The sequence below is a fragment of the Streptomyces sp. NPDC053560 genome (assembly GCF_044544605.1).
Classification (GTDB): Bacteria; Actinomycetota; Actinomycetes; order Streptomycetales; family Streptomycetaceae; genus Streptomyces.
In genome coordinates this window covers 509,638-565,759 of record NZ_JBITXI010000003.1, presented here as the reverse complement: position 1 = coordinate 565,759, position 56,122 = coordinate 509,638, and the positions used below count along the sequence as shown (strand labels likewise).

At 73.1% G+C, this 56,122-nt stretch carries 53 protein-coding genes (2 of these 53 running past the window's edge); 33 read left to right on the top strand and 20 right to left on the bottom strand.

Features of this window, described 5'->3' with window-relative positions; all coding sequences use genetic code 11:
* The 5 genes from ACIGQF_RS09490 to ACIGQF_RS09470 all read left to right on the top strand — a co-directional run.
* Positions 1-1,245, top strand: partial view of a glycoside hydrolase family 3 N-terminal domain-containing protein gene (locus tag ACIGQF_RS09490; protein ID WP_399707488.1) — the 3' portion only. It extends 975 nt beyond the left edge of the window; only the last 1,245 of its 2,220 coding nucleotides appear in the window; its start codon lies beyond the left edge, outside the window; its stop codon occupies positions 1,243-1,245.
* A gap of 427 nt (positions 1,246-1,672) precedes the next feature.
* Positions 1,673-3,265 carry a Y4yA family PLP-dependent enzyme gene (locus ACIGQF_RS09485; RefSeq protein ID WP_399707486.1) on the top strand — a complete coding sequence of 531 codons (1,593 nt, stop codon included), beginning with the start codon at positions 1,673-1,675 and terminating at the stop codon, positions 3,263-3,265.
* Positions 3,262-4,581: a pyridoxal-phosphate dependent enzyme gene (locus tag ACIGQF_RS09480; protein ID WP_399707484.1), complete on the top strand. Its 1,320-nt coding sequence runs from the start codon at positions 3,262-3,264 to the stop codon at positions 4,579-4,581. Before ACIGQF_RS09485 ends, ACIGQF_RS09480 begins: the two co-directional genes overlap by 4 nt.
* A 7-nt stretch (positions 4,582-4,588) precedes the next feature.
* Positions 4,589-5,797, top strand: a complete 1,209-nt coding sequence (locus ACIGQF_RS09475; RefSeq protein ID WP_399707482.1) for an aminotransferase class V-fold PLP-dependent enzyme — start codon at positions 4,589-4,591, stop codon at positions 5,795-5,797.
* An 84-nt stretch (positions 5,798-5,881) separates the two neighbouring features.
* Positions 5,882-6,640, top strand: a complete 759-nt coding sequence (locus ACIGQF_RS09470) for a class I SAM-dependent methyltransferase (protein ID WP_399707480.1) — start codon at positions 5,882-5,884, stop codon at positions 6,638-6,640.
* Here ACIGQF_RS09470 and ACIGQF_RS09465 read toward each other — a convergent pair.
* Entirely contained in the window at positions 6,637-7,005 is a 369-nt protein-coding gene (locus ACIGQF_RS09465) for a MerR family transcriptional regulator (protein ID WP_399707478.1), read from the bottom strand. The genes ACIGQF_RS09470 and ACIGQF_RS09465 overlap by 4 nt on opposite strands.
* A gap of 100 nt (positions 7,006-7,105) precedes the next feature.
* Here ACIGQF_RS09465 and ACIGQF_RS09460 point away from each other — a divergent pair, with 100 nt between their 5' ends.
* Complete coding sequence (locus tag ACIGQF_RS09460; protein WP_399707476.1) at positions 7,106-7,966, top strand: polysaccharide deacetylase family protein; 861 nt, start codon at positions 7,106-7,108, stop codon at positions 7,964-7,966.
* A gap of 25 nt (positions 7,967-7,991) precedes the next feature.
* On the opposite strand, the gene ACIGQF_RS09455 is transcribed toward ACIGQF_RS09460, so the two are convergent.
* Positions 7,992-9,401: an RICIN domain-containing protein gene (locus ACIGQF_RS09455; RefSeq protein WP_399707474.1), complete on the bottom strand. Its 1,410-nt coding sequence runs from the start codon at positions 9,399-9,401 to the stop codon at positions 7,992-7,994.
* Between the two features lie 277 nt (positions 9,402-9,678).
* Here ACIGQF_RS09455 and ACIGQF_RS09450 point away from each other — a divergent pair, with 277 nt between their 5' ends.
* The 4 genes from ACIGQF_RS09450 (at position 9,679) to ACIGQF_RS09435 (ending at position 12,471) form a co-directional block, all read left to right on the top strand.
* The gene (locus tag ACIGQF_RS09450) at positions 9,679-11,268 is read left to right on the top strand and encodes a phage tail sheath family protein (RefSeq protein ID WP_399707472.1); all 1,590 of its coding nucleotides are present in this window, start codon (positions 9,679-9,681) and stop codon (positions 11,266-11,268) included.
* An 86-nt stretch (positions 11,269-11,354) separates the two neighbouring features.
* Positions 11,355-11,798: a phage tail protein gene (locus ACIGQF_RS09445; protein ID WP_361561802.1), complete on the top strand. Its 444-nt coding sequence runs from the start codon at positions 11,355-11,357 to the stop codon at positions 11,796-11,798.
* Positions 11,798-12,316 (top strand): hypothetical protein, encoded by a 519-nt coding sequence (locus ACIGQF_RS09440; RefSeq protein ID WP_361561803.1) that lies wholly within the window; start codon positions 11,798-11,800, stop codon positions 12,314-12,316. The genes ACIGQF_RS09445 and ACIGQF_RS09440 overlap by 1 nt, the downstream gene beginning before the upstream one ends.
* Entirely contained in the window at positions 12,313-12,471 is a 159-nt protein-coding gene (locus tag ACIGQF_RS09435; protein ID WP_361561804.1) for a DUF6760 family protein, read from the top strand. Before ACIGQF_RS09440 ends, ACIGQF_RS09435 begins: the two co-directional genes overlap by 4 nt.
* A 1,063-nt stretch (positions 12,472-13,534) precedes the next feature.
* Here the strand turns inward: ACIGQF_RS09435 and ACIGQF_RS09430 are convergent.
* A complete protein-coding gene (locus ACIGQF_RS09430; RefSeq protein ID WP_399707469.1) occupies positions 13,535-13,918 on the bottom strand; it encodes a hypothetical protein in 384 nt (127 codons plus the stop codon).
* 972 nt (positions 13,919-14,890) lie between these two features.
* Positions 14,891-15,124: a hypothetical protein gene (locus tag ACIGQF_RS09425; protein WP_399707467.1), complete on the bottom strand. Its 234-nt coding sequence runs from the start codon at positions 15,122-15,124 to the stop codon at positions 14,891-14,893.
* 262 nt (positions 15,125-15,386) lie between these two features.
* On the opposite strand from ACIGQF_RS09425, the gene ACIGQF_RS09420 reads away from it, so the two are divergent.
* The 8 genes from ACIGQF_RS09420 (at position 15,387) to ACIGQF_RS09385 (ending at position 23,410) form a co-directional block, all read left to right on the top strand.
* Positions 15,387-15,848 (top strand): extensin, encoded by a 462-nt coding sequence (locus ACIGQF_RS09420; protein WP_399707465.1) that lies wholly within the window; start codon positions 15,387-15,389, stop codon positions 15,846-15,848.
* Between the two features lie 80 nt (positions 15,849-15,928).
* On the top strand, positions 15,929-16,366 hold the full coding sequence (locus tag ACIGQF_RS09415; protein ID WP_030613525.1) for a phage tail protein: 438 nt from the start codon (positions 15,929-15,931) through the stop codon (positions 16,364-16,366).
* Positions 16,367-17,092, top strand: a complete 726-nt coding sequence (locus ACIGQF_RS09410; RefSeq protein WP_399707462.1) for a LysM peptidoglycan-binding domain-containing protein — start codon at positions 16,367-16,369, stop codon at positions 17,090-17,092.
* Positions 17,092-18,987: a VgrG-related protein gene (locus ACIGQF_RS09405; protein ID WP_399707460.1), complete on the top strand. Its 1,896-nt coding sequence runs from the start codon at positions 17,092-17,094 to the stop codon at positions 18,985-18,987. Before ACIGQF_RS09410 ends, ACIGQF_RS09405 begins: the two co-directional genes overlap by 1 nt.
* 55 nt (positions 18,988-19,042) lie before the next feature.
* Positions 19,043-19,525, top strand: a complete 483-nt coding sequence (locus ACIGQF_RS09400; RefSeq protein ID WP_399707458.1) for a GPW/gp25 family protein — start codon at positions 19,043-19,045, stop codon at positions 19,523-19,525.
* The gene (locus ACIGQF_RS09395; protein WP_361561810.1) at positions 19,525-21,483 is read left to right on the top strand and encodes a putative baseplate assembly protein; all 1,959 of its coding nucleotides are present in this window, start codon (positions 19,525-19,527) and stop codon (positions 21,481-21,483) included. The genes ACIGQF_RS09400 and ACIGQF_RS09395 overlap by 1 nt, the downstream gene beginning before the upstream one ends.
* A complete protein-coding gene (locus ACIGQF_RS09390) occupies positions 21,480-22,049 on the top strand; it encodes a phage tail protein (RefSeq protein WP_399707456.1) in 570 nt (189 codons plus the stop codon). Before ACIGQF_RS09395 ends, ACIGQF_RS09390 begins: the two co-directional genes overlap by 4 nt.
* The gene (locus ACIGQF_RS09385; protein WP_399707454.1) at positions 22,046-23,410 is read left to right on the top strand and encodes an NADase-type glycan-binding domain-containing protein; all 1,365 of its coding nucleotides are present in this window, start codon (positions 22,046-22,048) and stop codon (positions 23,408-23,410) included. The genes ACIGQF_RS09390 and ACIGQF_RS09385 overlap by 4 nt, the downstream gene beginning before the upstream one ends.
* Before the next feature lie 78 nt (positions 23,411-23,488).
* On the opposite strand, the gene ACIGQF_RS09380 is transcribed toward ACIGQF_RS09385, so the two are convergent.
* The gene (locus ACIGQF_RS09380; protein ID WP_399707452.1) at positions 23,489-26,335 is read right to left on the bottom strand and encodes an AAA family ATPase; all 2,847 of its coding nucleotides are present in this window, start codon (positions 26,333-26,335) and stop codon (positions 23,489-23,491) included.
* Positions 26,336-26,539: 204 nt separating this feature from the next.
* On the opposite strand from ACIGQF_RS09380, the gene ACIGQF_RS09375 reads away from it, so the two are divergent.
* The 7 genes from ACIGQF_RS09375 to ACIGQF_RS09345 all read left to right on the top strand — a co-directional run bounded on the left by ACIGQF_RS09375 (position 26,540) and on the right by ACIGQF_RS09345 (position 34,542).
* Positions 26,540-27,184: a response regulator transcription factor gene (locus ACIGQF_RS09375; RefSeq protein ID WP_361561814.1), complete on the top strand. Its 645-nt coding sequence runs from the start codon at positions 26,540-26,542 to the stop codon at positions 27,182-27,184.
* A 136-nt stretch (positions 27,185-27,320) separates the two neighbouring features.
* Positions 27,321-27,965 (top strand): DUF4255 domain-containing protein, encoded by a 645-nt coding sequence (locus ACIGQF_RS09370; RefSeq protein ID WP_399707645.1) that lies wholly within the window; start codon positions 27,321-27,323, stop codon positions 27,963-27,965.
* Positions 27,962-30,043: an ATP-binding protein gene (locus tag ACIGQF_RS09365; RefSeq protein WP_399707449.1), complete on the top strand. Its 2,082-nt coding sequence runs from the start codon at positions 27,962-27,964 to the stop codon at positions 30,041-30,043. Before ACIGQF_RS09370 ends, ACIGQF_RS09365 begins: the two co-directional genes overlap by 4 nt.
* Before the next feature lie 307 nt (positions 30,044-30,350).
* Complete coding sequence (locus tag ACIGQF_RS09360) at positions 30,351-31,745, top strand: family 2B encapsulin nanocompartment shell protein (RefSeq protein WP_399707447.1); 1,395 nt, start codon at positions 30,351-30,353, stop codon at positions 31,743-31,745.
* Positions 31,732-33,042 (top strand): SufS family cysteine desulfurase, encoded by a 1,311-nt coding sequence (locus ACIGQF_RS09355; RefSeq protein WP_399707445.1) that lies wholly within the window; start codon positions 31,732-31,734, stop codon positions 33,040-33,042. The genes ACIGQF_RS09360 and ACIGQF_RS09355 overlap by 14 nt, the downstream gene beginning before the upstream one ends.
* A 193-nt stretch (positions 33,043-33,235) precedes the next feature.
* Positions 33,236-33,475: a hypothetical protein gene (locus ACIGQF_RS09350; RefSeq protein WP_399707443.1), complete on the top strand. Its 240-nt coding sequence runs from the start codon at positions 33,236-33,238 to the stop codon at positions 33,473-33,475.
* Positions 33,476-33,564: 89 nt separating this feature from the next.
* Complete coding sequence (locus ACIGQF_RS09345) at positions 33,565-34,542, top strand: LysR family transcriptional regulator (protein WP_399707441.1); 978 nt, start codon at positions 33,565-33,567, stop codon at positions 34,540-34,542.
* Here ACIGQF_RS09345 and ACIGQF_RS09340 read toward each other — a convergent pair.
* From ACIGQF_RS09340 to ACIGQF_RS09325, 4 genes are read right to left on the bottom strand one after another with little or no spacing between them, the layout of a single operon-like run.
* On the bottom strand, positions 34,520-35,302 hold the full coding sequence (locus ACIGQF_RS09340) for an SDR family NAD(P)-dependent oxidoreductase (protein WP_399707439.1): 783 nt from the start codon (positions 35,300-35,302) through the stop codon (positions 34,520-34,522). The two genes, ACIGQF_RS09345 and ACIGQF_RS09340, sit on opposite strands and share 23 nt — an antisense overlap.
* Complete coding sequence (locus tag ACIGQF_RS09335) at positions 35,295-35,825, bottom strand: cupin domain-containing protein (protein WP_399707437.1); 531 nt, start codon at positions 35,823-35,825, stop codon at positions 35,295-35,297. Before ACIGQF_RS09335 ends, ACIGQF_RS09340 begins: the two co-directional genes overlap by 8 nt.
* A 35-nt stretch (positions 35,826-35,860) precedes the next feature.
* Entirely contained in the window at positions 35,861-37,597 is a 1,737-nt protein-coding gene (locus ACIGQF_RS09330) for an alpha-L-fucosidase (protein WP_399707435.1), read from the bottom strand.
* Between the two features lie 43 nt (positions 37,598-37,640).
* Positions 37,641-39,005, bottom strand: coding sequence for a sugar porter family MFS transporter (locus tag ACIGQF_RS09325; RefSeq protein WP_399707433.1), 1,365 nt, complete (start codon positions 39,003-39,005; stop codon positions 37,641-37,643).
* 214 nt (positions 39,006-39,219) lie between these two features.
* Between ACIGQF_RS09325 and ACIGQF_RS09320 the strand changes: the two genes are divergently transcribed.
* The 5 genes from ACIGQF_RS09320 to ACIGQF_RS09300 all read left to right on the top strand — a co-directional run bounded on the left by ACIGQF_RS09320 (position 39,220) and on the right by ACIGQF_RS09300 (position 43,807).
* Positions 39,220-39,531 carry an L-rhamnose mutarotase gene (locus ACIGQF_RS09320; RefSeq protein WP_399707431.1) on the top strand — a complete coding sequence of 104 codons (312 nt, stop codon included), beginning with the start codon at positions 39,220-39,222 and terminating at the stop codon, positions 39,529-39,531.
* The gene (locus ACIGQF_RS09315; protein ID WP_399707429.1) at positions 39,528-40,424 is read left to right on the top strand and encodes an amidohydrolase family protein; all 897 of its coding nucleotides are present in this window, start codon (positions 39,528-39,530) and stop codon (positions 40,422-40,424) included. Before ACIGQF_RS09320 ends, ACIGQF_RS09315 begins: the two co-directional genes overlap by 4 nt.
* Before the next feature lie 97 nt (positions 40,425-40,521).
* Entirely contained in the window at positions 40,522-41,946 is a 1,425-nt protein-coding gene (locus tag ACIGQF_RS09310; RefSeq protein ID WP_399707428.1) for an L-fuconate dehydratase, read from the top strand.
* Complete coding sequence (locus ACIGQF_RS09305; RefSeq protein ID WP_399707426.1) at positions 41,943-42,701, top strand: SDR family NAD(P)-dependent oxidoreductase; 759 nt, start codon at positions 41,943-41,945, stop codon at positions 42,699-42,701. Before ACIGQF_RS09310 ends, ACIGQF_RS09305 begins: the two co-directional genes overlap by 4 nt.
* An 89-nt stretch (positions 42,702-42,790) precedes the next feature.
* Positions 42,791-43,807, top strand: coding sequence for an aldo/keto reductase (locus tag ACIGQF_RS09300; RefSeq protein WP_399707643.1), 1,017 nt, complete (start codon positions 42,791-42,793; stop codon positions 43,805-43,807).
* A gap of 342 nt (positions 43,808-44,149) precedes the next feature.
* Here ACIGQF_RS09300 and ACIGQF_RS09295 read toward each other — a convergent pair whose 3' ends face one another.
* Genes ACIGQF_RS09295 through ACIGQF_RS09265 form a run of 7 tightly spaced genes read right to left on the bottom strand, consistent with a single transcriptional unit; the run spans position 44,150 to position 50,745 of the window.
* Positions 44,150-44,755, bottom strand: coding sequence for a hypothetical protein (locus ACIGQF_RS09295; protein ID WP_399707424.1), 606 nt, complete (start codon positions 44,753-44,755; stop codon positions 44,150-44,152).
* A complete protein-coding gene (locus tag ACIGQF_RS09290; RefSeq protein ID WP_399707422.1) occupies positions 44,752-45,588 on the bottom strand; it encodes a carbohydrate ABC transporter permease in 837 nt (278 codons plus the stop codon). The genes ACIGQF_RS09295 and ACIGQF_RS09290 overlap by 4 nt, the downstream gene beginning before the upstream one ends.
* Positions 45,585-46,562 (bottom strand): carbohydrate ABC transporter permease, encoded by a 978-nt coding sequence (locus ACIGQF_RS09285; protein ID WP_399707641.1) that lies wholly within the window; start codon positions 46,560-46,562, stop codon positions 45,585-45,587. The genes ACIGQF_RS09290 and ACIGQF_RS09285 overlap by 4 nt, the downstream gene beginning before the upstream one ends.
* A gap of 11 nt (positions 46,563-46,573) precedes the next feature.
* Positions 46,574-47,851, bottom strand: coding sequence for an ABC transporter substrate-binding protein (locus ACIGQF_RS09280; RefSeq protein ID WP_399707420.1), 1,278 nt, complete (start codon positions 47,849-47,851; stop codon positions 46,574-46,576).
* A gap of 2 nt (positions 47,852-47,853) precedes the next feature.
* Entirely contained in the window at positions 47,854-48,600 is a 747-nt protein-coding gene (locus ACIGQF_RS09275) for a cupin (protein ID WP_399707640.1), read from the bottom strand.
* A gap of 17 nt (positions 48,601-48,617) precedes the next feature.
* Positions 48,618-49,577 carry a PmoA family protein gene (locus ACIGQF_RS09270; RefSeq protein WP_399707418.1) on the bottom strand — a complete coding sequence of 320 codons (960 nt, stop codon included), beginning with the start codon at positions 49,575-49,577 and terminating at the stop codon, positions 48,618-48,620.
* Positions 49,578-49,584: 7 nt separating this feature from the next.
* Positions 49,585-50,745 carry a Gfo/Idh/MocA family protein gene (locus tag ACIGQF_RS09265; protein ID WP_399707417.1) on the bottom strand — a complete coding sequence of 387 codons (1,161 nt, stop codon included), beginning with the start codon at positions 50,743-50,745 and terminating at the stop codon, positions 49,585-49,587.
* A 196-nt stretch (positions 50,746-50,941) separates the two neighbouring features.
* Here ACIGQF_RS09265 and ACIGQF_RS09260 point away from each other — a divergent pair, with 196 nt between their 5' ends.
* Complete coding sequence (locus tag ACIGQF_RS09260) at positions 50,942-51,430, top strand: DUF3995 domain-containing protein (protein ID WP_399707416.1); 489 nt, start codon at positions 50,942-50,944, stop codon at positions 51,428-51,430.
* On the opposite strand, the gene ACIGQF_RS09255 is transcribed toward ACIGQF_RS09260, so the two are convergent.
* Positions 51,427-53,055, bottom strand: a complete 1,629-nt coding sequence (locus ACIGQF_RS09255) for a phytoene desaturase family protein (RefSeq protein WP_399707414.1) — start codon at positions 53,053-53,055, stop codon at positions 51,427-51,429. The two genes, ACIGQF_RS09260 and ACIGQF_RS09255, sit on opposite strands and share 4 nt — an antisense overlap.
* A 1-nt stretch (position 53,056) precedes the next feature.
* The gene (locus ACIGQF_RS09250; protein ID WP_399707412.1) at positions 53,057-53,551 is read right to left on the bottom strand and encodes an SRPBCC family protein; all 495 of its coding nucleotides are present in this window, start codon (positions 53,549-53,551) and stop codon (positions 53,057-53,059) included.
* Positions 53,552-53,657: 106 nt separating this feature from the next.
* On the opposite strand from ACIGQF_RS09250, the gene ACIGQF_RS09245 reads away from it, so the two are divergent.
* Entirely contained in the window at positions 53,658-54,737 is a 1,080-nt protein-coding gene (locus tag ACIGQF_RS09245; protein ID WP_399707410.1) for an SDR family oxidoreductase, read from the top strand.
* On the opposite strand, the gene ACIGQF_RS09240 is transcribed toward ACIGQF_RS09245, so the two are convergent.
* The gene (locus tag ACIGQF_RS09240; protein WP_399707409.1) at positions 54,715-54,972 is read right to left on the bottom strand and encodes a hypothetical protein; all 258 of its coding nucleotides are present in this window, start codon (positions 54,970-54,972) and stop codon (positions 54,715-54,717) included. The two genes, ACIGQF_RS09245 and ACIGQF_RS09240, sit on opposite strands and share 23 nt — an antisense overlap.
* 187 nt (positions 54,973-55,159) lie before the next feature.
* On the opposite strand from ACIGQF_RS09240, the gene ACIGQF_RS09235 reads away from it, so the two are divergent.
* Positions 55,160-55,429, top strand: coding sequence for a hypothetical protein (locus ACIGQF_RS09235; RefSeq protein WP_399707407.1), 270 nt, complete (start codon positions 55,160-55,162; stop codon positions 55,427-55,429).
* Here ACIGQF_RS09235 and ACIGQF_RS09230 read toward each other — a convergent pair.
* Positions 55,375-56,122, bottom strand: the 3' end of a protein-coding gene (locus tag ACIGQF_RS09230; protein ID WP_399707405.1) for an APC family permease. 761 nt of this gene lie beyond the right edge of the window; the window shows 748 of its 1,509 coding nt (coding positions 762-1,509); the start codon falls outside the window, past its right edge; the stop codon is at positions 55,375-55,377. The genes ACIGQF_RS09235 and ACIGQF_RS09230 overlap by 55 nt on opposite strands.

The window sequence follows — 56,122 nt, the reverse complement described above, 5'->3', positions numbered from 1 at the left end:
CTGCGCGCCGGGAAGATCAAGGAAAGCCGGCTGGACGACGCGGTGTACCGGGTGCTTCAGCTCAAGTTTCAGCTGGGCCTCTTCGACCACCCCTACGTCGAGGAGAAGGACGAGATCACCGAGCCGTCGGCCGCCGCCCGCAAGGCGGCCCGCGCGGCGGCGGCCCGCTCCATGGTGCTGCTCAAGAACGAGAAGTCGGTGCTGCCGCTGTCCGCGAAGACTTCCTCCATCGCGGTGGTCGGCCCGTTCGGCGACTCCGGTGACCTCCTCGGTACCTGGGTGATCCCGGCCTCCCAGGAGAAGTTCCCCGCGGTGAAGGTGGTGGACGCGGTCAAGAAGGCCGCGCCGAAGGCGAAGGTCACATACGCCAAGGGGGTGGACGCCGCGGGCGAGGACACCTCCGGCATCCCCGCGGCGGTGGCCGCCGCCAAGGCCGCCGACGTGACCGTGGTGGTCGTCGGCGAGCCCCCGTCGATGAGCGGTGAGGCCGCGGCGCGCAGCGACATCTCGCTGCCGGGCGCGCAGGAGAAGCTGGTCGAGGCGGTCGCCGCCACCGGGAAGCCGTTCGTGGTGGTACTCGTCAACGGTCGCCCGCTGACCGTGGGCGGCTGGCTGGACAAGGCCCCGGCCGTACTGGAGGCCTGGCACCCGGGTACCGAGGCCGGGCACGCCGTCGCGGACGTCCTCTTCGGCACCGTGAACCCCGGCGGCAAGCTCCCGGTCTCCTTCCCCCGTACGGTCGGCCAGATCCCGGTCCACTACAACCACGAGTCCACGGGGCGCCCGTACGACCCGGACAACAAGTACACGTCCAAGTACCTGGACCTCCCCGAAGGGCCGCAGTTCGCCTTCGGCCACGGGCTCAGCTACACCGAGTTCGCCCTCGGCGCGCCGAAGCTCAGCCGCCCGCGCGTCGCCGCGCAGGCCCTGGACAAGGGCGACACGCTGGAGGTCTCGGTCTCCGTACGCAACACCGGGAAGCGGGCCGGCGACGAGGTCGTGCAGCTGTACGTCCACGACAAGGCCGCCTCCCTCACCCAGCCGGTCCGCAGGCTCCGCGGCTTCCGCCGGGTGACCCTCGAACCGGGCGGGCAGACCACGGTGCGCTTCCGCCTCGGCGCCGCGGACCTCGGCTTCTGGACCAACGACACCCGGGGCCGCTTCACCCTGGAGCCGGGCACCTTCGACCTCTACGTCGGCACCGCCTCGACCGCGAAGGAGAAGGTCACCCTGACGCTCACCTGACCGGCCACCGGCATCCCCTGCCCTCCGGCTCCTGGGCCGGGGGCAGGGCGGGCGGTCGGCCCGGCCGCGGATGCCCGGTGCGGGGGAGCGGTCGTCGTCGGGCAGCGGTAGGGGCGGTACGCCGGATGCCCCCGCCGTGTCCACGTCGCGCATGAGTCCGTGGCGACCGTTCCGGCGGAGCGCGGCGCCGGGGCGGAGGACGGGCGGCGCGGCGCTTCCAGGGCGGGTGGGCGGCAGCGGCCGTGTGCCGGGCGGCGGTCCGCGCGGTGTGGACGCCTTAGTCGTGCGCCCGGCCCGGCGCGGCATCGGGCATAGCGCGACAGCGGCCGGGAAATGGGACTCGCGGAAACTGTCGCGGTCGCCGCCTGCGGCCCGGCGCCGCCGAACGGGGCAGCCGCACTGCGGTCCGCATCAGGAGGAGCCTGGGATGGGCGTCCCCTTGTACCTGGAGCCACGGCTGACGCCCCGGCTCGTGTCGCTGCTGGCGTCCGGCCGGTTCCTGCACACCCTCGTCGCCGGGCTCGGCTCGCCGCTCAACGTGGTGCTCCCGGACGGGATCGCCGACAACCTCGGCCGCTTCCGCTCCGTCTACCGCACCCACCGGCTGTCCGGCCAGATCTTCTTCGCCCACAAGGCCAACCGCTCCAGCGCCCTCGTACGACGCCTCGCCGCCACCGACGCCGGACTCGACGTCGCCTCGCTCGGCGAACTGCGGCACGCCCTCGGCGCCGGCTTCGCCCCGGGCCGGATCATGGCCACCGGCCCGAAGAACCCGGAATTCCTGTGGCTCGCGGCCCGCACCGGCGTCCTCGTACACGTCGACGGGCGCGCGGAACTGGACGAACTCGCCGCCCTGGTACGACGGTACGCACTTCCGCCCGCCAGAGTGCTGCTCCGGCTCGCGGGATTCACCTCCGAGGGAAGCCGGCTCCTCACCCGCCCCAGCCGGTTCGGCACGCCGGCCGGCGAACTGGGCGACGTGCTGGCCACGCTGGAGCGGTATCCGGTCGAGCTGCGTCCGGTCGGCGTCGGGTACCACCTCGACACCACCAGCCTCGACGAGAAGGCCGTGGCCCTCGAAGGGTGCGTACGGGCGATGGACGAGTGCCGCAGCCGCGGGCTGGACCCCCGGATCATCGACATCGGAGGCGGCTTCGGGGTCAGCTACCTCGCCGACGGCGAGCAGTGGGAGCGGTACACGACGGAGCTGACCCGGGCGGTCATGGGACAGCGCCCCGCCCTGACCTGGCGCCGGCACGGCTACGGCCTGCGGCACGAGGCGGGAACGCTGCGCGGCTCCCTCGCCCTCTACCCGGCCCACCGCCCCGTCGCCGCCGAGCAGTACCTCGACGCGCTGCTGTCCCGGCCGGCGCCCACCCTGGGCCGGCCGCTCGCCACGCTCCTCCTGGAGGGGCTGTACGACCTCTGCACCGAACCGGGGCGCGCCCTCGCCGATCAGTGCGGGGTCACCCTGGCGAGGGTCCTGGAGGTGCGGCGTACGGAGAACGGCGAGCGGCTGGTACGGCTCGCGGCCAACGCCGACGACGTGGCACTGGAGGAGCACGGGGTGCTGATGGACCCGGTCCTCGTACCGGCGGAGGACGGGCGGGCGCCGGCCGCCGACGGGCCGGTCGGGGTGCTGCTCGCCGGCAATCTGTGCCTGGAGGCCGACATGATCACGCGGCGGACGGTCTTCCTGCCGCGCCTGCCGCACCCCGGCGACCTGCTGGCCTTCGCGAACACCGCCGGGTACTGCATGGACTTCCGGGCCGGCGAGGCACAGCGCCAGCCCGTGGCCCGCAAGGTCGCGGCCTGGCAGGACGACGAGGGCGAGCGGGACGACGGGGCAGCGCGGGCCGGGCGCGGAGAGCAGGACGGCCTCGAAGCGCAGGATGCCGAGGACGGGTCCGGCGAGGCTCCCTGGCGCTGGTGTCTCGACGAGGAGTACTGGCCGGTCGCCCAGTACGCACCGCACCACACCGCCGCCCGGCCGGGCGGGCACGCAGGAGGAGGCGCATGAGACTCGACAGCATCACCGACGCCATCGGCGACACTCCGCTGGTCCGTGTGGACCCGGCCGTGCACGGTCTGCGCCACATCGACCTGTACGCCAAGCTGGAGATGCTGAACCCCTTCGGCTCGGTCAAGGACCGGGCCGCCTGGCACATGGTCCGGCCCGGTCTCACGGCGGCGGCGGACGGCAACCGTACGGTCGTCGAGCTGTCGAGCGGCAACACCGCCAAGGCCCTGTCCCTGCTCGCGGGACTGCACGGCGTGCCGTTCAAGACCGTCACCAACCGGATCAGGGTCCCGGAGATGCGGGACCTGCTGCTGTTGCTCGGCGCCGAGGTCGAGGAACTGCCGGGGCAGACGGAGTGCCTGGACCCCTCCAGTACGGACGACCCGCTCACCCGCTTCCACCAGGAGCTCACCGGCTCGCCCGACGGGTACGTCTACACCGACCAGTACTACAACGCCCGCAACACCGAGGCGCACGCGACGGGCACCGGCCCGGAGATCGTCGCCGACCTGGACGGCCGGGCCCCGGACCACTTCGTCGCGTGCGTGGGCACCGCCGGCTCCTCCACCGGCGTCGCCCGCGTGCTGCGCGCGTACGGCCCCGACGTCCACGTCCTCGGCCTGGTCGCGCACAAGGCCGACTTCATCCCCGGCATCCGCACCATCGACGAGGTGCAGAGCGTCGGCCTCTTCGACCCGGACGTGTACGACACGATCGCGACCGTCACCGCGGACGAGGCCATCGAGGGCATGGTGACGCTGGCCCGGCGGTGCGCGATGCCGGCCGGACCGACCGGCGGCGCCGCCTACGCCGGAGCCGTACGCCACCTCCGCACCCTCGACGCCGAGCTGACGGAGCGCCGGACCGCGGTCTTCATCGTCTGCGACCGCATCGAGAGCTACCTGAGCTACGTACGCCACCGCCGGCCCGACCTCCTGGGCCGGCCCGCCCACCGCAACTCGCTCGCCACCCTCACCGACGCCGAAACCGCGGCCGCCACCGGCATCGACGCGGCGGCCGCCGAGCGCTGGATCGACCGGGACGACCCACTCGTCATCGACCTGCGCAGCCCCTTCTCGTACGCGGCGCTGCACATCGAGGGCTCGGTGAACATCGTCGACGAGCTCTTCGCCGAACTCCTCCACGGCGGGCTGCCGTTCAGCAAGCGGCGCGCCGTCCTGCTCGCCTGCCCGGTGGGCGAGCAGTCGGCCCGGTACGCCGCGCTGCTGACCCGCATGGGCCACCCCGACGTCCGCAGCCTGACCGGCGGCATCATCGCCTGGCGCGACGCGGGCGCCCCGCTCGTACGGGAGTGAGGCCCCCGTGACCACCCGCGCCCCGGCCACCGTGGCCCTGGACGAGCTGGGGGAGTGGCAGGCCGCGCTCCGCGCCCAGTTCCCCATCGTCACCGGACACCCGGAACTGGCCTACCTGGACAGCGCGGCCACCGCACAGAAGCCGCAGGCCGTTCTGGACGCCGTCCACACCTACCTCACCACCAGCAACGCCAATGCCGGGCGGGGAACCTACACCTGGGCGAATCGCACGACCGCGCTCATGCGCGGGACCCGGGACCGTATCAAGGTGTTCCTGGCCGACCCGGACCCGGACCGCTCCGGAGTGCACCTGACCGGCGGCACCACCGAAGCGCTGCGCACCGTCGCCCGCGACTGGCTCACCGGGTACCTCGCCGACCAGGACGAGATCGTCGTCCCCTTCGCCGACCACCGGGCCAACATCGCGCCCTGGCTGGAGGCCCGCGACCTGCTGGCCCGGCAGGGTATCCGCATCCATGTCCGGCCGATGCCCTACCAGCCGGAATCCGGCGACTACGACCCCGCCGCGCTGGCCCGATCGGTCACCCCGCGCACCCGGTTCGTCGCGGCCACCCACGTGCACCACGTCTACGGCGGCAACATGAACGTGCACCGGATCCGCCGGGCCGTCGGCCCGGACGCGGTGATCTGCCTGGATGCCGCGCAGAGCGTCGGCCACCTCCCCGTCTCCCTCGCCGAACTGGACGTGGACTTTTTGGCCTTCTCCGGTCACAAGGCCCTGGCACTTCCCGGCTCGGGAGCCCTTTGGGCCCGCAACGCGCGCGGCCCCCGCTTCGCTCCCGGCGGCTGGGACGGCACCCCCGACACCACCGGCGCCGTGAGCCTGCGGGCGGCACTGGACTGGCTCGACGCGGCGGGCCAGGACCGCGTCGAGCGCTGGACCCTCGCCCTGGCCGCCCGGCTGACCGACGGGCTGCGCCGGCTGCCCGCGTACGACGTCCTCGGCTGCCGGCGCAGCCTGGCGGCGGACTCCGACGTCCAGCGGCGCCAGGGCATCGTCACCTTCCGGCACCGTGCCGTGGACTCCGGCGACCTGGGCTTCGTCCTCTTCAGCCACGGCTTCATGGTCCGCTCCGACGGGCTCTGCCAGGGCAGCGCGGGCGAGCGCGAGCACGCGGTGCGGGTGAGCCTGCACGTCTACAACACCCCGGAGGAGGTCGACCGGCTGCTCGCCGTCCTGACGACGCTCCAGTGAATTGCGCCAAGGGGAACCATTTTCACCTGTATCTTCGGGCTGGTCCGGAAGACGGTGCGAGACGGTGAAGGTGGCGCGGCCCCGATGGGACTGGGCACGGCGACGGCCGAGCGGTGGGTGGAGCGCTGGGAGCGCCAGCAGCAGCGGTACGCGATCGACCGCGAGGAGCGGTTCACGGTGGTCGCCGACGTGGTCGAGCACGTACTCGCGGGGCGTGCCCGGCCGCTCGTCGCCGACCTCGGCTGCGGCCCGGGATCGCTGGCCGCCCGGCTGGCCCGGCGGCTGCCGCGCGCCGGCATCGTGGCCGTGGACAGCGACCCGCTGCTGCTGGAACTGGGCCGCACGCACCACGCGGACGCCGCCCGCTTCGTCCGCGCGGCCATCGGAGAGCCGGGCTGGACCGCGGCGCTGGCGCTTCCCGGGCCGCTGGACGCCGCCGTCTCCACCACCGCGCTGCACTGCCTTCCTGAGGAGGCGCTGCGACGCACGTACGAGGACCTCGCCGCGCTGCTGCGGCCCGGCGGCGTCCTCGTCAACAGCGACACGGCCGGCGCGGACCACGGCACCACCGCCCGGATCGCCCGGCACGTGGGGCGCCGCCGGGCCGAACGGCTGGGCACGCCGTCCCACGAGGACTGGGAGTCGTGGTGGGCGGCGGCGGCCCGCGACCCGGACCTGGCGGACCTCCTCGCCGCCCGCCGCAGCCAGCACCACCCAGCGCGCAGCCCCCACAACGGCCTCACCCTGACCCGCCACCTCGCGCTGCTCCACGCAGCGGGCTTCCGTGACGCGGACACCGTCTGGCAGTGCAGCACGGACCACGTCCTGGTCGCGGTGCGTTAGTCCGCGCCACCGCCCCGCACCGCGTCGAGGTACTCGGCCAGGGCGTCCCGATTGCGCGTCAGGCATCTGATGCGGTCGGTCATCCGGTCCTTTTCCCGCTCCAGCGTGGCGAGCATTTCCGGTGTGGCGTCGGAGAAGTGGATGGTCCGCGGCTTGTCCAGGCAGGGGAGGATCTGTTTGATGATCCGGGTGGGCAGCCCGGCGTCCAGCAGCCCTCTGATCTGCAGGACGCGGTCCACGAAGCGCTCGTCGTACGCGCGGTAGCCGTTGGCGCAGCGGCTTGCGACGATCAGCCCCTGCTCCTCGTAGTAACGCAGCAGCCGACGAGGCGTGCCCGTTCGCTCCGACAGTTCGCCGATCCGCATGTGCCCCACCTCACATGTGCCCGCATTGACCTTCACATCAATGTGAAGGTCTGAGCATAACCACGGATCACCGGATGCCACGGAGCGAAGGGAAGAACCGATGGACAACCAGCTGTACGACTACAGTCCGATCGTCGAGCGGGAGCCGATCCACTGGCCGGGAGACGCCCGGGTCGCCTTCTACGTGGGGCTGAACATCGAGCACTATCAGGTGGACCGCCCGTCGACGAGTATCTTCGCGGGCACCGCGGGGCTGGCACCGGATCCGCTGAACTACGGCTGGCGCGACTACGGTCCGCGGGTGGGGTTCTGGCGGGTGCTGAAGAGTCTGGACCGGCACGGGCTGCGGGCCAGTGTGCTGCTCAACTCCGATGTGGTCGACCACTATCCGCAGATCGTCCGGGCCGGACTGGAGCGGGAGTGGGCCTGGCTCGCGCACGGGAAGAACAACTCCGTCTTCCAGGCCGACATGAGTGGGGACGAGGAGCGCGCCTATCTCACCGAGGTGGTGACCACCATCGAGAGGGCCACCGGCCGGCGGCCGCGCGGCTGGATGGGCCCGGCCCTCACCGAAACCTTCCGGACCCCGGAGCTTCTCGCCGAGCTGGGTCTCGGTTACGTGCTCGACTGGACCAACGACGACCAGCCCTACCGGCTGAACGTGCCGGGGATGCTGAGCGTGCCCTACTCCGTCGAACTCAACGACATCAGCCTGTTCGTCGGCAAGAACCTCAGCGGGCCCGACTTCGTGCGGATCGTGAAGGACCAGCTGGACCAGCTGTACGAGGACTCGGCAGACAGTGGGCGGGTGATGGCGCTGGCCCTCCACCCGTTCGTCGTCGGGCAGCCGTTCCGGAGCAAGTACCTGGACCAGGCGCTCGCATACGTCGCCGGGCACCCCGGAGTGTGGCTGACGACGAGTGATGGCATCGCGCAGCACTACGCCCGGCACCACGCGTGAACGCGGGTACCGGGCGCAGGGCCGACTAGTGGGGCGTGAAGAGCCACTGGTGGTTGTTCTTGTCCTCCGTCTGGCAGTGCCAGATGCTGAGGTTGCGGTCCTCGTTGTCCTTGTCCTGCGAGTCCAGGCACATGTTGCCGCTGGCGAAGTTATGGATCCACCAGCGGTTCTCCGTCCGCTTCTCCACCCACCACAGCTGGTTGTCGTCCTTGGAGCCGTCGCACCGCCACTCGTCCACCCGCGCCGCAGCCGGGGCCCCGCCCTTGCCGGGCAGGTCCATGCAGAGGTTGTCCTTCTCATTGCGGATGACGAAGAGCGCCGCGCCGTTCGGTCCGCCGTTGTCGAACTTCTTGTCCAGGGTCCACAGCTGGTTGTCGTCCGGGCTGTTGTTGCACCCCGACTGATGCACCGGGCCCCCGTCCTTGGCCTCGAACGTGGGGAGGTCGGCGCAGGTCCCGTTCGTCCAGTTCTTGATGAGGATCTTGGAGCGGTTCACCGGCATGCCGTCGTCGGGCCGGTCGCCCCCGCCTCCGCCCCCGCCGCCGTTGTCGGCCGGCTTGTTGTCGGCCGGCTTCTCCGGTGTCTGGGGCTGCTCCTGCGTCTTCTCCGGCTGGGGATCCTGGGTGGGCTGGGCGGGTGGCTGCTTCGGGAGCGTGACGGCCGCGTCGTCCGTCGGCTTCTCCTGGGCGAGGCTGTTGACGGCCGGCTGGTATGCGAACCACAGGATGAGCCCGGTGATGGTGAGCGCGAGCAGCAGGCCCAGCACCGTCATCATCCAGTACGGAAAAACACTGCGCTGTACGTACGTGCCGTCGACCGACACCGGCTCGCTGCCCGAGCGCCGCACCGCCAGGCTGAAGGGCCGCTGCTGCTTGGTCCCCGCCCAGGTGATCTGGCGGGGCTTGAGTATGGCGTCCACGAAGGCGGCGCGGCCCGGCTCGACCTGCACATTGGCCGGCCGGATGTCGTACGACAGCTCGTCGCTGCGGTCGGCGCCCGCGATCGACGCGGTGAGCTTGGTGTTGCCGAGGTTGTCCACGGCCAGCTTCGGGCGGCCACGGAACCGGCCCTTGACGGTGTGCGGGACCAGCTCGGCCCGCACCTCCGTGAAGGGCGTGACCGTGACGTTGCCCTCGATGACGGTGGTGGCTTCCGGGTGTTCGGTGGGGACGACCTGGACACCGAAGGGATGCGGGCCCGCCGTGGCGTCGGGGGTGCGCGGCGGCGCGAACGTCAGCTCCACCGTCCCCGTCGTCCCCGGGTACAGCCGTACCGATGCGGGTTCCACCGTCGTGTACGGCGCGATGTCACCGACCGGCACGAACCGGTACTCATCGACGACATCTCCGGTGTTGCGGAGTCTCAGCCGTACGGATGCGGTGCTGCCGGGATCCACGGTGGCGGACGAAGGTTCGAGGGAGGTCCAGATGCTCACGCCCGCGACGCTACGGCAGAGGCGTGTGTGAGGTCATGTGGCCACAGGGCACGTCTGATGCCCGAACGCGCGCGACCGGCTGCCCCGTTGGCCCGGCCGTCGGGTGCCCCGGTGCGCCGGGAAGGGGCCGACGGCGCACCGCGGGGAGGTGTGCGGCTGCCCGCTCGGGCACGCGCGGTGCCCTCAGTTAGGTACCGAAGGACGTTTCCTCTCCTTCTGCTGGTCCCGGAGGGTGAATTCCGGATCCTGTGTCCAGTACCCCGAGGAGAGCCAAAGCATGTCGTCGTACCTGTCGCCGGGCGTCTACGTCGAGGAGGTGGCCGGCGGCTCGCGCCCGATCGAGGGGGTGGGCACCTCCGTCGCCGCCTTCGTCGGACTCGCGCCGAGCGGACCACTGAACCAGCCGACCCTGGTCACCAACTGGACCCAGTACGTCGCGGAGTTCGGTGAGTTCACCGACGGGTACTACCTCGCGCACTCGGTCTACGGATTCTTCAACAACGGTGGCTCCGCCGCCTACATCGTGCGCGTCGGTGGCGCCCCGGGCGGCGACAACGGCCAGGCGCCCGCCGCGGTCGAGCAGGGCGCTGCCCCGGCGGCGCTGCCGTCCGGCGAGCCGCAGCAGCTCGGCACGTTCAAGGTCATGGCCCTTGCGCCCGGCAGCGGCGACGGCCTCTCCGTCGAGGTCACGGACGCCGAGGGCGAGGGGCCGGCCGAACGCTTCCGGCTGGTCGTCAAGGACGGTGGCAAGGCCGCCGAGACCTTCGACGTCACCGCCAAGAAGGGCGGCCGCAACTACGTCGTCACGCAGGTCAAGGACCGTTCCAAGCTGATCTCCGTGCAGGAGGCGGCGCCCGCCGCACAGCTGGCCCGGCCCGAGAACCAGACCGTGGCCCTGCCTTCGCCGGCCCCCGCGCCCGCCGCCGCTCCGGCGCCCGCCGCCGCGACCACCGGCCACCCCGGCCCCGCCCAGTACCTCGGCGACTCCGCCGACCGCACCGGCTTCGGTGGCCTGGAAGCGGTCGACGAGATCTCGATGGTGGCCGTGCCCGACCTGATGGCCGCCTACCAGCGCGGCGCGATCGACCTGGAGGCCGTCAAGGCCGTCCAGCTCGGCCTGATCGCGCACTGCGAGCTGATGGGCGACCGCGTCGCCGTCATCGACCCGCCCCCCGGCCTGAACGCCCGCGGCATCCGCGTCTGGCGCCAGGAGACCGCCGGCTACGACTCCAAGTACGCGGCGCTCTACTACCCCTGGATCAAGGTCTTCGACCCCGCCACCGGCGAGTCGAAGGTCGTCCCGCCGAGCGGTCACATCTCCGGCATCTGGGCGCGCAACGACTCCGAGCGCGGCGTGCACAAGGCGCCCGCCAACGAGATCGTCCGCGGCGCCGTGGACCTGGAGATGCAGATCACCCGCGGTGAGCAGGACCTACTCAACCCGATCGGCGTCAACTGCATCCGTGCCTTCCCCGGCCGCGGCATCCGCGTCTGGGGTGCCCGCACCCTCGCCTCGGACCCGGCCTGGCGCTACCTGAACATCCGCCGGTACTTCAACTACCTGGAGGAGTCGATCCTGATCGGCACCCAGTGGGTGGTGTTCGAGCCGAACGACCAGCAGCTGTGGGCGCGGATCCGGCGCAACGTCTCCGCCTTCCTCGTCACCGAGTGGCGCGAGGGCGCCCTCTTCGGCTCCCGGCCGGAGGAGGCCTTCTACGTCAAGTGTGACGCCGAGACCAACCCGCAGGAGTCGGTCGACCTCGGCCGGGTCATCTGCGAGATCGGCATCGCGCCCGTCAAGCCGGCGGAATTCGTGATCTTCCGCCTGGCCCAGTTCTCCAGCGGCAGCGGCGAACTGGAGGAGTAGCGGCGAGGGTGGCCCACCGGCCGCCCTCCCCTCCCTCGCCTTCCTCTCCCGTCGGTCAGTAATCAGCAAAGGACACCCGACAGTTCATGAGTCTCCAGCCAGGTGACGCGCTCACTTCACACAATTTCGGCCTGCAGATCGACGGTGTGATGGTCGAGTACCTCCAGGAGGTCAACGGCCTCACCATCGAGCAGGACGTCATCGAGTACCAGCAGGTCTCCGCGCAGGGCAAGCCCGTCACGAAGAAGCTGCCCGGCGTGAAGAAGGCCGGCACCTGCACGGTCGTACGCGGTATGACCCAGTCGGCGGCGTTCAACCAGTGGATCACCGAGTCGGTGGCGGGCGTCATGGCCACGGCCCGTAAGAACGCCACCATCATGGTGATGGACTACCAGAACAACCCGGTCAAGCGTTACAACATGCGCAACGCCTGGTGCAGCAAGGTCGACACCAGCACCGTGAAGGCCGGTGAGGCATCGGCCCTCACCGAGACCGTGACCATCACGTTCGAAGAACTGGTCATCGAGTAATGCGCCGTACCGCTCCCAGGACGCCGGCCTCGCCGGCACCGGCGGCTTCCGGCGCCGAAACCGCGCCGGAAGCCGGGGCGGAGACCGGGGCCGCGGCCGCCGCCCCCGCGGCCCCGGCCGCCGCTCCGGCGGCGGCGCCGCAGCCCACCCTGAGCACCGAGTTCGCCTTCGAGCTGCCGCGCGGCTACGTCGACGAGTCGGGGACCGTGCACCGGCACGGGGTGATGCGCCTGGCCACCGCCAAGGACGAACTCGTACCGCTGCGGGACCTGCGGGTGCAGGAGAACCCCGCGTACCTCTCGGTGGTGCTGCTCGGCCGGGTCATCACCCGGCTGGGGACGCTGCCGCTGGTGCACGACGGGGTGGTGGAGAACATGTTCGCCTCGGACCTCGCCTTCCTCCAGGACTTCTACCGGCAGATCAACGCCGAGGGCCACACGCGGGCCGGGGTGTCGTGCCCGCACTGCGAGCAGCCGTTCGAGGTCGAACTCGGCGGGAGCCGCCTGGGGGAATCGTGACGTACGCGACCGACCGCATGCATGAGGAGATCGCGTACGTCGCGTACCACTTCCACTGGAGTCTGGCGGAGATCCTGGACCTCGAACACCGGGACCGCCGCCGTTACGTGGAGCAGATCGCCACGCTGGTGACGCGCGCGGAGGCAGAGCGCTGATGGGAATGCTCGACCGGTTCCGGCGGGGCCGGGAGAACGCCGGCGCCACCACGGGTGACGTGCCGGACGGGGGAGCGGCGACGGCCGGCCGGGCGCCGGCCGCCGCCGAGGAGGTACGTACCGGCCCGGCCGTTGCCGACGACCGGGCCGCCGGCCCGGCTGCCGCAGGCGGGGCCGGTGGGCCGACGGGTCCCGTCGGCCTGCCGCCGATCCAGCGTGCGCTGGGGAGCGCGGGCGGGCACACGGTGTCTGCGCCGGACTTCGCCGGGTCGCTGGCGTCCTGGCAGAACCCCGCCTTCATGGGCACGCTTTCGCACGCCGTCATGGACAGCGCGCCGACCGGCCTGGTCCAGGGTGCCCTGACGCCTGCCGTGACGCCTGTCCCGGGCCTCGGCAACCCGGCCCTGTCCTTCCCGGTCGCACACCCCGTGCCGGAGGAGACGGGCCCGGCCCCGCAGGGTGCCCCCAGGGGCTTCGCCCTGCCGTCTTCCGGGACGTCCGAGGGGTCTCGGACGTCCCGGAAGACGACGAACTCTTCGACTCCTTCGACCTCTTCGCCCCCTTCGACCCCTTCGGCGTCTCGGCCCCGGCCGGCCGACGCCGCGCCGGTGGTCCAGCGGGCCAGGGGGCCGCGGGTGGCACCGGTCGCACCGCCGACGCCGGGGCGCGTACCGGCCCCCGGCACGCCGTCGTTGACCAGGGCGTCGACGCCCGGCCCGGTGCAGCGACGCGTGCTGCCGTCCGCGGCGCCGAGCCGTACCGAGCCGAGCCGTACGGTCCAGGCGCCCGAGGCTCAGACGCCTACCGCTCCGTCGGAGCCCGCGCCCGTCGCGGAGCCTGTGCCTGCCGCGGAGCCTGTGCCTGCCGCGGAGCCTGCGCCGGGGGCTGCGGGAAGTGGGCCGGCGCCGGCCGCGACATCGGCTCCCGCTACGGGCGGTGCCCGGCGCGCGTCGGCCCCGGGGCCCGAAGCGCAACGGTCGTCGGTGCCGGACAGCGGTCCGGCGCTGCCGCCGGTGGCATCGTCGAGCCGCCCGGCGGCGCAGACGCCAGGCCGTCCGGCAACTCAGCCGTCGGACGGCCCGGTGGCGAAGTCGTCGGACCGGCCGGTGGCGAAGTCGTCGGAGAGTCCGGCGGTGCAGCCATCGCCGCGCCCGGCCGTGCAGCGGGCCGTACCGGACAGCGGGGCGGCCTCTCGGCCGACGCCCGCCGCTGGTACGCGGCCTGCGGCGACTCCGGGTTCCGGCCCGGCGCGGCCGTCGGCCGCGGAGACCGGACCTGCGCAGCGGCCGACGCCCGCGAGTGGCACGGCCCGACGGTCGGCGCCCCTGGGCGAACCGGTCCGCCGGTCGGCGCCCGAGGACACCCCGGCACGCCCCTCGACGCCGGTGACGCAGCCGACGCAGGCGCGTTCCGCGCAGCCGTCCGCGAGGGACAACGCAACGAACAACGCAACGAATAAGGCGACGAACACCGCAACGAACACCGCGGCGGCCAACGCGACGAACACGGCCGCGGTGCAGCGGTCGTCGACAGCGCCTGAGAGCGGGGCCGCGAAGGGGGCACAACGCGCTGCTTCGGCGAGCGCACCGGAGCCGGCCGACGCACCCGTACAGCGAGACGTGCAGGCTCCGTCGACGCCCCGGACCCGGACCCCGTCGGCCCCGCCGGCTCCTCCGACCGCGGCGGCCCGGCCGACCCGTGGCGTCGGGCTGGGCAGTCCGGTGCAGCGGGCGCGGAACGAGGCTCCGGCAGCCGGCGCCTCCGGTGGCACGCCGATCGCACCGATCGCACCGATCGCGGCAGCGCGTCCTGCCGCGGCCTCCTCGGACGTACCCGTACGCCGCCCCGGGCTCGGTGCCCCGGTGAGCGAGACGACCCCGGCGCCGAAGCCGCTCGCCGGGCCGACAGCCGGTCGCCCGGCAGCGGACGCCGGTCCCGTTCCGGTCGTGCAGCGGGCGGCCGTACCGGCTGCCGCGCCCGCGACGGAGCGTACGCAGCAGGCGCAGGCGCAGGCGCAGGCGGAGCCGGGACCGGACGCTCCCGTGGAGCGTCCCGTTCAGCGGCGGCAGGCCGACGCACCGCTCCTCGGTGTTTCGGCGGCGAAGCCGCTGGCCGCTTCCCGGCCGGTGCTTGCTTCCGGCCCGTCGGCCGCACCGGCTGCTCCGGCGTCGCCGGCCGTGCCGGGCGCACCCGTCGCCCCCGTAGCGCTGCGCCGCCTGCCCGAAGGGGGTACGGCAGCGGACCGCGGGAGCGAGCCGAGGAAGACCGTACGGGCAGTGGGCGGCCGGCCCGCGGCAGGTGGCACCGGGGCACCGGTCCAGCGTGCAGCCCAGGGCCCTGCGCCCCAGAGCCCCACGGCCCAGGGCCCCGCGGCAGCCCCCGCTTCCCAGCGGCCCCCGGTCCAGCGCTTGACGACGCGTCAGCCGTCGGCCGCGGTCGGCCCGGCCGCCTCGCCGAGCGCGGCCCCGGCGCACCCCGCCTCTCCGGCATCCCCCGGTCCGGCGGGGCAGCCGGGCGTCCCGTCCGCGCAGGCGTCCCACGCGCCTGCGGCACCGCAGGGGGCGGGCAGGGCAGTCCCGCTGGCCCGGCCGGCGCCGACGCTGCCCATGCAGCGCCCGGTGCAGCGGGCCACCGCGACACCTCCGGTGGCCACACCGCCCGTGGCACCAATGACGGCCCGTCCCACGACCGGACCGGCAGCAGCACCACTGGCAACGGTCCCACTGGTACCGGCATCACCCGCGATGCCATTGCAGGCAGCAGCACCGCAGGCAGCAGCGCCGCAGGGAGCAGCACCGCAGGCAGTGGCGCGGCCGGGCGCGACACCGCCGGCCGCGACGCCGGCCGGTGCACCCGGGGCCCCCGCCGTGCCTCCCGTCGCGCCCCCCGCCGTACTCCCGGTACAGAAAGCGTCAGTGAGCACCCCGACTCCGGCCCCGGCCCCGGCCTCGACCCCGCCCGTGGCCCCCGCGCCCGTGGCGGCACCGTCCCGGCAGGCGGCGAAGTCCTCGCCGACGCCCACGGCGGCCCCCGCGTCCGCGGCACCGTCCGCATCCACGGCCACGTCCGCGCCCTCGTCCTCGTCCGCATCCGCGTCCGGCTCCACCGCCGTGCAGCGGGCCGGGAAGGGTGCGCGGCAGTCGCGGAGCACGTCGCGGCCGGTGGGTGGCGGGGCGTCGCACCGCGCGGTCAACTCCTCGCGGCAGAGCGGTGGCGCGGGGACGCCGGACACCGGTGGCTTCGACGCACGGAAGCTGACGGACGGGCAGGTCGATGAGCTGACGCACCGTCTCATCGGGCCGCTGACCCGGCTCCTCCGTACCGAGCTGCGGCTCGACCGCGAGCGGATCGGGAGGCTGCGCGATCCCCGTCGTTGACCGGGTTTTCCCCGCCCGCCGCCGCCCCGACAGCCACCGACCAGCAGAACCCATGAGCCGCACCAGGAAGGCCCAGCTCGATGCCGCAGGACCAGGACCCCGGTTCCACGATCTTCTTCAACCTGACCATCGACGGTGAGAGCCTGGGCGACTTCAACGGCTGCGAGGGCCTGTCCTCGGAGGTGGAGATCGAGCAGCGGCAGGAGGGCGGCAACAACGGCTTCGTCTGGCAGCTGCCCTCCCGTGTGAGCTTCTCGCACATCACGCTGACCCGGCCGCTCACCCCGGACACCGCGAAGGTGGCCGCCTGGGTCTCCTCCGTCACCAGCGGCGTGGTGCGGCCGACCGCGCAGATCGCCGCGTTGCGTGCGGACGGCTCGGTCGTCGCCCGCTGGGGACTCCTGGACGTACTGCCGGTCAGCTGGCGCGGGCCGTCCCTGGACCCGGCCAGTCCGGCCGTGGCGACCGAGACGCTGGAGATCGCGCACCACGGCTTCACGGATGCGGGGGCGGCGTAGATGGCGGGCAGGGGAAAGGGCGGCGCGGGCAAGAGCCTGGTACGGGCGACGCTCGCCATCCATCAGCCGCCGCTCGGCTACAGCACCAAGCCGGGCGGTCTGATCAGCACGTTCCACTTCGACTTCAACCCGGCGCAGCTCGCGCTGAGCCGGCGTGCCGAGTGGAAGACCACGCCGACCGCCGCCGTGCGGGACGGCGCGCTCCCGGAGTTCATGGGGGCCGCGCCGCGCGAGATGACGGTCGAGGTGTTCCTGGACAAGTCCGGTGAGCCGGACAGCAACGAGGTCCGCAAGAACGTCGAGGCGCTGTTCTCGTGCTGTGAGGTGACCTCGGCGAGCATCGCGGCGAAGCAGCCGTCGACGCCGTGGGTGGTGTTCGAGTGGGGGTCGTTCTCGACGGCCCGGTTCACCGCGTACGTCAGTGCCGTGGAGGCGCAGTACACCCTGTTCGGCACCACCGGCGTGCCGATCCGCGCCACCTGCCAGGTGCAGCTGCACGAGATCCCGAGCCAGACCGCGGGCCAGAACCCCACCTCCGGCGCGCTCACCGCGCGCCGCGTGCACCGCGTGGTGGCCGGCGACTCGCTGCAGTTCCTCGCCTTCCGCGAGTACGGCGACGCCACCGCCTGGCGCACCATCGCCGAGGCCAACAACATCGACAATCCCGCACAGCTGCGGCCGGGGACCGAACTGATGCTTCCCGCCGCTGAAGAGGTCGGCTCCTGATGACCCAGATCGGTTACTCCAACGTCTTCCACGTCAAGGTCGGTGGCGCGCCGCTGAAGCCGCAGCACGCCCGGCTCCTCGTCGGGGGCTGGGTCGACTTCGGGGCCGGGGTGCCCGGTGCCTTCGAGCTCACCTTCCGGGACCCGAAGCGGAAGCTGCTCGGCGAGGCGGGCATCAAGATCGGGGCCAAGGCCGAGCTGGCGCCGGTGGCCGACGGCCAGGGCGCGCAGTCCGTGCTGCTCACCGGCGAGGTGACGGGGCTGGAGACGGACTACGACGGCACCGGCACCTTCACCGTCGTACGGGGTTACGACCTGGGCCACCGGATGCTGCGGCAGCGCCGGGTGATGGGTTACCGGTCCATGACCGCGTCCGACATCGTCCGCAAGCTGGCAGGCCAGGACCGGGTGCCGGTCGGCCGGATCGACGGCACCACCGCCAAGTACGAGTTCCTCACCCAGGCCAACGTCACCGACTGGGACTTCGCGTGCCGGCTGGCCGATGAGAGCGAGCGGGTGCTGTCGCTGAGCTCCAAGGGCAAGCTGCAGTTCGTCAAGGCCGATCCGGCGTCCGGCGCGCCCCCGGTGAGCACGCCGAGCGAGAAGAGCCCGTTCGTCCTGGAGGCGGGCGTGGACATCCTGCGCTGCCGGGCCGCGGTGACCTCCGCCGACCAGGTGAGCCGGGTGGAGGCGCGGGGCTGGGACGTGACGACCAAGCGGGACCTGGTCGGCCGGGCGCCTGCCAGCACCACTCCCGGCGTGTCGATCGGGACCACCCCGGGCCAGGCGTCCTCGGCGTTCGGCGCCGCCACCCTGGTGGAGACCGACACCCCGCTCGACACCCAGGCCCAGGTCCGGTACGCGGCGCAGGCCGTGGCCGACGACGTGACCGGGGCCTTCGCCGAGCTGGAGGTGACGGTGCGCGGCAACCCGAAGCTGCGGCCCGGCGTGCCCGTCGCGCTCGCCGACGTGGGGGAGCCCTTCGAGGGCAAGTACACGGTGACCGCTGCCCGCCACTCCTTCGGGGACGGCCGGCACTACGAGACCGTGCTGACCGTCAGCGGCCGTCAGTGGCGGTCCCTGTACGGCCTGGCCTCGGGCGGTACGAGCATGCAGCCGAAGCTGCCGAGCGTCGCCAACGCGCTGGTCACCGACATCAAGGACCCGCTGAAGCAGGGGCGGGTCAAGCTGCAGTTCCCCTGGCTGGACGACAAGTACACCAGCGACTGGACGCGGACCGTGCAGTTCGGCGGCACCAAGGGCGGCGGGGTGATCGGCCCGGACGTCGGTGACGAGGTGCTGGTCGCGTTCGACCGGGGAGCCCTGGACCATCCGTACGTCATCGGCGGGCTCTACAACGGCAAGGACAAGCCGGACCCCGTCGACGTACCGCTGTACGACTCGACGCGCGGCACCGTCAGCCGGCGCACGCTGGCCGACCGCAGCGGCAACCGCGTGGACCTGCTCGACCAGCGCACCGGCGGCAAGCGCGGCGTGCGGCTGAGCACCGGGGACAACAAGCTGACGGTCAACCTGGACCGTACGGGCACCGAGATCGCCATCGACAGCTCCGGCAGCGTCACCATCAAGGGCAGCCGGTCGGTGTCGGTGGAGGCGGGCACGGACCTGGACCTGAGCGCGCGCCGCAATCTGACCATCAAGAGCGGCGGCATGCTCAACATCCAGGGCCGGGGGCTGGTCAACGTCAAGTCCCTCGCCGGAGCGGTCAACGTGGACGCGATGGGCGCGCTGAGCCTCAAGGCGCTGGGCGCCGCGACGGTCAGCGCCGGCGGCACCATCCAGGTCAACTCCGTCGCCAACGTCGGCATCCGCGCCGCCACGCTCATGCTCCAGGGCGTCGTGCTGGTCAACAACAAGCCGTACCCGATCCCGTGACGGCCGAGCGCATCACCGGGAAGGTCATGGAACAGAGAAGGCAGGTGGCCCACTGATGTCCGGACAGTTCGTAGGTTCCGGCTGGTCGTTCCCCCTGCGCATCAGCCCCACGGGCGGCATCGCCCTGGTCAGCGGGGAGCGCGAGGTGGAGGAGGCCATGCGGCTCGTACTGGCCACCGCGCCGGGGGAGCGCCCGATGCGCCCCGAATTCGGCTGCGCCATCCACGACATGGTCTTCGCGCCGGTCAACGAGGCGACCGCCGGCCGCATCCAGCACGAGGTGTACGCCAGCCTCGACCGCTGGGAGCCGCGCATCGAGGTGGACGACGTCACCGTGACGGCCGGCGACGACCAGGGGGTGCTCTTCATCGACGTGCGCTACTCGATCCGCGGCACCAACAACCCGCGCAGCCTGGTCTTCCCGTTCTACGTCATCCCCTCGCACGACGAGCCGGCCGCTTCCGGCTCCACCGACCCGGCCGGCGCGACCGGTATCTCCCTCCGCAAGTCCGACGAGCACATTGGAAGCGACCGCTGATGGCCCTGCCCTCCCCGAACCTCGACGACCGGCGCTTCCAGCAGTTCGTCGACGACGCCAAGCGCTACATCCAGCAGCGCGCCCCGGAGTGGACCGACCACAACGTCTCCGACCCCGGAGTGACGCTCGTGGAGACGGTCGCGCACATGGCCGACCAGATCGTCTACCGGCTCAACCGGGTGCCCGAGAAGAACCATCTGGCCTTCCTGGACCTGCTCGGCATCACACTGTTCCCGCCCGCCGCGGCACGGGCGGACGTGACGTTCTGGCTCTCCGCGCCCCAGGAGCAGCCCGTACGGCTCGCCCTCGGGACCGAGGTCGCCACCGCGCGCACCGAGAGCGAGGAGGCGTCCGTCTTCGCCACCGAGCGTGAACTGGTCATCGTGCCGAGCGAGTTGTCGCACCTCGTGGTCCACCCGCAGGACGGTGAGGTCACCGAGCGGACCACCGACCTCGTCGAGGGCAAGGACGTCAACTGCTTCGCCGAGGCCCCGCGCCCCGGCGACCGGATGCTGTTCGGGCTGAGCGCCGCCGTACCGCACTGCGCCGTCGTGCTGACCCTGGAGAGCCGCGTCGACGGTGTCGGTGTGGACCCCCGGCAGCCCCCGCTGGTCTGGGAGGCGTGGACCGCGGACGGCTGGGCGCCGTGCGAGGTCGAGCGGGACACCACCGGTGGTCTGAACCGGCCCGGTGAAGTGGTCCTGCACGTACCCGGCGGGCACGTGCTGTCCCGCGCCGGCCGACGGGAGGCCGGCTGGCTGCGCTGCCGCGTCACCGACCCCGTCGCGGGCCAGCCCTTCTACACCGTCTCGCCCACCGTCCGCGTGGCCGAGGCGTTCACCATCGGCGGCACCACGCCCGCCGTGCACGCCGACACCGTCCGCGACGAACTCCTCGGCGAGGCCGCCGGGCTGCCCGCCCAGCGGATGCGGCTCGCCCACGCGCCCGTCGTCGGTGATGTGCCGCCGCTGCACCTCCAGGTCGCCGAGCGCGACGGCTGGACCGACTGGGAGGTCGTCGGCCACTTCGCCGCCTCCGGCCCCGAGGACCGGCACGTCACCCTCGACGCCGCCACCGGCGAGATCGCCTTCGGCCCCGCCGTACGCGAGCCGGACGGCACGCTGCGTCAGTACGGCGCCGTACCGCCCAAGGGCGCCGTCGTCCGCGCCCGCCAGTACCGCACCGGCGGCGGCAAGTCGGGCAACGTCGCCCGCGGCGCCATCCAGGTGCTGCGCGACTCCGTCCCGTACGTCGCCGAGGTCACCAACCGCGAGGCCGCGAGCGGCGGCGTGGACGGCGAGACCGTGGAGGAGGCGAAGGTCCGCGCGCCCATCGCGCTGAGCGCCCAGGACCGGGCCGTCACCTTGCGGGACTACGAGGAGCTCGCCCGCCGCGCGGCCCCCGAGACCGCCCGCATCACCTGCCTGGCCGCCGAACCGGACGAGCACGGTGCGCACGCCGTACGCGTCCTGGTCATCCCGCAGGCGGTGCCGGACCCGGGCGGCCGGCTCCGCTTCGAGCAGCTCGTCCCCAACGACGCGCTGCTCGGCCGGATCACCCGCTACCTCGACGACCGGCGGCTGATCGGCACCCGGCTGGCCGTGGGCCCGCCCTACTACCAGGGCGTCACCGTCGTCGCGACGCTGCACGCCTTCCGCGGCACCGACACCGACCGGGTCCGCCGCGACGCCCACGACGCGCTCTACCGCCACCTGGACCCGCTGACCGGCGGCGCGCACGGCACCGGCTGGCCCTTCGGGCGGCCGGTGCAGGCCGGCGAGGTCTTCGCGGTCCTCCAGCGGGTGCCCGGCGTGGAACTCGTCGACCAGGTGCTGCTGCACCCCGCCGACCCGCTGACCGGCAAGCGCGGCGACCCCACCGACCGGATCGCCCTGGAGCCCTCCGCGCTGGTCTTCTCCTTCGACCACCGCGTCCGGGTGATCGGGGACGCCTCATGAGGGGCTCGGTCGACGGGCTCGACTCGTCCGTCCCGCTGAGCGACATGCTGCCCGCCGTCTTCGCCGAGGACGACCTGGCGCAGCGCTTCGTCGCCGGCCTCGACGAGGTACTCGCGCCCATCCACAACGTCCTGGACTGCCTGGACTCCTACTTCACCCCCTCGCTCGCGCCGGTCGACTTCACCCGCTGGCTCGGCGAGTGGGTCGGTGCCGCGCCCGACGGCGGACCGGACCTGCCCGAGGACCCGGCGCAGCTGCGCGCCGCGGTCGCCGCCGCCGTACGCCTGCACCGCATCCGCGGCACCCGGCGCGGTCTGGAGGAGGCCGTCCGGCTCACGTTCGGCGTCGCACCGGAGATCGCCGAGAGCGGTGGCGCCACCTGGGACGCCCGGCCCCTCGGCCCGTTCCCCGGCGGACGCCGCCCGAGCCTGCACGTGAAACTCCGGCTCCCCAACCCGGGGCCCCACGACGAACACCGGCTGGAGCGGCTCGTCGCCGCTGCCCGCCCCGCTCACATGCCCTACACGGTCCAGGTGACCGAAGCCGAAAGGACGACCGACAGGTGACCGACCACAACTCCGCCTCCGCCTCCTCCGCCCCCGGCGGTCCGGCGGACTGCCCCGAGTGCGGCACCCGTACGGCACCGGGCCAGTCGTTCTGCGACGGCTGCGGCACGGTACTGGGCTGGAAGCCGCCGAAGCTGGACGAGGGCCGCCCGGGCGCTCCGGGCGCGCCCGCCGGCAGCGGCAGCCCCGCCGCCCCGGCCCCCGCCGCCCCATCTCCCGACGCCGTCGGGCCCGAGGAGACGACGCTCCGTCAGGATGCCGTCGGCGGAGCGGACACCGCCGCGCCCCAGGGCACCGCCGACCCCCGGAGCGCCGCCGCGGCACCGTACGCCGCCGCGTCCCCGGAGCCCCCGCAGCCGCACACCCCCGCCACGCCCGAAGGCCCCGCGGCGGCTGCCAACCCGTCCCCCGCTGCTGCCGCCCCCGCCGACCGCGCGCAGCAGCCCCCGCACGACCAGGCGGCCGCCGACGAGCGGGCCAGGGCGCTGCTCATCCCGGTGGCCGACCCCGAGGAGCGGGTGGCGGCGGCGCCGGTCGCGGCGCCGGTACTGCCCGGCCGCCCCGAAGCGGCCCGCCCGGTCGCGCAGGGGCCCGCCATGGAACCCGGTGAGGACGGCGGCCCGCCCTGCCCGTGGTGCTCCACCGGCAACCGCCCCGACCGCCACTTCTGCCGGCGCTGCGCCATGTCGCTCGCCGCGCGCCCGGACGCACCGGTCCGGCTCCCGTGGTGGCGCCGGCTGCTGGACCGCCGCAACCGGCCGGCGCCGTGGGCCGGTTCCCGCCCGCGCCTCCGCCGGGACCTGGGCCGCATATTCAGCTGGACGTTCCGCCTGCTCGTGGTCGGCCTCGTGGTCTTCGCCCTCTTCAACATCGGCACCGTGGTGGACGCCGTGCGCGATCACTTCGCCAAGCGGGCGCAGGTCTCCCCGGAGGACTGGGCGGCGTCCCGGTCCTTCCCCGATCACGGCCCGAGCCTGGTCGGCGACAAGTTCAACAACACCTGGTGGGGGCCGGGCGTCTCGCAGTCGGGCGAGGGGGAGTGGGTCGAGGCACGGTTCCACGACCCGGTCCGGCTGCTCGACCTGATGATCACTCCCGGCATCTCGAACCGCCCCGCCGACCTCACCAAGGCGGCCCTGCCGCACCGCATCGACGCCCTCGTGACCACGGCGGAGGGGAAGCACTTCACCCGGACCGTCAACCTCGACCAGGCCAGCGGTGCCCAGCGCGTCCCCTTCCGGGTCGGCGAGATCAGCTCCGTACGGTTCACCGTGCGGTCCGCCTACGGAACCGGATCCAAGAAGCAGGTCTCGTTCGCCGAGATCGAGTTCTTCGGGCGCTCCCAGTCGTCGACCTCGTGAGGTACGGCGACTGACAGAGAGGCAGCTCTCCCCGGCCGGGCGGTGCGCCCGGCCGGGGAGGCGTGGACCGCGGGAGCCTCACCCCGCGTGCCGGTCGCCGTTCTCCCCGGCGTCGTCGTCGGCCAGTGCGTCCCGCAGCGCGGTGCGGCGCCTTATGCCGAGTTTGCGATAGGTGCTCGTCAGGTGCGTTTCGACGGTGCGGCGGGCGAGGTGCAGCAGGCCGGCGATCTCGTCGTTCGTACGGCCGTCGGCGGCGAGTGCGGCGATACGGCGCTCGCTGTCGGTGAGGGCACCCGCGCCGGTGCGCCGGGCGGGCCCGCGCCGGGCGCCGCTGTCGCGCAGCGCCCGCTCGGCCCGGGCGAGGAGCGGCGCCGCGCCCATGTGGTCGGCGGTGGCCGCGGCCTCCCGCAGCAGGGGGCGGGCCCGGCGCGGATGTCCGGCGGCGGCGAGCTGACGGCCGTGTGTGATCAGCGCCGGAACCAGTTCGAGGTGCAGGCCCTGGGCCGCCCCGGCGTCCGCCGCACCGCTTTCGGCGTCCGGCTCCGGCGTCGGAGCGCCGTCCCGCAGTACGGTGACGGCCCGTTCGGTGAGTTCCAGGCCGTGCCGTCCGCCCGTGGCGGCGCCCAGGACACGCAGCGCCCGGCCCACCACGCGGGGGGTGTCCCAGACGGCCGCCAGCCGGTACTCCTCCTCGGCGAGCGGCAGCGCCGCCTGCGGCCGGCCGAGCGCCAGGTGGCACTCGGCGGCGGCCGAACGCCAGGGGGAGACGGCCGGGCTGAGGATGTCCCGGGCCGACTGCCGCCGGCCGCAGTCGAGGAAGTCGTCCAGGGCACCCACCTGGTCCCCTTCCGCGGCGCGTAGCACGCCACGCGCGTAGAGGAAGCGATTGAGCTGCCAGCCGTCGGTCGATTCATCGACATGTACATCCGCCGCGATCCGCCGGGCGTCCGCCAGCCGCCCGGACCGGACCAGCGAGATGACCGAGTGCGCCCGGATGTTGGTGGGCACCGCGCGGCCCGGGGCCACCTCCGACGGCCGCACTTCGGGGTAGTCCTCCGCCGTGAATTCGCCGCGCGCCGCCTCGGTGTCCGCACGGGTGTTGACGAGGGCGTGGTGGGCCGGATGCAGGGGCGAGAGTCGCTGGGTCAGTCCGTCCTGCACGTAGCGGTCGGCGTCCTCCAGCGCGTCCGCCCACTGGGCGACGGTGGAGGCCGCGCTCATGCGGTACGGCAGCAGCAGATGGTCCTCGGGCGCCGCGACGAACTGCCGAATCTGCCGCATCGCGTCCTCGGCCGACAGCATGCCCGCGGCGGCCTCGTACCGCACCAGCAGGGTGTGCACGGCCGGACTGAGCGCGGTGGGCCGCCGCTTCGCGGTCTCCCGCAGCCGCTGGTGCACCTCGCGCCGGATGTCCCGGTCGTGGTCGGAGAGCAGCGCGGCCGCCGTCTGCACCGTACGGGCCAGCACCGGATCGTCCTGGTCGTCGATGCCCCGCAGGACATCGAAGGCGGCCCGCGCCTCGCCCCGGTGGATGAGCGCGGTGCCCAGCGTGAGCGCCGTCAGCACCCTTTCCCTGGGCGCCTGCTGAAGACGGAGCGCCTCGGTCAGCCGGGGCACCCCCGCCGACCGTACGGTGGAGAACTCCAGCGCGCCGAGACGCGTGAGTACTTCGGCGCGGCGCTCGCGCGACATCGGGGTGTCCAGCGCGCCCCGCAGATACGCGGCGGCGTCGGCGTTCCGGCCGGCGCGCGCGGCCTCCGTCGCCGCGTCCAGCAGCATGTCGGTGACCCAGCCGACGCCTTCCGGGTGCGCCCGCAGCAGGTGCCAGGCCACCGCCTCGGCGCGGTCGCCCCGGCGGTACCGGTACGCGGCGGCCCGCCGGTGCACGTCGAGCCGGTCCTCCTCCGGCCAGCCGTCCAGCACGGCGCCGCGCAGCAGGGGGTGGGCGAAGAGCGGGCCGCCGTGCCCGGGGTCGCGGCGCAGCAGGCCCAGCCGGGTCATCGCGGTGAGCCAGCCCGCGACCCGGGCCGCGCCCGCTCCGCTCACCTCGGCCAGCAGCCCGTCGGTGACCTGGGCGTTGCCGCCGCCGGTCTCCTCCAGTTCGGCCAGGGCACGGGCCACGGCGGCGGTCTCGGGCCCGGCGCTGTCCAGCCACCACAGCACGGCGGCCGCGTAGGCCCCCGGGTAGAGGTCGGCACAGCTGCCGGGCAGCGCCACCCCGTCCCGGCCGCCGTCGGGCACCACCGCGCGCAGATCGTCCAGCAAAGCCCGCAGCAGCAACGGGAGGCCGGCCCCCGCACGGACGCAACCGTCCACCCAGGCGTCCGCCGCGTCCGCGCCGAAGGCCGCGCGCACCAGTTCCGCCGAGGCCTTCGGGGACAGCGGGGCAGGCGCGTGCGCCCGCAGCTGCGAGGGCGACAGGGCATGCGCCAGACCGTGACGGGGCGGCGCGATGTCGTACTGGACACGCTCGCTCGCCACCAGCAGCACGGGCAGCCCGTCGAGCCGCCGGGCGGCCTCGGACAGCCAGCGCCGTGAAGCGGAGTCGGCCAAGTGCACGTTGTCCACGGTCAGCAGCAGCGGCGAGGCGGACGCGTACGAGCGCAGCAGCCGCCACAGCCGGGCGGGCAGCCCGTCGTGGCGCGACGGCCGCTGCGCGTCCTCGTCCAGCCCCGCGCACGGCGGCGGCTCCAGCAGATGCAGTACGGGCCCGAACGCGGTGTCGGCGTTCTCGGCGGAACAATCGGTCCGCAGGACCCGCATCCCGTGGTCCTCTCCGTGCCGGGCCGCGGCGTCCAGAAGGGCACTGCGGCCGGCCCCTGTGGGCCCCCGGAACAGCAGCAGCCGCCCCGTACCGGCGCGGGCGCGGGCGGCTTCGGCGGACAGCAGGCCGAGCGCGGTCTCGCGTTCGATGAGCGTGGTCACCGGCACCGACCGCCGCTGATCTCGTGGTTTGTCTCGTGGTCGGCCACGATTGCGGCTCTCGTGGTGCCGGCCGCAGGCTTGATCGCGTGCGTGCCGCTCACGCAACGGGGCCTGTCCGAAAGGGCACCCGGCCGTCGGGCGCACGGACACAGAGAAGCTCGTACCCACTGCAGCGTACGTACCGCAGGGCAAGTATGTAAGGGAATGTCTGTGCACGTTCGGACCAGGGTCCCGGTCGTCGTCCACGCGTCGGATCCGCTCTCCCACGCGGGGGCCGTCAGCCAGCTGCGCGCGCAGCCGGAGGTCGAACTCGTCGACGACACGACGACACCCCTTCCGGAAGGCTCGGTAGCGGTACTGCTCACCGAGAAACTGGACGAAACAGCACTGGCGCGGCTGCGCAGGCTCGTACGGACAGACGGTTCCCGGGCCGTTTTGGTTACCGAACTGATCAGGGAAGCCGAGTTGCTGCAGGTGATTGAATGCGGCGTCGGCACCATCGTCTGGCGGCGCGAGGCCACCGGGAACCGGCTCCTGAAGGCGATCCTCGCCGCGGCCCGCGGTGACGGTGATCTGCCGTCCGACCTGCTGGGACGTCTGATAAGCCAGATAGGCAGCATGCAGCGGAACGCGGCCGGGCCGGCCGACTTTCCCGCTTCCGGCCTCACCGCACGCGAGGTCGACGTGCTCCGCCTGGTCGCCGAGGGCCTGGGCACCGGTGAGATCGCTGGCAAGCTCTCGTACTCCGAACGCACCGTCAAAAACGTGATGCACGGCCTGACGACCCGGTTGCACCTTCGCAATCGGGCTCATGCCGTGGCGTTTGCTCTCCGTGAAGGCTACATCTGACGGATCGGGCGTCCGTCAAGGGCCCCCGGGGCATCGTTGGGTGCCCCGTGCGCGGCCCCGGAACGGCTGCCGGTACCGGCCCCGCGCGGTGACGATGGGGTGAGCACAAGACACGCGGCAAGTGAAGGGCACGACCGTGATCCACGAGGTGGACGAGGTACTCAAGGGGCTGCTGACCGGCGGTGCGCTGGCAGGCTCCGGCGTCGAGATCGCCTTCGACGCCCCCACCCGGGAATGGGCGGCCCGGCGCAACGGCCCGGTGATCGACGCCTACCTCTACGACATCCGCGAGGACGTCCAGCGGCGCCAGCGCGGCACCGTCCCGGTCCGTGACGACCAGGGAGCGGTGCGGTCCCGGCGGCAGCCGCCGCGCTGGTTCCGGCTCGCCTACCTCGTCACCGCCTGGACCAAGCGCCCGCAGGACGAGCACCGCCTGCTCTCCGCGGTGCTCGCCACCCTGATGCCGCACGAGACCCTGTCCCCGGACCGGCTGACCGGCCCGCTCGCGGAACTCGGCCTGACCGTTCCGCTGACCGTCGGCACCCCGCAGAGCGATGCCCGCTCCATGTCCGACGTGTGGACCGCGCTCGGCGGCGAGCTGAAGCCGTCGCTGGACGTCGTCATGACCGTGCCGTTCCCCGCGTACCCGGAGTACGACGCGGGACCGCCGGTCACCGAAGGCGCGGCGGTGCGCGTCCGCAACATCGACGGCTCGCTCGACGACAACGCCGAACGCCGGCACCGGCCCGGCCACCTGGCCGCCGGAGGGGCCGCACAGTGAGCACGCCCGCACCCTCGCCCGACACCTCGTCCGCCGACGCCCGCTGCGCCGATCCGCTGCTCGCCCGCCTCGCCCTGCTGCGCGAGCGCGTGGCCCTGCTGGTCGACCGGCGCCGCGCCACCGACCCGACCGCCGACGACCCGCTGCGCGGGCTCTACCTCTCCGAGGACGCGGTGCTCCACCTGCTGCGCAACGGGGAGGGCCCGGCGGCGGACGAGGCCGCCGAGCGGGACGCGCCCGCCCCGGCGGACGCACCGGAATCGCCGGCTGCCGCGGCGGACGACCGGCTGCACCTGCTCGCCGGCCGTCTGGGCCTGACCGAGCTGGACACCCGCATCCTGCTCGTCGCGCTCGCCCCCGACCTCGACCGTGGCTTCGAGCCGCTCTACGGCTACCTCAACGACGATGTGAGCCGCCGCCGGGCGACCACGGGGCTGGCGCTGGACCTGTGCGGGGTGCCCCCGCACGCCGCGGCGGCGCGCGCCCGGCTCCACCCCACCGCGCCACTACGAGCGCTGGGCCTGCTCACCGTCGAGGAGCCGGAGCGCCCCTTCCTCAGCCGTGGCCTGCGCGTCCCCGACCGGGTCCTGGCCCACCTCCTGGGCGACGACACACCGGACGCGGAATTGGCCGGCAGCGTCCGGCCGCCGGCTGCCGCGCCCGACCCCGGCCCGCTCGCCCGCGCGCTGGCCGAGCGGCTGGCGCGCGGACCGCTCACCGTCTACCTGCGCGAGCACCGCGCCGGCGACGGTCCGGCCTGCGCCACCGCCGCACTGCACACCGCCGGGCTCGGCGCCCTCCACGTCACACCGGAGGACGAGACGCCGTACGCGGAACTGCTGCGGGAGGCACGGCTGACCGGCCGCGCGATCGTCGTGCCCGCCCTGCCCGAGCAGCCGCGTACCCTGCTGCGCGCGCTCGCGGCGGACGACGTCACCGTGCTCCTGGCCGACACCCGTCCGTACGACCCCCGGTGGTCCGACGACGGCCGCGACCCGCTCGTCCTGGACGTGCCCCGGCAGCGCGCGGGCGACGTGGCGGCCTGGACCGCGGCCCTCGAAGCCGCCGGTGGGGCCCCGGCCCCCACCGGGGAGGCCGAAAACCCCACCGCGGAAACGGAGTTCGACCTCGCGCCGGTCGTTGCCGCCTACCGTCTAGGGGAGGCAGGTGTGCGCCGGGCCGCCCGGGCCGCGGTGGCGCTGGCGGAGTTCGACGGCACCCCGCTGACCGCCGCGCACCTGCGGCTCGCGGCGCGCCGGCAGTCCGCCTCCGGGCTGGAGCGGCACGCCCGCCGTATCAGCCCCGAGGTCGGCTGGGACGACCTGGTGCTGCCGGGCACCCAGTTGACCGCACTGCGCGAGCTGACCCGCAGGGCCCGCCACCGCGACCGGGTCCTCGGCGACTGGCGGCTGAACGCCGGCGGCGGGCGCGGGCGCGGCGTACTGGGGCTGTTCGCGGGCGACTCCGGTACCGGCAAGACGCTCTCCGCCGAGGTGGTCGCCGCCGACCTGGGGCTGGACCTCTACGTCGTCCAGCTCTCCTCCGTCGTCGACAAGTACGTGGGGGAGACCGAGAAGAACCTGGAACGGATCTTCGCCGAGGCCGACCGCACCGACGCCGTGCTGCTCTTCGACGAGGCCGACGCCGTGTTCGGCAAGCGGTCGGAGGTCAAGGAGGCCGGCGACCGGTACGCCAACATGGAGAGCGCCTACCTCCTCCAGCGGCTGGAGTCCTTCGACGGCATCGCGCTGCTCACCACCAACCTGCGCGCCAACATCGACGAGGCGTTCACCCGCCGGCTGGACCTGATCGTCGACTTCCCGTTCCCCGCCCCCGACCAGCGCCTCGCCCTGTGGCGGCACAGCCTCGCGCACGTCCCCTGCGCCGAGGACATCGACCCGGGGCCGTGCGCCCGGGAGTTCGAGCTGGCCGGCGGTGCCATCCGCAGTGCTGTGGTCACCGCGGCGTACGCGGCTGCCGAACGGGGCGACTCGGTGCGCAACGCCGACCTGCTGGACGGTGCGCGCCGCGAGTACCGCAAGGCGGGCCGGCTGGTGCTCGACGACGCCGACTGGTGACGGCGGTACGGACGTCATCAAGCCGTTCCCGTACGGCTGTTGGCGTGGGCGCGCGGTGTGCCGAAGAGGTGTGGTTTGTGCCAGTACGAGGCTGGGGCGCTGGTCACGCCGTGTTTCCCGAATAAATAGTTGCATTCCGGAGCAATCGGTACAAAGGGCTGGCCGATCATTTCCGGACCGCATGGGTGCGGTGCCTTCTTGTGGGCGGCGAGTGTCCACCGTGACGATCGCCCCGTCCCGGTCCGCGCCGCATCGGAGGCCGGGACTTCGCACGGGGCGACCCCCCTACCGACTTCCAGGAGTCCCGATGAATGACCACCGCCGCAGCCTCAGCCCGGACGCCGCACGGCAACTGGCCACGACCACCAAGACCCGGCCGCAGATGCGCGGCAGGACCCCGCGCTACCTGCTCCGCGCACTGCCCTGGGTGGACGTCGACTCCGGCGTCTTCCGCGTCAACCGGCGTCGCACCTTCCTGCTCGGCGACGACCGGATCACCGTCGACACCGACAACGACGGCAATCGCCGGGTGATCAGCGAGGACCTGCGGGAAATGCCCTTCCTGCGCGAGGCCGACCCGGCCCTGCTCGACGAGCTGGCCCGCGGGTTCACCGAAGTCACCTTCGACGCCGGGCAGTTACTGCGGAACGAGGGCGACACCTGCGACCGCCTCTGGGTGCTGGTCATGGGCCGCGCCGAGAAGCGGGTGACCACCCGCTACGGCGATGAGACCGTCCTGGAGGTGATCGGCGACGGCCAGTTCTTCGACCTCGACGCCTGGACCCGCGAAGAGCCCATGCCGTACCAGGTCAAGGCCCTCACCCCCGGCGTCGCGCTGTGCGTCGAACGCTCCGTGCTGGCCCGTCTGGCCGGCCGCGACGAGGGGCTGTGCGCCGCGCTCGACACGTACCGCGACGGCGGCGAGCGGCTCGCGGGCCGGGAAGCCCCCATCGAACTGGCCGGCGGCCACGTGGGCGAGCCCGAACTGCCGGGCACCTACGTGGAGTACGAGGACACACCGCGCGAGTACCACATGACCGTCGCCCAGACCGTGCTGCGCGTCCACACCCGTGTCTCCGACCTCTACAACGACCCCAACGACCAGGTGCGGGCCCAGGCCGACCTGACCATCCAGGCGCTGCGCGAGCGCCAGGAAGCCATGCTGCTGAACCACCCCGGATTCGGCCTGTTCCACAACGTCAGCCCCGGCCAGCGGGTCCAGACGCGCACCGGCGCGCCGACCCCCGACGACCTGGACGAACTGCTCACCAAGGTCTGGAAGCAGCCGGGCTACTTCATCGCCCACCCCCGGGCCATCGCGGCGTTCGGCCGGGAGTGTACGCGCCGGGGTGTGCCCCCGGTGATGGACACCCGCTTCGGCAGCCCGCTGCTGACCTGGCGGGGCGTGCCGCTGCTGCCCTCCGACAAGGTCGGCTTCAGCAACGGGTCCGGCGCCGCCGCCGGCACCACCGAAATCCTGCTCATCAGGACCGGCGAGGCCGAGCAGGGCGTGGTGGGGCTGCGCCCCTCCGAGGTGCCCGACGAGGTCGAACCCGGTCTGGCCATGCGGAACATGGGCACCGACAAGCGGGCGATCACCTCCTACCTGATGACCGCGTACTTCAACACCGCGGTCCTCGTCGAGGACGCCATCGCCGTGCTCCAGAACGTCGAGGTGTCCAAGTACCATGACTACTCCTGAGGCGCCCGCTCCCGAGGCCCCCGGTGCGTTCAAGGCGCCCACCGGGCCCGGATTCGACCCCGAGTCCGTGCGGCGCGACTTCCCGGTACTGCACCGTACGGTCAACGGCCACCCACTCGTCTGGCTCGACAACGGCGCCACCACCCAGAAACCGCGCCAGGTCATCGAGACCCTCGCCGGCTTCTACGCCACCGCCAACTCCAACATCCACCGCGGCGCCCATACCATGGCCCGCGAGGCCACCGAGGCATACGAGGGGAGCCGCGCGGCCGTCGCCTCGTTCCTCGGCGCGGCGTCCCCGGACGACATCGTCTTCACCCGCGGCACGACCGAGGCGGTGAACCTGGTCGCCCAGACCTGGGGCCGGGCCAACCTCGGCGCCGGCGACGAGATCCTCGTCCCGGTCCTGGAGCACCACTCCAACATCGTGCCGTGGCAGATGATCGCCAAGGAGCGGCGCGCCCGGGTGGTGCCCGTACCGCTGCTGCCGGACGGGCAGATCGACCAGGACGCCTTCGCCGACCTGCTCTCCTACCGCACCCAGCTGGTCGCGCTCAGCCACGCCTCCAACGTGCTCGGCACCGTCCCGCCCGTGCGGGAGATGACCGCGCTGGCACACCGGTACGGTGCCAAGGTGCTGGTGGACGGCGCCCAGTCGGTCGCCCACTTCCCGGTGGACGTCCAGGCGCTGGACGCCGACTTCTACGTCTTCTCGGGCCACAAGCTGTTCGGGCCCACCGGCATCGGCGCGCTGTACGGCAAACCGGAGGTGCTGGCGGCGATGCGGCCGTGGCAGGGCGGCGGCAACATGATCGAGTCGGTCGAGTTCGGCCGGACGACCTTCGCTGCCGTGCCGCACCTCCTGGAGGCCGGCACCGGCAACATCGCCGGCGCCCTCGGCCTCCACGCCGCCATCGACTGGCTCACGTCCCAGGACCGCACCGCCGTCACGGCGTACGAGCAGGCCCTGACGGAGTACGCCGTACAGGCCCTGGCCACCGTCCCCGGGCTGGAACTGCTGGGTTCGGCGCCGGAACGGATCTCCGTCCTCACCTTCACCGTCGCCGGATACGACCCGGCGACGATCGCCGAGTGGCTGGACCGGGACGGCATCGCCGTCCGCGCCGGCCACCACTGCGCCCAGCCCGCGCTGCGCCACTACGGCCTGGAAAGCGCGGCACGCGCCTCACTCGCCCTCTACAACACCCCCCGGGAGGTGGACACCCTGACCGCTTCCCTGCACAGCATGCAGCAGGGCGGTGACGACCCGGCCCGCGAGGCAATGAAGTGGCCCTGACGGCGGTCCGCGCCTCGACACGTCCGGACCACAATCGCGGGCCGAGTCGTTAGCACAAAGGAGTGTCTCCCGGAAATGGTCCGTTCCATTCAGGTGATGCCACGTGTGCTGTTGCGTACGCACGGTTACTCATCGATCGCGAGGCGGCGCAAGGGGCCGCCTTTCCGTGCTTAACCCAATGGAGGCATCCAACATGAACCGCACTGTGAAGCGCGTGGCCGCCGTCGTCGGCCCGGTCGCCGCACTCGTGCTGATGGCCGGTGGCACCGCCACCGCCGACAGCGACGAGTTTCTGAACAGCAAGATCGCGTCCACCGACTCCGGCTACTCGAACGCGACGGCGGGCCACCACGGCTCCCAGAGCACCGGTGCCGGGACGCACACCTCGCTGGTCCAGACCGGCGAGTGGGACGACGAAGAGAGCGACGACTGACAGGCGCTTCCAGCCGGTCACCCGCGCCGGCCCGGTGCACACCGGGCCGGCGCGGGTACCCGTCGGCCGAGCGAGGTGGGGAGCGACACGTGGAACTGCGCGACCTGGAATATTTCGCCCTGGTGGCCGACGAGTTGCACTACGGCCGCGCCGCGGCCCGGCTGCACGTCTCACCCGCCGCCGTACGCCGGCGGATCCGGAACCTGGAGCGCGAGCTGGGCCTGATCCTGTTCGACCGGACGAGCGGCCGGGTGTCGCTCGCCGCGGCAGGCGGTGAACTGCTGCCCGCGGCACGCCGTGCGCTCTCCGCGGTGGCCGAGGTCACGGACGCCGCGCGGTCCCTGCGCGCCGCCCGCCTCGGCGAACTGCGCATCGGCTGCGCACCGGGCACGGCCCGGCTCGTGGACGCGCTCATCGGCAAGGTGGCGCGGGAACACGCCGATGTGGCCGTGGTGGCCGTCCCCCTGTGGAGCCTGGAGGCCCTGGACGCGGTCGTACGCGGCGACCTCGGCCTCGCCCTGGTCCGCGACCCGCTGCCGCCGCAGGGCACCTCGTCCCTGATCGTCGGCAGGTACCGCGACGACCATGTGGCCGTCCCCGCGCCCGGCCCGCTGACCCGGCAGGTGCCGGTACCGCTCGGGGCGTTCGAGGGCATGCCCTTCCTGATCAACGAGCGCGACACGGCACCCGGCGTGCACGACGCGACCGTACGCTTCTTCGCCGACCGCGGCGTGGCCCCGCTGTGGCAGCACCACCGGCTCCGCGAACAGGAGCAGCTGCTCTCCCTGGTGGCGGCCGGCACGGCATCGGGCCTGGTGCACGCCCACCCCGCCGACATCGACGACCCCGCGAACATCGCCCTCCCCGGCATCGCGGTGCTGCCGCTGGCCGAGCCCGGCCCGGAGCACCGCTTCCACCTGGTCTGGCGCTCGGACGACTCCTCCGAACTGCTGCGCTCCGTCATCGACCTGATCTGCGATCACGGCTGCGACCTGGACCAGCCGGACGAGCACGACACCGCGGACAGCGCACCCGAGGAGCGCGTCACCACGTCGGACGGGCGCTGACCCCGCCGTCCACGACCAGGTCGGTACCGGTGATCCAGGAGGCCGCGTTCGAGGCGAGGAACACGCAGGCGTCGCCGATGTCCTCAGGCCGGCCGAGCCGGGTGAGCGGCGCCGCGCGGGTCCACCGTTCGACGCCGTCCGGCCAGTCGTCGGCGAGCCCCGGACGGCCGATCAGGCCGGGGGAGACGGTGTTGACGCGGACGCCGAGATGGCCGTACTCCAGCGCGGCGGAGCGGGCGAACATGATGAGGGCGGCCTTCGAAGCGCTGTAGTGCGCATGTCCCGGCGCCGGACTCGACCCCTCGATCGAGGCGATGTGGACGATCGAGCCGCCGCCCCCGCCCTTGCGCGTCATGGCCCGTACCGCGGCCTGGGTGCAGCAGAAGGCGCTGGTCACGTTGGTCTCGGAGATCCGCCGCCAGTCCTCCGCCGTCATCTCCGCGAGCGGCTGCACCGGCTGGATCCCGGCGTTGTTGACCAGGACGTCGAGTTGACCGCGCCAGGACGCCGCCGTGTCGACCAGCCGCCTGCACTCCTCCTCCCGCGTCAGATCCGCCTGTACGGCTCGGGCGCTGCCGCCCGCTGCGGTGATCTCCTGGACGAGCGCCCCGGCCGGCTCTTCGCTGTGGTGCCAGTGGACCACCACAGCCGCGCCGGCCTGCGCGAGCCGCCGGGCGATACCGCCGCCGAGCAGCCCGCCGGCGCCGGTGACCAGGGCGACCCGGCCGGTCAGGCTGCCTGCTGTCTCCGTGTCAGGCATCGCCGGCCTCGCCCGGCGCGCCGTCCGGCATCCGCAGCGGGGCGCCGGGCCGGCACAGCGCCCGGATCCGTTCCGCCTGCCGGGGGTACCGCCTGGTGAGGTCGTCCACGTCGCCGCCTTCGTAGTCGCTGGGCAGGAAGCCGGGCGCCATCGTCGTACCGCACAAGGACCAGCGCCCGCCCGGGAGGACCCGGGCGCCCATCCATGTACCCGCGGGCACCACGGTCTGCACTTCGCCCTCGTCCCCGCCGAGCCGCACCACCCGTTCGGCGCCGTCCGGGCCGAGGAGCAGCAGTTCGACGGCGTCGCCCCGGTAGAAGTGCCAGATCTCGTCGATGGGGAGGCGGTGCAGGGCGGAGAAGCCGTCGTCGGCGGTGGTGAGCAGCACGAGGATGGCCGTGCCGGCGGGCCGTCCGGTGGCGTCCGGAGGCCCCGCCCACGTACTGCGGAACAGCCCGCCCTCGGTGGGCAGTGGCCGCAGCCCGTACCGCTCGGCCAGTTCGGCGGGTGTCGTCCCGTCCATTCCCGGACCTCCGTCCCCTCGTCAGTGACAGCCCGTCAGCTCGGTCCGGCGCTCCGGAAGAGGCCCAGGAACGCCAGCCGGGGCGTGGCCCGTGCCGCCGTGATGCGTACCCGTATGCGGCGGGCCGTCACCGGCGAGGACAGGACAAGAATGCGGCTGTACCCGATCGTCGTGGCGGCCGCCGCCTGCCGCCAGCCCGACCCCTCCCGCACGTCCACGGCGAACTCCTCGACCCGCTGCCCGCGTGTGATGTCTTCGCCCAGGCGGACGCGGTCGAACGCGACGGCCTCCGGGAGCGTCAGCTCCAGCGCGCCGGTGACCGCGCCACCGGCCGGCGACCAGCCGGTGGTGAGGCCGGGGCCGGTGAGCGCGGCGGCGGTCCGGCCGTGCGCCCCGGAGAGCAGGTTGGTGCCGTACGTACGGTCCAGCGCGCTGCGGAACGCCGTCAGCTCGGCGATGTCGGCGGGGTCCACCCGCCCGTCCTTCGCCGGCGGGACGTTGAGCAGCAGGACGGCGTTGCGTCCGACGGACTTCTCGTACAGGGAGACCAGCTCGGCGGCGGTTTTCGGGCGCTGGCCGGGATGGTGGTACCAGCCCGGGCGGAGGGAGACGTCCGCCTCGCCGGGGAACCAGCGCAGCGACGTCACGTCCGGATTGCCGGTGAGCCGTTCCCGGGAGCCGAGGTCGGCGCCGGACTCGCCGCCGGGGACCTGCATGCCGACGCCGTCGCCGGTGACGGGCAGCACGCTCCACTCGGACTCGCGGGCGATGCCCTTCTCGTTGCCGATCCAGCGGATGCCGCAGGGCGCCTTGAAGACCACGGTCTTCGGGGACAGCTTGCCGATGATCTCGTAGAAGGTGGCGAAGTCGTACTCCTGGCTGATGCCGGCGTCGGTCCACGGGTTGGCGCCGTCCAGCCAGAGTTCGTCGATGGGGCCGTACTGGGTGAAGAGTTCGTAGACCTGGTTCAGGTAGTACGCGTCGTAGTCGTCGACCGTGATGTCGAACGTCGGGAGTTCGCCCCTGGCGACGGCCCGCTCGCGGTCGTCGCCGTCGACGAGGGTGGGGAGGGTGCGCGGCGTGCGGGCGCTGCCGTTGCCGTACCGGCCGTGGCCGCCCGGGGTGCGGTCGCCGTCCTCCAGGGTGGCCTGTTCCTCGATGCTGAGCGGCTCGCCGGCCTGCTGCTTGGTGCGGATCTTCGTCACCCAGTCGGCGTGCCAGGCGTGCGGCAGCTCGGCGCCGTCGGCGGGGGAGAGGTAGACGCCGACCTTGAGGCCGGCGGCCCGCGCTGCCCGTACGTACGCGCCGAGGACGTCGCCCTTCCAGGGGCCGGCCGCGACGGAGTGCCGGGTGTAGCGCGTCGGGTAGAGGACGAAGCCGTCGTGGTGCTTGGCGGTGAGCATCGCGAGCTTCGCGCCCGCCGCGCGGTACGCACGCATCCACTGCGCCACGTCCACCCGTTCCGGCGCGAACCACGCCGGGTCCTCGCAGCCCGACCCCCACTCGCGGTCGGTGAAGGTGTTCATGCCGTAGTGGGTGAAGACGGTCAGCTCGTTGCGCTGCCAGGCGAGCTGATGGGGAGTGGGCACCACGTGCGCGGCCTTGGCGACGATCCGCTCGGCGGTGTCGCCGGGCGAGACCGGGATGACGGGGGCGGGGGTGATGCCGCCGGCGGGGCGCGGGGCGCCGGCCGCCACCGCGGTCCGGGAGAGGAACGCGGCGGCGGGCAGCGCGGCGCCCATGGCGAGGATCGTTCTCCGGGACGGGCTCATCGTGGTCCTCCGTGGGTGTGGTGGACGAGCGGGCGGTACGGAGTCAGGCCGGGCGGCGCTGCCAGTACTGTTCGATCTCCTCCAGGGAGCGCCCCGCGGTCTCCGGGACGCGCCGGGCGACGTACCACGCGGCGAGCGCGGACAGCACGGCGAAGACGCCGAAGACGGTGCTGCCGATGGCCTTGAGCACGTCGGGGAAGGCCAGCGCGAAGGCGAAGTTGAGCAGGTACTGGGTGAAGGTGATCACGCCCATGCCGAGCGCGCGGGCACGCAGCGGCAGCACCTCGGGGCAGTACAGCCAGAACACCGGCCCCAGTCCGAACCCGAACGCGAAGGTGTAGACGAAGACACAGATCACGGCGAGCACGGACACATCGGGGAAGAGGGCGAGCGCCACCATCGGCGGCACCTGCGCCGCCAGCGAGATGGTCAGCAGCTTCACCCTGCCCAGCCGCTCGATGAAGGGCAGCGACGCCGCGGTGGACAGCACCAGCGCGGTGCCGACGCCGTAGTTGGCGATCGTGCCCGCCTGGCCGCCGTTGCCGCCGGTGAGGTGGGAGAAGATGACGGGCGCGTAGTAGACCACCGCGTTGATGCCGGTGAAGACCTGGAAGAAGGTCAGTACCAGGGTGATGCGCAGCGCCGGACGGTAGGTGCCGGCCAGCTCCCGCAGCCCGGCGTGCTGCTGGGCCAGGCTCTCGCGGATCTCGGTGACCTCGGACTCCGCGGTCTCCGGCGTCGCGCGCAGCCGCCGCAGCACCCCGCGCGCCTCCTCCTCGCGGCCGTGCGTCATCAGCCAGCGCGGCCCGGCCGGGCTGAGGAACATGCCGACCAGGAAGACCACGGCGGGCACGGCACCCAGGCCGAGCATCCACTCCCACGCGCCGGCCGCCGACAGGGCGTCCCCGACTCCGTAGGCGAGCAGGATGCCGACGTTGACGGCGAGCTGGTACAGCGCGGTGATCCGGCCACGCAGATGCTTGGGCGCCAGCTCGCTGAGGTAGATCAGGCCGAACATGTTGGCCAGTCCGACGGCGAAGCCGAGGACGAACCGGGAGACCATCAGCGTGCCGGCATTGGGGGCCACGCCGCACGCGACCGAGCCGGCGACGAAGATGAAGCCCGCCAGGATCAGCAGGTGGCGGCGGTCCCAGCGGCGGGCGGCGAGTGAACCGCCGACGATGGCGGGCAGCGCGCCGAGCAGCAGCAGGCTGGTGACCAGGCCCTGCCCGGTGGCGTCCAGGCCGAACCGGTCGGTCAGCGGTTGCAGCGCCCCGGAGATGGCCCCGGAGTCGTAGCCGTACAACAGGCCGGAGAGGCCGCCGAGTACGGAGATCCAGTGCACCCGCCGGGGCACCTTCTCGCCGCTGTGCGGGGCGGTTCCGGCCGGGGACTGGACCTGGCTCACGAGATCGTCCTTCCGTACGCCATACATGGGACCTATCCGGAGGGGGTGTCAGGCTCGGCGACGAAAGCTAGCCTGTGAACCCGGTCGCGGCAATGGGTCGCACCGAATGCATCGCCAAGAGATCCGACCTCTTGCCGGGCCCATTCCTCCGATGTATCCATCCGATGTATCCGTCGAGTCGCCACCCACCGTGGAAAGGACCGGGACCGGAACCATGGAACAGATCGCCCTGCACACCCGGCTCAAGCCGGGCAAGGAAGCCGAGTACGAGCGGGTGCACGCGACCATCCCCGCCGAGCTGGACGACGCGCTGCGCGCGGCCGGCGTGCACGCGTGGCGGATCTGGCGCGACGGGCTCGACCTGTTCCACCTCGTGGAGGTCGAGGACTACCGCGCGATGCGCTGCACCCTGGCCGACCACCCGGCCAATGTCCCCTGGCAGACCAGAATGGCCGGCCTCCTCGACGTCCAGGACAGCTACGCCGGCGACGACCACGGCCTCGGCCTGGTCTGGGAGCTGCCATGACCGACGCGCACGAGGCGAGCGACGGGCGCGAGGCGACCGACGCGCATCATGTGATCGACGCGCACCACCACCTCTGGGACCCAGCCGCACGCGCCTACCCCTGGCTGGACCCGAAGGCCCACGCGCCGATCCACCGCCCCTACACCCTCGGCGACCTGCGGGACCGGGCCGCGGCACACGAGGTGACCGCCACCGTCCTCGTCCAGACCGTGGCCACCGCCGAGGAGACCGACGACTTCCTCGCCGCGGCACGCGCGTCGGACGGCCTCGTCGCGGGCGTCGTCGGCTGGACCGATATCACCGCACCCGAACTCGCCCTGCCCGAGGACCCGTTGTTGGTCGGCATACGGCACCAGGCCGAGGACGAGCCCGACCCGCGCTGGCTGACGCGTGCCGACGTCCGGCGCTCGCTCGCGGCGCTCGGCGCCCGCGGCCTGGCGTACGACGTCCTGGTACGGGCGCCGCAGCGGCAGGCGGCGCTGGAGTGCGTACGCACGCTGGACGAGGTGCGGTTCGTGCTCGACCACGCCGGGAAACCGGGCATCGCGGCGGGGGAGTGGGCGCCCTGGGCCGCCTGGATCACCGAGGCCGCCGCCTGCCCGAACACCGTGTGCAAGCTGTCCGGGCTGGTCACCGAGGCGCCGTGGCACACCTGGACGGCCGCACTGCTGCAGCCGTACGCCGAGCATGTGCTGGCGGCGTTCGGCGCCGACCGGGTGCTGTTCGGCTCGGACTGGCCGGTGTGCGAACTCGCCGGCGGCTACGGCGCGGTACGCGCCCTCACCGACGAACTGCTCGGCGGCTGCACCGCGACGGAGCGCGCGGCCGTGCTCGGCGGCACCGCCCGGCGCGTATACGGCCTGTGCCTCCTCGACGGTCCGGACATCGGATGACCTCTTGTGCCGCGGCTCGGCGTGGCCGTATGTTCGCGTCGCCGGTACAGACATCCGATGTATTCCGGCAGTGCGGCCGACGGAAGGGACGCCACCGATGAGACCGACCCGCCTCGGCCCGCCGGACGCGGACATCCGGGCCACCGCACCCTCCGGCGCGCCCGCCGCCACCGCGCGGATCACCTCCCTCACCGTCCACGACGTCCGCTTCCCCACCTCCCGGGAACTGGACGGCTCGGACGCCATGAACCCCGACCCCGACTACTCCGCCGCGTACGTCGTCCTCGGCACCGACGCGCCCGACGGCCTGGCGGGCCACGGCTTCGCCTTCACCATCGGCCGCGGCAACGACGTCCAGGCCGTGGCCATCGCCGCGCTCCGCCCCTACCTCGTCGGCCGCTCCGTCGCGGAGCTCTGCGCCGACCCCGGATCGCTCAGCCGCGACCTCGTCGGCGACAGCCAGCTGCGCTGGCTCGGTCCGGAGAAGGGCGTGATGCACATGGCGATCGGCGCGGTGGTCAATGCCGTGTGGGACCTGGCCGCCAAGAGCCGGGGCGAGCCGCTCTGGCGGTTCCTCGCCCACGCCGAGCCCGAGTGGCTCGTCTCCCAGGTCGACTTCCGCTACCTCACCGACGCCCTCACCCCCGGCGAGGCGCTGGCGCTGCTGCGCGCCGGCCGGGAGGGCCTGGCCGCCCGCGAGGCCGACCTGCGCGAGCGCGGCTATCCCGCCTACACCACCTCACCCGGCTGGCTCGGCTACTCCGATGCCAGACTCACCCGGCTCGCCGAGGAGGCCGTCGCGGCCGGCTTCACCCAGATCAAGCTGAAGGTCGGTGCCGACCTCGCCGACGACCTGCGCCGCTGCCGTACAGCGCGTGCCGCTGTCGGCCCGGACATCCGCATCGCGATCGACGCCAACCAGCGGTGGGACGTGGCCGAGGCCATCGCCTGGACCAACGCGCTGGCGGAGATGGACCCGTACTGGATCGAGGAGCCCACCAGTCCCGATGACGTCCTCGGGCACGCCGCCGTCCGCCGGGCGGTCGCGCCCGTCCGCGTCGCCACCGGCGAACACGTGCAGAATCGGATCGTCTTCAAGCAGCTCCTCCAGGCCGGCGCGCTCGATGTGCTGCAGATCGACGCGGCCCGCGTCGGCGGCGTCAACGAGAACCTGGCGGTGCTGCTGCTGGCCGCGAAGTACGGGGTGCCGGTCTGCCCGCACGCCGGCGGCGTCGGACTGTGCGAACTGGTCCAGCACCTCTCGATGTTCGACTACCTCGCGCTCTCCGGCACCACCGAGGACCGCGCCATCGAGTACGTCGACCACCTCCACGAACACTTCGTGACCCCCGTGGAGATCCGGGACGCGCGCTACATCGCCCCCACCGCACCCGGCTTCTCCGCCGAACTGCACCCCGGCACGCTCACCACGTACGGCTACCCCGACGGCACGTTCTGGACGGCCGACCGCGCGGCACGCACCACCGCACATCCGACGCCACACAAGGAGGAGCACGCATGAACGACATGAGCGGCCGCACCGCACTGATCACCGGCGGGGCCTCGGGCATCGGCCTGGCCACCGCCCGGCTGCTCGCCGCGCGCGGTGCCCGCGTCGCCGTACTGGACCTCACCGCCGACAAGGTCGAGGAACCGCTGACCGGCCACCGCGCCGACGTCAGCGACGACGACTGCGTACGTGCGGCCGTCCGGGCCGCGGTCAGCGACCTGGGCGGCCTCGACATTCTGGTCAACAACGCCGGCATCGGCGCGGCCGGCACTGTCGAGGACAACACCGACGCCGAGTGGCACCGGGTCCTGGACGTCAACGTGCTCGGGATCGTCCGCACCAGCCGCGCGGCTCTCCCCTACCTCCGGGAGTCGGCACACGCCGCGATCGTCAACACCTGCTCCATCGCCGCCACAGCGGGGCTGCCGCAGCGCGCCCTGTACTCGGCCTCCAAGGGCGCCGTGCTCTCGCTCACCCTCGCCATGGCCGCCGACCACGTCCGCGAGGGCATCCGCGTCAACTGCGTCAACCCCGGCACCGCCGACACCCCGTGGGTCGGGCGGCTGCTGGACGCGGCCGACGACCCCGAGGCCGAACGCGCCGCGCTCAACGCCCGGCAACCCATGGGCCGCCTCGTCACCGCCGACGAAGTAGCGGCAGCCATCGCCTACTTGGCGTCACCCGCAGCCGCCTCGGTCACCGGCACAACACTCGCCGTCGACGGCGGCATGGCGGGCCTGCGACTGCGCCCGGAGACGGAGCGGTGAGCGACGAGCGCCGGGGCATACCGGACGACGACCGTGCCGGCGCCACACCAGGGACGGATCCTTTGGTAACCGCGTCACGGCCGACGAGGATCCCGCAGTCCCGTCGTCGCACCCTCGGCCGCAGTGGCGTCCCCGTCACCGCTCTGTCCCTGGGCACCGCACCCCTAGGGAACCTCTACACTCCCGTCGCCCCCGAGCAGGCCGCCGCCACCGTGGACGCCGCCTGGGACGCCGGCATCCGGGCCTTCGACACCGCGCCGCACTACGGACTCGGACTCGCCGAACGGCGGCTCGGTGACGCCCTGCGCGACCGGCCCCGCGCCGCATACGTGGTCTCCACGAAGGTCGGCCGGCTGCTGCGCCCCGGCGGCCCGGGCGGCGACGACCTCGCCCACGGGTTCGCCGTGCCCGCCACCCACCACCGGGTCTGGGACTTCAGCGCCGACGGCGTCCGGCGCAGCATCGAGGAGAGCCTGCACCGCCTCGGCCTGGACCGGATCGACATCGCCTATCTGCACGACCCGGACGACCACGCGGAGCAGGCGTTCGGGGAGGCGTACCCGGCTCTCGAACGCCTCCGCGCCGAGGGCGTCGTCGGTGCCATCGGCGCGGGCATGAACCAGACCGCCATGCTCGCCCGCTTCCTCCGTGACACCGACGTCGACGCCGTACTGCTCGCCGGCCGCTACACCCTGCTCGACCCCTCGGGCCTGGCGGAGGTGCTCCCCGAAGCGGCGGCGCGCCACCGCTCCGTCGTCATCGGCGGCGTCTTCAACTCCGGTCTGCTCGCCGACCCGCGCCCCGGCGCCACCTACGACTACGCCCCCGCCGAACGGCCCGTACTGGACCGCGCCCTGCGCATGAAGGCCGTAGCGGAACGGCACGATGTACCGCTCCGCGCCGCCGCCCTGCACTTCCCCTTCGGCCACCCGGCCGTCGCAACCGTCCTCGTGGGCGCCCGCTCACCCGCCGAAGCAACCGACGCCACCGCCCTACTGCCACGCCCCGTACCACCTGCCCTCTGGACCGACCTGCGAAAAGAGGGCCTGCTGCCGGACCATGTGCCGGTGCCCTCTCCTGTGCCCGGGCCGGGCGTCGGCGGCTAGGAGAGACCGGTCAGGAGGGGCCGGCCAGGAGAGATTCTGGATGGTGGCGTCGTCGTAGTGGTAGTCGGGATTCTTCTGGAGGGCCCAGCTGCCGTGCCGCACCTCGGCGGAGAAGCGGATGCGGGGGACCGGCCACGTCCGGCCGCTCGTCAGCGCCGCCGCGTCGGCCAGCTTCGCCGCGTCGGCGTCGTGGAGGAAGGCCGGCGTGATGCGGTTCTGCTCGCGTTCCTGCGGCTGGACCGCCTCGCGTGGCCCCAGCAGCGGGGGTGCGTCCTTGTCATGCTTGCGGGGGCGCCTTTCCCGGTGGCGTGGGTCGTAGGGCGGACATTCGTGGGCTGACGGTCAGTCGCTCACCCGCCGCTCCACGGCGGTGAGCGCCGCCGCGAGCGGGCCCGGGACCAGGAAGAGCAGGGGCGGCAGTACCCAGGCGCAGATGGTGGCAGTGACCAGGGCGAGGAGGGCCAGGGCTGAGCCGGGGAGGTCGCGGACGGTGCTCCGGGCGGCCGAGCGCAGGGCCGCCGGCCAGTTGTCGGCCGCCTCCTCCCGCGCGCAGGCGCGGAGTGCGAGCACCGCCAGGACCGTGCCCACCGCCGCAAGGAACAGCGCGAACGGCATGGCGCCCGGCACCCCGGCGGCCGCCAGCGCCGCGTCCGCCGCGAACAGTGCGCCGAACGCGAGCAGCAGTCCGCCGGCGGCCAGGTCGGCGCGCCACCGGCGGGCCCGAAGCGCCCGGACGTAGTGGCCGGCCGTACACGGTTCGGCGTACCGCTGGCGCCGCCGCAGCAGTGTGCAGGCCGTCGCCAGCGCCGCCGGTACGGTCACCAGCGGCAGGCAGGCCACCGCCGTGACCAGGCCGATGGCGAGCACGTCGGCGAACAGCTCGAAGCGGGGGCCGAACAGTTCGCCGGGCTCCCGCCGGCCGGACGCCTGATCCGATGCGGTGCTCATCCCTTGACCCCCGAGTTCGCCATGCCCTCGACCAGGAACCGCTGGAAGGCGAGGAAGAACAGCACGATGGGGAGCAGTGCGAAGACCGACATTGCGAACATCGGGCCGTACGCGGACTGGCTGGAGGTGTCCACGAAGGTGCGGAGGGCGAGCGTGAGCGTGTACTTGCCGGGCTCGAAGAGGTAGATGAGCTGGGTGAAGAAGTCGTTCCACGTCCAGATGAAGGTGAAGATCGCGGTGGTGATCAGCGCGGGCCGGGTGAGCGGCAGTACCACCCGTGCGAACGTACGGAACGGACCGCAGCCGTCGATCTTCGCGGCCTCCTCCAGCTCGCGCGGCAGGCCGCGCATGAACTGCACGATGAGGAAGACGAAGAACGCGTCGGTGGCCAGGAACTTCGGCAGCACCATCGGCCAGAAGGTGTTCACCATGCCGAGCTGGTTGAAGACGATGTACTGAGGGATGAGCACCGCGTGGTGCGGCAGCATGATCGTGGCGATCATGAAGGCGAACAGCGGCCCGCGCAGCTTGAACCGCAGCCGCGCGAAGGCGTACGCGGCGAGCGAGCAGCTGAGGACGTTGCCGAGCACGGCGCCGATGGAGATGGTCAGCGAGTTGCCGAACAGCTTGGGCAGGCTGACGCCCTGGATGCCGGCGGCGGCCGTCGTGTAGTTCTCGGTGGCGAGCCGGGACGGCAGCAGCGCGAGACTGGCGAGCACCTCGTCGGCCGGTTTGAAGGACGTCGCGACCAGCCAGCCCAGCGGATACAGCATGACGGCCAGGACCACGAGACAGCCCGTGTGCAGGGTGGCGCGGGGCCAGTTGACGGTCATCGGCCGCCCTCCTCGTTCGCGTAGAAGACCCAGGACCGTGAGGTGCGGAAGAGCACCGCGGTGACGATGCCGATGGCGATCAGCAGCACCCACGCCATCGCGGAGGCGTAACCCATGTGCGAGGCGGTGAAGCCGCGGTCGTACAGGTACAGCGTGTAGAAGAGCGTGGAGTCGGCGGGACCGCCCCGGCCGGCGCTCACCGCGAACGCCGGGGTGAACACCTGGAACGCCTGGATGGTCTGCAGTACCAGGTTGAAGAAGAGCACTGGGGACAGCATCGGCAGGGTGATCGAGACGAACTGCCGCCACCGGCCCGCGCCGTCCACCGACGCCGCCTCGTACAGCTCTTTCGGTATCTGCTGGAGCCCCGCCAGGAAGATGACCATCGGCGCGCCGAACTGCCACACCGTCAGCAGCGCCACGGACAGCAGCGCCCAGCCGGGCTTGTTGATCCAGCCGCCGGTGTGCAGACCGAGCGATCCGAGCACGTTGTCGACGGTGCCGCCGTCGTTGAACAGTGCCCGCCACACCAGCGCGATGCTCATGGATGCGCCGAGCAGCGACGGGGCGTAGAACGCCGACCGGTAGAAGGCCTTGCCGCGCTTCATCGATTTGAGCGCCAGCGCCACGGCCAGCGCCAGTGCGAGCTGCAACGGCACGGCCACCACGACGTACAGCAGCGTGTTGCCGACCGATCGCAGCAGCCGCGGATCCTCGGTGAACATCTGCGTGTAGTTGCGCAGGCCCACCCAGGACGGCGGATCGAAGAGGTCGTAGTCGGTGAAGGAGAGGTAGAGGGAGACCGCCATGGGGAGCAGGGTGAGGACGGTGGCGCCCAGCACCCAGGGGGAGAGGAACACCCAGGCGGCGCCCTCCCGTTCCCGCTTCGGCCGCCGCTTCCCCGGGCTGCCCGGAGGTCCGGCCGGTCTTCCGGTGGCCGGGCGCTGCCGGGGGAGTGCGGCCGTCTGGTCCATCGCTGGTGTGCTCACGGCCTCAGCTCCGTCCGTGCCTCGGTCAGGAAGTCCTCGGCGACCTCCCGGGGTGACGCCTGCTCGAAGGAGACCTGGTCGTAGTCGCGCCCGAAGGTCGACTGCAGGCCGTTGTCGCCGCGGGGCGGTGCGGCCGGCGGGTCCTTCAGCTTGCCCTGGAGGGACTCCTGGAGCCCGGCGACCTGCTGCTGGAAGCCGGTGACCTTGGGCAGGACCCGGGTCCGCTGGCGGTCGTTGACCGGGGTGCCGCGGTCCACGCCGAGGATGTCGGCGGCCTTGTCGGAGTTGAGCAGGAAGTCGATGAAGAGCGCGGCCTCGCGCGGGTGCGTGCTGTCGGCGGCGATCCCGAGGAGCATCGACGGCTTGTAGTACTGGCCGGGCGTGCCGTCCGGGCCCGCCGGCATCGGCGCGAGCGCCAGCCGGTCCCCGTACAGCGCCTCGTAACCGGCGGACGGCGCGTCCCAGTTGAACTCCGCCACGGACCGCTTGCGGCCCATCGGGGAGTCCTCGACCGCTCCTCCGGCCATCTGCGTGGTGTCCTCGGCCCTGCTGACCAGCCCCTCCTTACGCAGCTTGGAGACGAAGGTCCAGAACCGGGCCAGGTCCGCCGCGCTGAACGCGGTCTGCCCGTCCTTGCCGTACAGCCGCTTCCCCTGCCCCCGCAGCCAGACCTCGAACCAGTCCTCCATCTGCCCCGGGTCGGTCATGGGCCGCTCGTACCCGGCGGCCTTCAGCTTCCGTGCCGCGCTCACCCAGTCGTCCCAGGTCCAGCCCGGCTTCGGGGTGGCGAGCCCGGCCTTCCGCCAGGCCGTCCTGTCGTACGCCATGGCCTGCGTGCCGACGCCCATCGGGAGCGCGTACTGCACGCCGCCGACCTGCCCGGTCTTCAGCAGGCCGGAGTCCATCTCCTTGGTCGGCAGCGTTTTGCGCTGGGTGCTGAGGTCCAGCAGGATCTCGGCGCCCGCGTACTGGCTGATCTGCCGGTAGTCCAGCTGGATGAGGTCGGGCACGTCGCCGCCGGCCGCCTGCGTGGCCAGCTTCTGCTTGTACGACTCGTAGGTGGAGTACGAGGTCTGGATGTCGATGTCCGGGTGCGCCTTCTCGAAGGCGGCGACCACCTGCTCGGTGCGCGCTGCCCGGTCCGCGTTGCCCCACCAGGTGAAGCGCAGCGTGACCTTGCCGCCGGCGGCGGTGGACCCGCCACCGCCGCCGCAGCCCGTGAGGGCCAGGCACAGGACGAGGACCGCGGTCGCGGCCGTTCTGATCCGCCGCATGGTCACTCGCCGTAGTAGGGGAGCGTGGTGCCGGGCAGTTCGTACTCGTCGCGGCGGCCGCACATGCCGTACCCGCCCCGCCGGGTCGGACTCGCGGCCCGCACCCCGCCCTCGGCCAGGTGCGCCGCGTCCCCCGTCCCGAGCGCGTCCAGGTGCGTTCCGGTGCGCTCGGCCGCGGCCAGTGCCCCTTCGCGCCACCGCGCCCGCCAGTCCGCCACCTTGGGCGCGACGAGCCGGGCAGCGGCCTGGTGGAAGGCGCGCAACGGCCCGTCGTCACCGTCCGCCAGCGCCGTACGCAGCGCCTGGTACCCCTCGACGGCCAAGTCCCGGCGCTTGCGTGCCGCGGCCTCCGCCTCGGGCCCCTCCTTCGCGGGCAGTGCGGCCGCCGCCGCGTACGCCGCGGGGTCGGCCAGCACCTCGGGCGGGAAGGTGAAGACCGCGTCGCCCGCCTCCGGCAGCCCGCCGTTCTGCATCAGCACCGTCACCCGCAGCCCGGCGCCGTTGACCATGCGGTGCACGGTCCCCGGCGTGAACCAGGCGATCACGCCCGGCTCCAGCGGCGTCTCGCGGTACCCGTCCGCCACGCTCAGTGTCTGCACGGCGCCCCGCCCGCCGGTGACGACGTACGCCTCCGTACAGGCGAGATGCAGATGCGGGCTGCCCCCGCACACACCGTCGGCGGCTTCCCACTCGTAGGCGCCGATGTGCGACAGCCCGATGCCGCCCGGCAGCGGCGCGTCCATGACCATCTCCGGTTCCTCCCCGCTCACCAGGCCAGCGACTTCAGGTGGGTTTCGATGCGGTCGGGCTCCCACGCCCCGTCGGCGATCAGCACCCGGTACCGGTACGCGAAGGACTCACCCGGCGCCAGCTCGAACTCCTCGAAGAACGCCCAGGAGAACGCCACGGTCGGCACCGGCTCGGACCGCACGAACCAGTGCGAGGCGTGCACCGAGTCCGCGTTTTCCGGCGCGTGCGCGAAGACCAGCGTGGACTGCGCGTCCACGTCGTCGTGCGCGCCGACCAGCGCGAGCCACGGCTGTTCAGCGGCCGGCGTGCCCATCGTCTCCTCGTCCGTGCTGGGTCCGGCCGGCGTCAGCACCTGCCCGCCCGTGAAGTCGCGCGGCCCGCGCCAGTGCAGCCCGGTGTAGCCCGCCATCTCGCGGCCCGCGGTCGTCGGCGAGCCGAAGCGCAGCGGTTCATCACGGATGTTGGTCAGGTGGATCGACCAGTCGATCGCGTAAGCCCCCGCCCCGGCGTCGGCCGAGTGCACCGCCACGTCGCGCCGCTCCCGTGCCCACTCCTCGCCACCGTTCTCCACCCAGGTCAGCGACTCGGTGAAGGCCAGCCGGTCGTGGGTGACCTCGAAGGATTCGAAGCCGTCGTGGCGCATCGAGCCGACGCGCTCGTGAAGCGGCAGGTAACCCTCGCCGTGGACGTAGGAGTTGCCGCCCCAGAAGTTCTGCCCGGACAGATGGCTGGCGGTCATCTGCAGGCCCTTGTGCCAGCGGTGGTCGTGCGGCCGGTAGCCGCTGACCAGGTTCCCGGTAAGGGTGCGCAGCGGGTGCACGTACGGCTTGCGGGACTCGAAGGCCTCCGGGTCCGGGGCGTAGACGTACGACAGCAGCTCGGTGCCGCCGGCGGCCACGCGGATGCGTTCGCCGTGGGTGTGGGTGACGGTGATCGGCGTCGCGGTGCCTGTGTTCAGGGTCGGTGCTGCGCTCATGCTGCGGTCACTGCTCCTTCGGTGCCCAGTCGGGGTGGTTGCCGTGCATGGCGTGGTAGTACGGGTCGTCCGGGCCGATCTCGCCCGCGCGGACCGGTTGGCCGGTGAAGGCCGACTTGTAGAGCGCGGCGAGGAACTCCAGCGTGCGGCGCGCCTCGGCGCCGCTGCCGGGCGGTCGGACGCCCTTCTCCATGGCGTCGAGGAAGCCGTCGAGCTGCGCGGCGTGCGAGCTGGGCACGTCGGCGGCGGGGGTGCGCCAGTGGGCCGTGCGCCGCGCGTCGTCGCGGCGGTGCACGGCCGGGGTGTACGCCCAGTCGTCGTTGGAGTGCCCGTACAGGTGCGTCAGCTCGACCGTGGCGTCCGCACAGTCGATGCGGATGCGGCTCACCTCGTCCGGGCTCAGCACGCTGTTGACGACGGTGGCCATCGCCCCGTCGGCGAACCGGACGAGCGCGGTGGAGACGTCCTCGCTCTCCACGTCGTGCACCAGCCGGCCCGCCATCGCGCGGACCTCGGTCCAGTCGCCCAGCAGGTGCAGCAGCAGGTCCATCTGGTGGATGCCGTGCCCCATGGTGGGCCCGCCGCCCTCGGTGGCCCACCGGCCGCGCCAGGGCACGGCGTAGTACGCCCGGTCCCGGTACCAGGTGGTCTGGCAGTGCGCGACCAGTGGCCTTCCCAGCTCCCCGGAGCGCAGCAGTTCGCGCGCGTGCACCGCGCCGGAGCCGTACCGGTGCTGGAAGACGACGGAGGCGTACGGACCGCCCGCCTCGTTCTCCGCGGCGGCGATGGCGTCGTACTCCGCGAGCGACAGGCACAGCGGCTTCTCGCACAGCACCCAGGCGCCCGCACGCAGCGCGGCCCGGGCCTGTTCGGCGTGGAGCGCGGGCGGGGTGCCGAGGAGGACGAGCGCGGGGCGTTCGGCGGCGAGCATCTCGTCGAGGCCGGCGTAGCCGTTGACCTCCTCGCCCGCCAGATCGCGGAAGGCCGCGAGCCGTGCGGGGTCGGTGTCGACGGCGGCCACGAGCCGTACGCGGCCTCTCAGTTCACGCAGGGCCGGGAGGTGGCTCCCGGTGACGATTCCGCCCGTGCCGACGACCGCGGCCCGGAGGGGAAAGGAGGGGGTGGTGCCGGTGGGTGACGGCTCGGCGGCCGGTTCCGCAACGGGCATGCCGTGAAGCTCCCTCGGATAGAAAGCGCTTACCGGCTGGCGACACTAGGCCCGCGCCGCGCGCTGCCACAAGACCTGTGCAGCAACGGAGTTCTACGGGACGAACGACGTCCGGTATGCGGGACGCGCCCTGTATGTACAGGGCGATACGCTCCTGGAAGCTACGGGCAGCGGTGGCCATGACGGGGGAATCGGGATGCGGGCGGCAACGAGGACAGCCGGCCTGTGGGGCCACCTTGCATGCGCCTGGGCGGTCCTCTTCGCCGGCCTGCACTTCTACTGGGCCCTCGGCGGCGATCGCGGGCTCAGTGTCTCCGCCGGGCAAGCGCTGGCCACCGAACGCCCGTCGTGGTTCGTCGCGGCCGGCCTGTGGGGCGTGGGCATTCTGTGCCTGGCCGGCGGCGCGCTGGGATGGCTGCTCACCCGCCCGCGGCTGCCCCGGCCGGTCGGGCCGACGGTGCGGTGGCTGGGCCGGTCTGCGGCTGCGCTGCTCATCATCCGCGCAGCCGCGATCGAGCTCCTGCTGCTCACCGGCTCCCCGCGACTCGACGCATCCGTCAGCGCGGACCAGCGCTTCTGGACCCTGGTGTCGTGGAACCCGTGGTTCGCGCTGGGCGGGCTGCTCTTCGGGCTGGCTGCGTGGGGAAGCGGGCGCCTGCGTCCGTCCGCTGGCCGCGGCGGCTAAGTACGCCCCCTCTCGCCTCCCCGGCCGCGTCGGGAGAGGGCGCCCTGGGCGGCGGCGAGGAGGCGGGGGCGGGTGCCTGTGTGGAGGGCGGCGTGGGCGGCGTTGGCGCCCGGGGCGCCGTGTACGCCGCCGCCGGGGTGGGCGGAGGCGGAGGCCAGGTAGAGGCCGGGGACCGGGGTCTCCGGGCGGCCGGTGCCGGGCAGGGGGCGGAAGAAGAGCTGCTGGTGCATGCTGGCCGTACCGCCGTTGATCGCGCCGCCGCGCAGATTGTTGTTCGCGGCCTGGAGCGTGGGCGGTGCGAGGATGCGGCGGGCCCGGATCCGGTCGCGGAAGCCGGGCGCGAACCGCTCCACCTGTGCCTCAAGACGGTCGGCCATGCGCTCCTGTTCGCCCGCGTTCCAGTCGCCCGTCAGCCCGTCGGGCCCGGCGTCCCCCTTCACCGTCTGCGGGACGTGGGTGTACGCCCACGCCGACTCCGTACCGGCCGGCGAACGGGCCGCGTCCGCCGTCGTCATCTGCCCGAACAGCGCGAACGGCCGGTCCGGCACCAGGCCCATGGCGAGCTGCGCGGCGAACCGCGTCAGGTCGTCCACGCCGTCCGCCACATGCACGGTGCCGGCCCGCGCGGCGCCCGGCGCCGACCACGGCACCGGGCCGTTCAGCGCCCAGTCGACCTTGAACGTCGCGAAGTCCCACTGGAAGCGGCGCAAGTCGTCGAAGATCCGGGGCGGCAGGTGCCCCGCGCCGATCAGTTCGCGGTAGAGCACCGGCGCGGGCACGTCCGCCAGCACCGCACGTTCCGCCGGGATCCGGTCGCCGCCCGCGGTCCGCACTCCTACCGCCCGGCCGCCGCGCACCACCACCTCGGTGACCGGCTCCCCGCAGCGCACCGTGACACCCCGCCGGACCAGCCGCCGGACCAGTGCGGCCGTCAGCGCGCCCGCCCCGCCGACCGGCACCGGGTAGCCGACCGACTGCCCGAGCATCGTCAGCAGCCAGCCGTATCCGCCGCTGCCCGCCGCCTCCGGCGCCAGGTCCGCGTGGAGCGCGTTGCCCGCCAGCAGCAGTCGGCCGCCCTCGCCCCGGAACTCCTCCTCGCCCAGCCGGCGTACCGGCAGTACCAGACTGCGGGCCAGCCGCAGCCCGCCGGCGCCGCGCAGCCGGACCGCGAGCCGGGCGGTGGCACGGACCGGCGGGAACGGGGTGAAGAGCGCGTGCAGGATGTCCTGGCCCAGCCGGTCCCACAGGTGGCACAGGTGGACCCAGGCCTCGCCGTCCCCGGCCCCGAAGCCCTCCAGCCCGTCCGCCGTCACCGCGCGGTTGCGGTCGAGGACGGCGCACCGGCCGTCGGGCAGCGGATGGGCGAGGACGTGTGGCGCGTGGCTCCAGCGCAGACCGTCCCGGTGCAGCTCCAGCCCGCGCAGGACCGGCGAGGCGGCGGCCAGCGGGTAGAACGCGCTGAACACGTCGCTGATGTAGTCCGGGTGGACGCCGCGGTCGCTGCGGACGGCGCCGCCGGGCTCGGGCTGCGCCTCCAGCACCGTGACGCTCCATCCCGCGTCGGCAAGGAGGTTGGCCGCCACCAGGCCGTTGGGCCCGGCCCCGATCACCACCGCGTCGGCCATGTCACCGCCCCGCCGGGCGCTCGACGGCCGGGCCCCGACCGGCGCCGCTGTGGTCCGCTTCCGGGGGCAGCCCCTCGACCACCTTCGCCAGCCGCTTGAGCATGTTGCGGTGACGCAGTTGCAGCACCGCGTCCAGCGCGAAGTTGTGCACCAGACCGCCGAAACCGCGCAGCGGGTGTTCGTCGAGGATGACCAGCGTCTCCTCACCCCAGGGGCGGATGTCCAGCGCGATCCGGGCCGAGCCGAGCGGATCGCAGTGCGCCTCCAGCTCCAGCCACCGGGGCGGCTCGTGGCGGCGGACGACGGTACGGCCGGTCATCTCCAGGACGCCCAGCCGGAGCTTGTAGGCGATGGTCGAGCCGACCTCCGGCCAGGAGCCGTCCAGTGGGTCGGATCCCGTGGGGCCGACGACCCAGTCGCCGTAGCGGCTGCTGTCCTCCAGCACCTCCCATACGGCGGCCGGCTTCCGGGCGATGAGCTGGTGCCGTACGGCCATGGATGCTCCATCCGGGTCGGCCGGCGGGGCCGGCGGTGACAGCCTGCATTCCCATCACACTGACAGGTGATCCGTTATGTGTGCATTATGACGATCCGGGTACTTGATGGCCTCGACAACCACCGCGGACCGGTCCGCGGCCGTACAGATGGAGGAGGCGGCCATGGGGGCCGAGGGTGAGGGCGGCGTCGTGGTGATCACCGGGGCCTCCAGCGGGGTCGGACGGGCCTGCGCCGAGGCGTTCGCCGCCCGCGGCTGGCATGTCGTCCTGGCCGCCCGGCGTGCCGATGAGCTGAACGAGGTCGCCCGCCGGTGCCGCAGGCACGGCCGGGGCCGCGCGCTCCCCGTACCCACCGACGTGACCGACGCCGCCGCGGTGGACCGGCTGGCCCAGGAGGCCGTAGCCGCCTTCGGGCGGATCGACGTCTGGCTGAACAACGCCGCGGTTGCCGCGTTCGGCGCGCTCGACGAGATCCCGGCGGACGTCTGCCGCAAGGTGATCGACACCGATGTGCTGGGTTACGTCTACGGTGCGCGCGCCGCGCTCACCGCGATGCGCCGGCAGGGCAGCGGCACACTGATCAACGTCTCCTCCGTCGTCGGCGTCTCCCCGGTCCCCTACAACGCGCCGTACGCGCTGGCGAAGGCCGCCGTCCGGGCGCTGAGCATCAGCCTCCGCCAGGAGCTGTGGCTGGAGGGCCACCGCGACGTCCACGTCTGTACGGTGCTGCCCGCCACCATGGACACGCCGTTCTTCGGCAGCGCCGCCAACTACTCCGGCCGCAAGGTCACGCCGATGGCCCCCGTCCACACCCCCGAACGGGCGGCCCGCACGATCCTCCGCCTCGTCCGCTCCCCGCGCCGCGAGGTCTACGTAGGCCCCGCGGCCGCGGTGCTGGCCTGCTGGACCAAGCTCTTTCCCGGCCCGGTGGAGAAGGCCGTGGCGTACCAGATGAACCGTGCCCACCTCTCCCGCACCGAGCGGGCCCCCGACACCGCGGGCACCGTCCCGCACGCCCTCCCGGGTGGCTCCGTCCACGGCGGCTGGCACGGCACCCGCCGCACGGCCGGCCGCCGCCTGGCCACGGCGGCGCTGGCCGCGGGCGCGGCTTATGCGGCACTGAGGTCGACGTGCGGCCGGTCGTCGAGGCCCCGAGCCGGAGTCAGCCCGGCGACCGCTCGGTGATCAGCGTTGCCAGGCCGTCCAGGATGCGCAGGAGGCAGCACTCCCAGGCCTGGTCCTGGGTTGCGGCCTGATCGGCCGTTGTGTCCCGGAGGGCGGCGGTCACCGCGGGGAAGCGGGCGCCGTGGTCGCGGAGCACCTCACCCAGCAGTGCGTGCAGCCGCGCCTCGGCGTCGCCGTCCGGGCCCGCCGCGCCGCCGTGCTGGGCGATGGTGCGGACGTGGCCGGTGAGCAGCACGGCTGCATCCAGGCGTCGGTGCAGGTGAGCGGGGTGCCGTCCAGCGCAGCGACGGCCCGCTCCCGCCACGCCAGCTCGACCGGGCCCAGCACGCGCGGTCCCACCGTCGCGGCCGTACGTCCTCGCCGGCGAGCCGGCCCGCGCCGGTGACGACCACCGCGCCGCCTTCGCCCGGTACGAGCGACTGATGCGCCCGTACGCCGAGGGCTGCCGGCGGGGCGGCGACCGCACCGGGCCGTTCCTCGCGCCGCGCACCGCCACCGGCCTCCGGCTGCGCAACGCCCTGCTCTCCCGGCGCTTCCTGAGGGACCGGATGCTCAAGGAGAGGCAGAAGGTGAGCAGTACGGTCGCACTGCCCGACCACGGCGCGGACCACGGTGCCGGCCCGGTAGCGGACCCGGGTCAGCGCCGCGACTCCGGGATCGCGTCGCCGCACGGGGCGTCGCTGCGGCCGTAGTGGTGGGTGGTGAACATGTAGAGGACGCCGGCCAGGACGACGACGCCGCCGCAGAGGAGCACGATGTAGTTGTCGTACCAGGGTGCCTCGGGGGTGCGGGCCCAGCAGATGTTGACGATGGCGAAGATGCCGTAGACCAGCGCTCCGGCGTTCACCAGCAGGCCCCAGCGGCCGAGCCGGTACTCGCCGGAGGGCTTCCAGCCCTTCAGGCGGGCCCGCAGGGCGGCCAGCACCACCATCTGGAACGCCCCGTAGATGCCCAGGATCGCGAACGACACGATCTTGGTGAGGGCGTCCGCCGACACCAGGGAGCCGAAGGCGATGATCGCCGGGACGACGGCCGACACCAGCAGGGCCCAGCCCGGCACGGCCCGGGCGGGGGAGAACTTCCGCAGCAGCCGGTGGCCGACGATCATCTGGTCGCGCGCGTAGGAGTAGATCAGTCGCCCGGCCGCCGCCTGCAGGCTGATCGTGCAGGAGAGGAAGGAGATGAGCACGACGGCCATCACCAGGCGGGCCCCGAACTCACCGAGCGCGTCGTACAGCAGGTGCACGACCGGGTCGGTGTCCTTGCCGGAGATCACCGCACGGTAGTCGGTGACGGAGAGCAGGAGGGACAGGCAGGTGAAGGTGGCCGCGGCGCCGCCCACGTAGATCGTGCGGCGCATCGCCTTGGGGATCACCCTGCCCGGG

Bases quoted from the DNA above. Each gene is read 5' to 3' on its own strand.
- ACIGQF_RS09375 (WP_361561814.1), top strand. From the start codon at position 26,540: ATGTCTGTGCACGTTCGGACCAGGGTCCCGGTCGTCGTCCACGCGTCG.
- ACIGQF_RS09470 (WP_399707480.1), top strand. From the start codon at position 5,882: ATGGGACTGGGCACGGCGACGGCCGAGCGGTGGGTGGAGCGCTGGGAG.
- ACIGQF_RS09440 (WP_361561803.1), top strand. From the start codon at position 11,798: ATGCGCCGTACCGCTCCCAGGACGCCGGCCTCGCCGGCACCGGCGGCT.
- ACIGQF_RS09410 (WP_399707462.1), top strand. From the start codon at position 16,367: ATGGCGGGCAGGGGAAAGGGCGGCGCGGGCAAGAGCCTGGTACGGGCG.
- ACIGQF_RS09245 (WP_399707410.1), top strand. From the start codon at position 53,658: ATGGCCTCGACAACCACCGCGGACCGGTCCGCGGCCGTACAGATGGAG.
- ACIGQF_RS09330 (WP_399707435.1), bottom strand. From the start codon at position 37,597: ATGAGCCCGTCCCGGAGAACGATCCTCGCCATGGGCGCCGCGCTGCCC.
- ACIGQF_RS09310 (WP_399707428.1), top strand. From the start codon at position 40,522: ATGAGACCGACCCGCCTCGGCCCGCCGGACGCGGACATCCGGGCCACC.
- ACIGQF_RS09290 (WP_399707422.1), bottom strand. From the start codon at position 45,588: ATGACCGTCAACTGGCCCCGCGCCACCCTGCACACGGGCTGTCTCGTG.
- ACIGQF_RS09235 (WP_399707407.1), top strand. From the start codon at position 55,160: ATGCGCCCGTACGCCGAGGGCTGCCGGCGGGGCGGCGACCGCACCGGG.
- ACIGQF_RS09485 (WP_399707486.1), top strand. From the start codon at position 1,673: ATGGGCGTCCCCTTGTACCTGGAGCCACGGCTGACGCCCCGGCTCGTG.
- ACIGQF_RS09340 (WP_399707439.1), bottom strand. From the start codon at position 35,302: ATGCCTGACACGGAGACAGCAGGCAGCCTGACCGGCCGGGTCGCCCTG.
- ACIGQF_RS09395 (WP_361561810.1), top strand. From the start codon at position 19,525: ATGGCCCTGCCCTCCCCGAACCTCGACGACCGGCGCTTCCAGCAGTTC.
- ACIGQF_RS09320 (WP_399707431.1), top strand. From the start codon at position 39,220: ATGGAACAGATCGCCCTGCACACCCGGCTCAAGCCGGGCAAGGAAGCC.
- ACIGQF_RS09305 (WP_399707426.1), top strand. From the start codon at position 41,943: ATGAACGACATGAGCGGCCGCACCGCACTGATCACCGGCGGGGCCTCG.
- ACIGQF_RS09400 (WP_399707458.1), top strand. From the start codon at position 19,043: ATGTCCGGACAGTTCGTAGGTTCCGGCTGGTCGTTCCCCCTGCGCATC.
- ACIGQF_RS09355 (WP_399707445.1), top strand. From the start codon at position 31,732: ATGACTACTCCTGAGGCGCCCGCTCCCGAGGCCCCCGGTGCGTTCAAG.
- ACIGQF_RS09360 (WP_399707447.1), top strand. From the start codon at position 30,351: ATGAATGACCACCGCCGCAGCCTCAGCCCGGACGCCGCACGGCAACTG.
- ACIGQF_RS09445 (WP_361561802.1), top strand. From the start codon at position 11,355: ATGAGTCTCCAGCCAGGTGACGCGCTCACTTCACACAATTTCGGCCTG.
- ACIGQF_RS09460 (WP_399707476.1), top strand. From the start codon at position 7,106: ATGGACAACCAGCTGTACGACTACAGTCCGATCGTCGAGCGGGAGCCG.
- ACIGQF_RS09265 (WP_399707417.1), bottom strand. From the start codon at position 50,745: ATGCCCGTTGCGGAACCGGCCGCCGAGCCGTCACCCACCGGCACCACC.
- ACIGQF_RS09335 (WP_399707437.1), bottom strand. From the start codon at position 35,825: ATGGACGGGACGACACCCGCCGAACTGGCCGAGCGGTACGGGCTGCGG.
- ACIGQF_RS09405 (WP_399707460.1), top strand. From the start codon at position 17,092: ATGACCCAGATCGGTTACTCCAACGTCTTCCACGTCAAGGTCGGTGGC.
- ACIGQF_RS09260 (WP_399707416.1), top strand. From the start codon at position 50,942: ATGCGGGCGGCAACGAGGACAGCCGGCCTGTGGGGCCACCTTGCATGC.
- ACIGQF_RS09480 (WP_399707484.1), top strand. From the start codon at position 3,262: ATGAGACTCGACAGCATCACCGACGCCATCGGCGACACTCCGCTGGTC.
- ACIGQF_RS09275 (WP_399707640.1), bottom strand. From the start codon at position 48,600: ATGGTCATGGACGCGCCGCTGCCGGGCGGCATCGGGCTGTCGCACATC.
- ACIGQF_RS09390 (WP_399707456.1), top strand. From the start codon at position 21,480: ATGAGGGGCTCGGTCGACGGGCTCGACTCGTCCGTCCCGCTGAGCGAC.
- ACIGQF_RS09465 (WP_399707478.1), bottom strand. From the start codon at position 7,005: ATGCGGATCGGCGAACTGTCGGAGCGAACGGGCACGCCTCGTCGGCTG.
- ACIGQF_RS09315 (WP_399707429.1), top strand. From the start codon at position 39,528: ATGACCGACGCGCACGAGGCGAGCGACGGGCGCGAGGCGACCGACGCG.
- ACIGQF_RS09415 (WP_030613525.1), top strand. From the start codon at position 15,929: ATGCCGCAGGACCAGGACCCCGGTTCCACGATCTTCTTCAACCTGACC.
- ACIGQF_RS09450 (WP_399707472.1), top strand. From the start codon at position 9,679: ATGTCGTCGTACCTGTCGCCGGGCGTCTACGTCGAGGAGGTGGCCGGC.
- ACIGQF_RS09295 (WP_399707424.1), bottom strand. From the start codon at position 44,755: ATGAGCACCGCATCGGATCAGGCGTCCGGCCGGCGGGAGCCCGGCGAA.
- ACIGQF_RS09350 (WP_399707443.1), top strand. From the start codon at position 33,236: ATGAACCGCACTGTGAAGCGCGTGGCCGCCGTCGTCGGCCCGGTCGCC.
- ACIGQF_RS09270 (WP_399707418.1), bottom strand. From the start codon at position 49,577: ATGAGCGCAGCACCGACCCTGAACACAGGCACCGCGACGCCGATCACC.
- ACIGQF_RS09255 (WP_399707414.1), bottom strand. From the start codon at position 53,055: ATGGCCGACGCGGTGGTGATCGGGGCCGGGCCCAACGGCCTGGTGGCG.
- ACIGQF_RS09285 (WP_399707641.1), bottom strand. From the start codon at position 46,562: ATGGACCAGACGGCCGCACTCCCCCGGCAGCGCCCGGCCACCGGAAGA.
- ACIGQF_RS09280 (WP_399707420.1), bottom strand. From the start codon at position 47,851: ATGCGGCGGATCAGAACGGCCGCGACCGCGGTCCTCGTCCTGTGCCTG.
- ACIGQF_RS09250 (WP_399707412.1), bottom strand. From the start codon at position 53,551: ATGGCCGTACGGCACCAGCTCATCGCCCGGAAGCCGGCCGCCGTATGG.